We start from the raw sequence: 57,671 nt of genomic DNA, 5'->3' as shown, positions 1-57,671 counted from the left end.
GCCAGAGACAATGGGTGCCGGATTTAACTTAAAGCGCCACAATCTGATCACTTCCCTCAGGGAAGAGGAGGTGGAAGAAGCCAAAAGCCGGGCCACCGATGAAGACAAATCCAAATGGTTTCGCCCTAGTGATGTGGTGGTGGGAACGGATGGTGCCATATATGTTGCCGATTGGTACGACGGAATGGTCGGTGGACACCGTATGATTGATAGTACGGGTTATGGCCGGATTTATCGGATTACGCCGAAGGGTAAAAATTTACCAAAACCTGAAATAGACCTTAGCACCACTCAGGGACAGATACAAGCACTTTTAAATCCTGCCGTTAATGTGCGGAATGCAGGTTTTGCCTTATTGGCTGAAAAGGGAGAGGAGGCATTGGACGCCGTCAAGGAAATTTTGAAGGATGAAAATCCCTACCATAAGGCACGTGCCATCTGGCTGCTCGCTAATATGGGTTCGGAAGGAATGGCAGCCGTAGAAAGCCAATTGGACGCTGACAATCCAAATATTAGGCTAACTGCTTTCCGTGCTTTGAGGCAAACTGCATCCGATTTTTTACCTTATGCCCGTCAGTTGAGTACCGATTCCTCTCCGGCGGTTCGCCGGGAAGTAGCGGTGGCCCTTCGGGATATGCCACAAAATGACGTAGAAGAAATCCTGGTAGCATTGGCCTCCCAGCATGAAGGGGAAGACCGGTACTATGTAGAGGCTTTGGGCTTGGCTATGGATGGAAAAGAAGAAGCTATCTTCCCGGTATTGCAGCAAGAACTTGGAGCGGATCCCCTTACCTGGAAACCCGGATATGCAGACTTGGTATGGCGGCTGCATCCAAATCAGGCCATCGAAAGTTTGAAAGAGAGGGCCCTTTCTCCAGAATTGTCGGCTGCCGAGCGCCAACAAGCGATAGCCGCACTGGGATTTATCCATGATCAGGAGGCTGTCAATGCCATGCAGGAAATCGCCGCTTCTGAACTGATGGGGGCGAAAGACCGCGCTTTGTGGTGGTTGCGTTACCGAAGAAACAATGAATGGAATGCATTTGCCATGGAAATTCCCGAGCTGGAAGCCAACATCAGCCCCCAAATTCAGGAAGACATGCTAGAATTAAAATCTATCCTGGAAAATAACACTGTTCCAAAACAAGAAAAAATCAAAGCTGCGAAAACAATGGCAGCTGATCGAATTGGTGGTCAAATGCTGCTTGCGCTCGCGGAAAAGGAAGCCCTTTCGGAAGACTTAATGGCCGAGGTCAGTGGCGTAATTTTCCAAAACCCGGAACAAGCCACCCGCGTGTTGGCAGGAGACTATTTCACGCACCCTTCCAAACCTGCCCCACTTTCCGTGTCGGAAATTACAGCCCTTGAAGGCGACCCTGCCAAAGGAAAGCTGGTTTATCAAGGCAAATGCGCCACCTGCCACCGTATAGGTGATGAAGGCCGGAATATCGGCCCTGATCTCAGCATGATCGGAGCCAAACTGGATCAGGAAGGTTTGTTGGATGCGATCACCAATCCAAGTGCAGGGGTTGCTTTTGGCTATGAAATGTGGTTGATCACCCTAAAGGATGGAACAGTCGCTTCCGGTTTTCTTCAGGCTGATGGACCTATTGTCGTATTAGAAGGCATGCAAAACGAGGTTTACAACATCAAAGCAGAAGATATCGCTTCCCGGGAACGGTTTTCCCGCAGCATCATGCCGGAACCTGTTGAATTGGACATGAACGAAGCTGATGTGGCGCACCTTACGGCTTACTTGACGGAGCTGAATTCAGAATAGTGGCTAGATCCATTTCTTTTACTTCTTAAAGTAAAAAAGGCTAAAAATGCTTATGCCATAGCGTTTAAATTCTATTTATAAAGAATGGTGACCTTGTTTCGTCTTACCTTGGCAACTGGTCATTACAAATCGTTGCTACTTTTTGCTGCGGAGCATGTCCCGAGCACCGGATCAGAAGCAAAAAAGTAGCTAAAATCTGCAAGGCGATAGTATATAGGAAAAAATAAATTTAACCTTTTATTTCCGTTGATTGTGGTAAATTTTGGTTTTCTTAAACGAATTCTATGAGAATTGTACAATTCAAGCATACCGACAACTCCACTCAGGTAGGCATGGTGGAAGGGAACAAACTCCGGCTACTTAAGGAAGTAACCAACAGCTATGAGCTGGCTCAAAAGGTGTTCGAAACGGGAAAATTCCTTACCACACTGATTGAGGATCTTTTGAGTACGAAAACCGTGGCTTATGAGCCCCTCATCGCCTCTAACCAGATTTTACTGCCACTGACGCATCCCGACCCCTACCGATCCTGGATAACAGGAACCGGGCTTACCCATCTGGGATCAGCTGCCTCCCGGGACAAAATGCACCAGAAATTTGAAAACAGTGATCCCGATGAGCTAACGGATTCCATGAAGATGTTTCAGATGGGACTGGATGGGGGCAAAATGAACAATAACGAGCCTGGAGTACAGCCCGAGTGGTTTTACAAAGGAAATGGGCTTTGTGTAGTCCCATCTGGTCATCCCTTGGTATCCCCACCATTTGCACTGGATGCAGGAGAGGAACCCGAACTGGCTGGACTTTACGTCATCGATCCCGATGGGGATCCTTTTCGGGTAGGTTTTGCCATAGGAAATGAGTTTTCGGATCATAAGATGGAAAAAATAAATTATCTCTACCTGGCTCATTCCAAACTCCGGGCCAGTGCTTATGGTCCAGAACTGCTTATTAGCGAACTCCCGGATCACTTGCAGGGACACAGTTCTATAATAAGAAAAGGTAAAGTGGTTTGGCAAAAGGATTTTCTAACGGGAAATGCCAATATGAGTCATAATATTGCCAATCTGGAATACCACCATTTCAAATACGAGCTTTTCAGACAGCCAGGCGATGTGCATGTCCATTATTTTGGCACCGCCGTGGCCAGCTTTGCCGATGGCATAGAGGTGCAGGATGGGGACCGTTTTGAAATAGCCATTCCGGAATTTGGAAAGCCTTTGGTCAATCCGTTGAAGCAGTTGTAGGGGATTGAATTAGATTGAATGAGATTGGAGGAGATTGAGGGGAGATTGGCCTTCGATATGCTCATGCGCTACAGGTGCTGGGTTGAGAGGGATTGATGGGATTGGCCCTCGACAAGCTCTGGCATCGCAGGCGACAGGTTGAAAGGAAACTTGAAAGAGTTTATTTGTTAAGATACCTTCCTTACTTAAAACTAAATCAGTTTGAAACCTCATAACTTCCAAAAACCGATGGGTCGACTGGTTGAAAGAGCAATTGAGAAAAAAGGTAGAGCCCGCTTTTCCATACTTTAAAATCATGTCCACCCGGTTCGATATAATAAATATGGGGAACCCCATGCTGTTCGAGGTATTCATGGGTGCGTTCGCTGAAGCGGAGCAGCCGGTCTTCATCTCCGCAGGAAAGCCACAACACTTTTAATCGGTCCTTTACTGCCTCCGGGTCGGGAATCAACGCTTCCGGTGCCTTGGTATTGGGAGCAGAGGAAAAACCACCTACCCAGGCAAAAGTATCCAGATTACCAAGGCCAAAATTAAGAGATTGACCTCCTCCCATGGACAAACCGGCAATGGCCCTACTCTCCCGGTCTTTTTTAACCTGGTAATTTTCTTCTATATAAGGAATGAGATCATTCAACAGGTCTTTATCAAAAATGGCAAAGGCCTCTACTTTATCAGGGGCCATCACATTTCCTGCGGCACGATCATCCTTCATTGCCCGGCCGTTGGGCAATACTACAATCATAGGTTCTATTTTTCCATCGGCATAGAGGTTATCCAAAATAACATGAGTACTCCCTCCTCTTAGCCACTCTTCCTCATCTCCTCCAATGCCGTGCAATAGGTATAATACAGGGTATTCCTTTGTTTCGGAATAACCTGGGGGCAAATAGACGAAAGCCCTGCGGACGGTATCCACCGTTTTTGAGGCATAATGTATGGTATCTATTTTCCCCGTGGGAATTCCAGTTCTTGCCTGATCAAAGTTGGCTGTAGGCTGTATTTCAAAATCCTGCGCATATATGCCGTTACACAACAACAAACTGAATAAGGAAAATAAAAGATTCTTCATCAGGGATTAGTTGCCCATTTAGGTCTAACGAGATTTTGTTTTTCTTTGTAGGAAATCCTCCGCAGGTCTAAGGCTTGGAGTATTGGCTGTTGGGAAATCCGGAGGAATAGGAAAACTCACCTTGCCGGTTGCCAGCCATTCAGTCACCCGTACCACCGTGGTTTGATATCCTGCACAGCGGTAGGCCGGCGGATACGTTTCCCCCTCCCAAAGGTGACCCAAGCTGGAATTGTATACCTTGCCTTTTCCAAAGTCTACCACCCATTCTACGGGCCAATTTTTCTGGGTACTGGTGCTGTCATAAGCATAAGACAAAACCTCAAGGTTTTTTGCATCCCCGCGCGGAAAGTAATACACTTCGGTATTTACCGTCTGCCAGGCATCGGGAAAATCCCGATTGATTGGGTGTCTGTTTAAAAGTTGAATCACAGCGTTAAACCGGTCACCATGGCCGGTGCCTTGCCCTTCTCCCGGTGGGTAGTGGATAAGGTTTCCCTCTGGACCAATTTCCAGTGAACTGCCGGCAGATTTTGACCGCCATCCCAATCCTATCATTTCGTCGTAAGCCTCCCAATGAGAAAATGCATTGTTAGCGGAATGAAGGATATACAATCCGCCTCCATCACTCACATATTTTTCCAATGCTTTTTCTGCTTTTTGGGGCCACTTTATACTGGAATCATGGATGTTATTTGTGTTTTGTATGATCACGGCATATTGGTCAAATGCCGGTAGCCATGACTGCCTTGCTATACTGTCTTGCGGAACCGTACTGATATCGACTTTAAACCGTCCGCTTTCTTCCAAAATCCATTGGGTGACGGCTGAGGTCTGCTGCCAATCGTGGTTGCTAAATCCATCTACGATTAAAACCGATATGCTTTCGGCTTCCTGCGCTTGGGAAACGGGTTTGATTATTAAAAATACATTCAGAAAAAACAACAAGCGGTACCCATTATGCCAGATAGACCGTTTTGAGTAACTATTAATGAATGGGTTCATTTGGTTAATGGGTTAGCCTTTAAATAGTAATTTATTGATTTACAGAATCTTGGTAAAGAAAAAACTAATATCCAGGAGCTCCGCCTCGTAAAATAAATAATCTCTCTTGGAAACTTTTATGAATTTGGATAAAACCTGAGTCAGGTTGGATAGTGAATATACGATTTTTGATCGATTTTTTGGTTCTAAAGGTTTTACAAAATTAAGACTTCCCATCTCCTCCCCTTTAGAATACCAGCTTCTTGAGCGGGATCTTGGGAACCTTTACTCTGGTTTTGATCAATAAAATCCTTCATTCTTAAAGTAGAAAGCCTTAATCCGGCAAGGATGCCCATTCTGAAGGAACTGCATTGGGATGGCTGCAGTTGACATCAGTATTGAGTAGCTAATTGCAATAGGGCGTACATAAATTCAGGACCACCAGTTATGGCCTCATAATGATCATGTTGATTGGTCGCCATCGGTAATGGATTTCCATCAGTAAGAAATAAATCAATTCCTATCTGTGCAAAGTATTCCGCACGTCTAAGAAATTTCTCCTCTCCTGTCAATTCATAGGAGTTAATCATGTGTTTTACCACATTGGCAAAGGCATCAGGTTTTTGTAGTTGATCTTGCTCCGGGGATGCCAACAGATACTGCTCGGCAGACGAAATAATTAATTTTTTATACTGATCTGCCAGTTGCGGGTGGCTTTGTTTGAGTTGTTGATACCTGGCAAACAATAAATTGGCCAAATCCGAATGCGTGGAATAACCGTATCCAGTTGCCCAAACGGCAGTATACGGATTATTCATATCCCGTTGGCGAGGCTCTCCGGTTTTTGCGTCTAATGTTACTGTAAAGCCACCTCCTTCAATAATGGGATGCTTTGTCCGATGGAAATCCAAATCCTGTTTCATCGCCAAATTCTCCATTCTGCCAGCCAGTTGTTTATCAACCCCCGCGATCTGATCGGCCGCCTTCCAAAGACACCTTGCCATCTCAAGGTTGTTATTCAACCATACGACGTTAATATGATCACCTTGTTCTGCTCTTCCAGCTATCAGGTAACCCGATTCAGCTATTTTCATATTGGCTTCCATCCGACCCAGAACGGTAGAAATCGCCTTTGTCAAATCACTCCTTCTCTTTTTTTGCAGGTTATCCGTTCGAACATAAGCATCGGTCCATGTTAAGATCATTTGTCCGGCATATCGGGGAAATTCAAATCCCTGATACGTTTCACGGGTTGACCAACGGGCATGCCTGGAAAAATCACCTGTTTTTTTGCTGTCGATTTGATTATCCCATAAACCCAATGCAAAACGCCAACTAGCTTCAGGAGCCATTTCATAACATTGATCCCAGAATGGCCATTCTCCATTAATCTCATGAATGTCTATTCCCCCACATGATTCACTGCGAAAATCCCAGTACAGGTGCTCTCCCCAAGCCATCAATCCAGTTTCCGGACTTTGGCAATTAGTAAAGAAGTATTTCAATGCCTGGTCTGCTTCTTCGGCATATTTCTCTTCACCCGTCAAGCTGGTCAATTGATACAGAATAGCATAAAGAGACCGATGCTCTTGTGGGTTTGCCCCTCCCAATGACCTGTCACTATCCCGTACTCCTGAAATTTTGCCGAAACTTTCTGCTGAACCTAAATTCATCCCAGACCTGTCAAGTGCAGCCGCAAATAGGGGCGAATGCGCATCGCCGTAGCTGTCTCGGCCCTTTTCTATCATCGCATCGGCATAAGCCTTCACTATTTCCAATAGTCGATCTTTTTCCCTTTCAAAACCTGAAGCTGAGGCATAAAAACTCACGGTTAACATCCCCATAAGTAAAATGTAAACTCGCTTTAAATCAATTGTTCTTTTAATCATATTCATGTAAACACGTTATTGTTTGGGAATCGCGTTGGTTCTTTTTGCCCACTGCTGCCATAAATCAGAAAGTTCCCTTACCCTATCCGGATGTTTTTGGGCTAAATCCATCGTTTCGGTTCTGTCTTTTTCCATATCATAAAGCTCCCATTGATCCGAAGCCAGCGTATTCACTTTCCTAAAATGCCCTGAATTGTCATATGCTTTTGAAACTAGCTTCCATTTTCCTTTTCTTAGCCCGCGATTGCCCTCATGCTCAAAATAAATAGCTTCCCTTTCAATGGCCTCATTATTCGCAAACACGCCTTTAAGACTCTTGCCCTCCATAGGAACTATAGCATTTCCCTTGAATTCCGAGGGGTAGGTAGCTCCAGTTATATCCACTACGGTAGCCATTATATCAATTAAATGACCGGGCTGATGCCGAATCTGACCCCTGTCTCTTATTACAGCAGGCCAATGGGCAATTAATGGAGTTGCGACGCCGCCTTCATTCACCCAATGCTTGAATTCCCGAAAGGGGGTGTTGGATACATTGGCCCAGACAGGCCCGTATGCATGGTACGTCTGATCGCTGCCGGCCATCACGTTTTTGCCCATGACGACCACCGGAAAACCTTCCCTGTTTTGTTTAGGAAACATCTGCGTCTGCAATTCATCGGAGCCCATCGGAGGATAAGCTCGCAAATCAGAAAGTTCATTATTTTCATTAGTAGCCTGTACCCAATTCAACGTTTCAGCACAGCCACCATTGTCCTGCAAAAAAAGAATCAGTGTATTATCCAACATCCCTTTTTCCTTTAATTTATCCACAATTTTACCTATACCCTTATCCATTCTGGTAATCATGGCTGCATAAACTTCCATATTGCGGGCGTGCCAATCCTGGTTTTGTAGGGTATCCCAGGCTGCTACCGGCTCTGAGAGTGGCCAGTTTTCATCAATCATTCCCATTGATTTCAAACGCTCATACCTTTTCTCTCTAATTGTTGCCATTCCCTGATCATAATTTCCTTTTTGCAACGCAATTTCATCCTCTGGGGCGTGTAGTGGCCAGTGTGGAGAGGTGTAGGCAACATACATAAAAAACGGATCTTCCTCCGATTCCCAGGTATGTTCTTCTATGTATTTCGTGGCATTGTCACTAATGGCATCTGTATAATACCACTTTTGTTCCGGGGAATACTCTGGATCATTAAATGGTGTAATAAACGTATTGTTCCGAGTTAATGTCCAGGGATCCCATAAACTTCCTGCTCCGATGATGGTACCGTAAAACTTATCAAATCCCCTTTGCAAGGGCCAATTATACTTAAGCGAATCAATATCCTTCAGGTTTCGGGCCACGTGCCATTTACCCGACATGTAGGTCCGGTAGCCTGCCGGTTGAAGCATTTCAGCCATGGTTACACACTGACTACCAATCTCACCTCTGTAACCAGGCAAATTTTCGTCTTCAGTCATAAACCCCATGCCTGTTTGGGATGGATATAAACCGGTAAGCAACGAAGCCCGGGTAGGACAGCAACGGGCAGTATTGTAGAACTGAGAAAAACGAAGCCCGTTATTAGCCAATGAGTCCAATTCCGGTGTAGCTATTTCACCTCCGTATGAACCCAGATCTGAAAAACCCATATCATCCGCCAAAATGACGATGATATTAGGCCTAGCACTTTGAAGATTACTTGTGCCCCTCTCAGATTGACCATTAGTAGAATACTCTGATGCCGGAGAATGACAACGGATAACTAATCCAATGAAAAGAAACGCTATAATTATTTTTTTTCCCGGCATGTTAATTCTTTTAATTTATTAATGGTTGATAAATACCTTACCCAATACTAATGGCATAGATTAGAACAAGGTTGCAATTTAATAGCATATCTATCAACCGACATAAACCAAAAATAGGGAGAATAATTTAATCCACTAGTGATTGTTCCAATATCAGGCCTTTAGGTGCTCTTTCATTATGTCAAATATATGATTTGCTTAGCTTTCTATGGGTGCGATTTGATAGGGGCCTATTTTTCTGTCCCAGCCATGTTGTACTATTTGATGGTTTCCTTGATTTGGTTGTTCTGAATAAAGCTTCAAATTCCCGTATAAGAAGGCATTAGACCAGTCACTATGGCCATTCAGGAGATTGGCGGACCAGCAAACGAGCCTTTAAGAAAAGTAGGCAATAAAGAAAGCCGCTCAAAAAAAGCTAGCCATTTTTCATGGAATACGTCTGATTAAAGCAGATCAGTTTAGTCAAGTACAAAGAGCAAAAGAAGCAAGTGTACTACTGCCCTTAAACTTATAAAAACCCAATTGCAACCAATCCATTTCGATCCTAATCGTAATATAGTTTTAGGTATAAAACAAAAAATCATACCCCAGAATGCTCTTCAATTTTTTGTCTATAGTCCAAAGTTGGAGCTCATTTTTTTTTACTGCGTTAACAATTACCGCATCAATAATTCCCACTCCATGGTGAACAAAATCGGAGTTGTATGAAAGTAAACCTGATGCTAAAATCAAATACAGTTCATCCAGAGCGGGAACCAAAGAGACATATTCCAGGATGACATTTACTTCTCTTTTCCCTTAAGCACCCTGCAATAGTTCGGCAAAAATCAGCTCAAGACTGAAAACCCTGCCATTCTCAAGAAGTTCCTGACAGGTATTGAAAAAATTGGGATTCCCTCTCAGGTATTCAATCCAGGTGGAAGTATCGAACACCACCCCTTTCATTCTCGGTTCAGGTCTCGCATTTCCTGTGCGGAATATTTAAACGCCAAAGGTTCATTTAATACAGCAACTCCAAGTTGCTTGATTTTCTGGGACCTATTGTAAGAAATTAAAGCGATTTTAAGGGTTTCTGTAATCGTTTTTGACTTGGACAAATCCATCGCCTCGGCGATCAACTCGTCTGGAATAATGGCGGTAACTTTCATAAAAAAAACTTTTTACGTATATACGATAAAGTATCGTATTATTACCTATTGTTAAAAGCCAAATTCTAAACAAACTGGACCCACAGGATTTTACTTGAATTGGTGGAGCTGTACGCGATTTAACTCCAACAATAGAAAAAGCCAACGGTCTCCCCTATACAACAGGGATCCCTTTATTGATCAGGACTGCTGTCATCTTTCTCCAGAAACTGTAATACCTGACGCTCCACAAAACTGTTTTCATGGGGTATCATTCCACCCAGTGCTTCATTTAGTTTGGCTGAATTAATCCCATGATCTGAATATAACTTCAGTAAATTTACCAGCTGTGGACCATTCATCTGGCCAAGATTCGCTATTGAATGATCCACCACTTCCGGATTTAAATGGGCTGCTTCTTCCAATTGATCAATAATCAGGTTTTCTATGCCATGGTCTACCTTACCGATAAGTTTGAAAAGCTGAAGTTGGAAATCATCCGATTCCAGCTGTTCAATAGTAAGTGATTTCAATAACAGGTAGGACTGGAAATATTCATCTTCAAGTAAGATTTTAATTAATTCATCTATCAGCAAATCATTTAATTCCGGCAGTAAGTCAAGCCGTTCCAATGCCCAGGTTCTGTCACTTTGATCTGGACTTTTTAGGATTTCGGTAAACAAATTCGGATCAAGTTGCTTTTCTGTCAGCTCCATGACCTGCTGCTGTACAGGACCATGGACCACATGCCATAATTTATGGGTAGTATAGGCAGCTCCGGGTACCACATATTCCAGCACATCCTTAGCCGTAGCACCTGATACCCCATCTACTGAATTATTGGCCTGATCAGGATTTTTTACTAAATCTTCAAAAGCATAGTTTCCCAACGGAAGGAATGGATCAGCCAGCAGGTCATGCAATTGCTCGTACTCTTTTTGAGTAAACGGTTCGTGGTCATATTTACTAAGGAACTCTCCATCAAGCAGCTCAAAACCCAGGTACCTTCCTGTTATGTTCCAGTATACGACAATTTTCAGGGGCCTGCACTTGTTATCAAAGCAAACTCCTGTATGAAGTTCCATGAAATAATGCAGTGGCGTACCACTAGATGTCTTTGCCTGAAAAATCTCCTCCCCTTCTGGTGAATCTTTAATGGATACGGTGATAACCTCCGTGGAATCGGCGACAGGTATGGTGGAAGGTTGAAAATATCGGATACCCTCTCCATATTCTAAAGAAAAAAGGATTATTGAAATCCCAACCAAAACGCTCTTGATCCAATTGATCATTTATCTATTATTTGAATAACCTACCTAAGCTTCCGGTACGATCCCTCCATGTTCTTTTAGCATATTTTTCAACTCACCGAGAGGAACTTCAGCCGGAGTAACCTGGTGTTTAATGGCCAAAACGGCTGCTGCGGCCGCTGCCTGTCCCATTCCCATGCAGGATGCCTGTACCCTTAGCGCGGAATTAGCCAGTCGATCACTACTCAGGCAACGCCCAGCCACCAGGAAATTCTGACTATTCTTAGGTATTAAAGCTCTAAGTGGTATTGTGGCAACAATGTCCTCTTTTAAAAATTCCTGGTAGATGGATTCTCCATTTCTATGCAAATCAATCGGATAAAAAGAATAAGACAAGGAGTCGGAAAATACCTTCCCTGAAACGTAATCTTCATGAGTGACTTTATAAAGTCCGTCAATACGGTAGGTTTCCCGAACGGCTGTTTCTGTCTGCGCATCCATTAATTTTAATTTTTCGCATCCCGGAAAAGTTCGCAATTTCCTGATCAGGTTCAATAGGGAGGCTCTGCCCTCCATGTTGGCTTTTGTATGAAGGGTTGCAGTCGAAGAATCAGCACCATGGACATATACATAATTATAGGGTACAGTAGGAGGAAAATTATTCACCGAAGACTCCACCTTCACTTCATCGTTGATGAGCATATTCTGCCGAAGTCGGCCATGGTATTCCTGTGGAATTTTAGAAAGGTCCAGTGATTCAAAATCATAGCCTCCAATCCGAAAGATAAACGACCCTGGTTGCGTATCCTTCTCTCTCAACAAGTCAAATCCAGCTATCGAAGCAGCAGCAGCATTACCGGAACAATCGATGATCTGATCACAGATTATTTCATGGGCTACTCCCTTACCTACCGTTTTAACTGTCCATTTTCCGCTATTAAAGGTGATTTCCGTTGGAGTCTCATAGTAATGAATCGCAACACCTGCCTCCCTGCACTTTTCCTCCGCCAGCAAGGCATAAAGTGCTTTATTGACCGTTACCTGGTGCCTCCAATGACGAATGGTATCATTATTGGGAATGATGGAGAAATTGGGGAGAATATCATCGTTAAGTTTTACCGCTTCCATCACAAGCTCCCATCCTATTCCTCCGATAATCTGCTTTCCCCAGGCATGGAATATCCCGGGAAAGGATACCCCTCCGGTGGTAGTTGTCCCTCCCAATTGGCTGCCACTTTCAATCAGGGTGGTTTTGGCCCCTGCCCTACCCGCCTGAATGGCGGCAATTACGCCAGCGGTACCCCCTCCGACAATTAAAATATCTGTTTCAATTTTTTGCTTTTTGATGGTATAGGGTGCTGCCAGAACATCCCCTTTTGTAAGCTGCGGGGCGGTCAGTCCTACGGATATCGCACCCATCCTGGCAATCATTTCTCTTCTTTTCATCTTCTATTGATTTGCATAGCTTGAAAGCCCTGCCAGGTTTTGAAAACCTGGCAGGGCTGAAAATTAATAGGGATTAATCTGTGAATATAAAAAGAATTAGCTGCTTTTTGGACAAAAGCTTTTGACTACCAGAAGGTTTTCCCCTTCTTAAAAATAAAGCCTGTTTTTATCCATCTCCATAATCATCTTGTCCAATAGCCACTCAAATGAGACGATTACCTAACAGGAAGCAACGTGAATTAGCGGGCAATTGAATGGATTAAGTTGCCTTTCGAGCAAAAATCTGGTAATTTTAAGCTGATAATTACAATAAAATGTAGTCGGATTTCTGTAAAAACTGAAATAAATAGATCCAATCTACCGGTATTGGGTTCAAATAGGATCCACTGATTAAAAATTCCGGTGGATTGCCGAATTTTATACCATCCCTTATGAACAGTAGAAGAAATTTTATCCATAAATCCCTGCAATTGGGAGCTTTCACGGGTATAGCTTCCATTTTACCCGGATATCATTTTAACACGACAGCAGCTATGAATTCAAAAACAAAATTTGACAAAGTCACCCTTCCGGCCAACTTTGGCCTTGGAGGAGTAGCCATAGGCAATGGTTTCAGACCTACCACCGATGAACAGGCCCAGCTGGCACTGGAAGGTGCCTGGGAAGCCGGAGTACGGTTTTTTGATACCTCCCCCTGGTATGGACTGGGACTAAGCGAAAGGCGGTTTGGACGTTTCCTTCACAACCAAAACCGGGAAGATTATACACTGGCCACTAAAGTAGGCAGGCTATTAAAAGCCGCAAGGAAGGCACCCGGAAACAATTCCTGGAAAGATGCCTCGCCCTTTGACTACGAATACGACTACAGTGCTTCCGGTGTGCGCAGGTCCGTAGAAGACAGCCTGCAGCGGCTGGGCATTAACAGCATTGACATCGTCTTTATCCATGACCTCTCCCCTGAAAATGGAGACATCGATTGGAAAGAGCACTTCAAAGTAGCCGCCGCAGGGGCCATGCCCGAGCTGACGAAAATGCGGGAAGAAGGTTTGATCAAAGGCTGGGGCCTGGGAGTCAATCGCATAGAACCCATACTGGAAACCCTCAAAGTGGCCGATCCGGATGTTTGCCTTTCTGCGACCCAATACTCGCTCATGTATCATGAAGATGCCCTGGAGCGTTTGTTTCCGGCATGTTCGGAGAATGGAGTGGACATCGTGGTAGGTGCTCCTTTGAATGCCGGCTTCCTGGCTGGCATAGATCGGTACAATTACTGGGGAGAGATGCCGGAAGGATTTAAGGAGAAAAGGCGTCACATGACCGAAATTGCCAAACGGCATGGGATAGACCTGATCTCTGCCGCCTTGCAGTTCTCTGCCGCCCCTGATGTAGTATCGGCAGTCATTCCCGGGACACGGTATCCCGATCAGGCCAAGGCGAATGTGGAAGCCATGAAAGTTAAAATTCCACAGGCATTTTGGGAGGAGCTGGTGGAGATGAATTTGATTTCGGAAAAAGCGCCCTGGCCGCAGTGATTCCGATATTTTTTATTTAGGGTTGGGAAATTTTAATACTGATGGTATAATTGCAAAAGGGCATGCATAAAATCAGGGCCTCCTGTGATGGCTTCATAATGACCGTGTTGATTGGTGGCCATTGGCAAGGGATTTCCATCAGAAAAAAATAAATCGAAGCCAATAAAACAGGATATAATCTCCAATAAGGAAAATACAGCTTGCCTGCTTTACCTGCTTCCCCTCTTTAGAACAGATTTCATACAATTCCTGGACGGGTGATGGTCCCTCCGATTGGGGAAATTAAAAATACATATAATTATTTAAAACATTTAGACCAGCAACTGTAAGCTGGATTTTTTTGATCCATGGAAAAAATTGCTTCCAATTTGCTATATTCAGCTATGGAAAAAGAAAAAGCCAAACCTTATGTAAAACAACCGGATTTAAGTTATGGGCGGTATACCTATGCAGATTACCTGTCCTGGGATATAGAAGAAATGGTCGAACTGATCAAGGGCAAAGTTTTCAAAAAAGCTGCCGCAGCTCCAAACAGGATTCATCAACGACTGACTGGAGACCTCTATACAGAATTAAACCTGTTTTTGAAGGGCAAAAAGTGCCAGGCCTATATTGCCCCTTTTGATGTCCGCCTTCCAGTCAAATCCAAAAAAGACGATAAAATACATACCGTCGTACAACCAGATATTTGCGTGATATGCGATATTGAAAAGCTGGATGATAGAGGCTGCATCGGTGCGCCAGACCTGGTGGTGGAAGTACTCTCCCCGGGCAACAAGCAACTTGAACTCCAACATAAATACGAGGTTTACGAAGAATCCGGGGTAAAGGAATATTGGCTGATGGATGCAGCCGGACAGACACTATTAATTTACACCCTGATCCAAGGCAAGTACCACAGTTCCCGCCTGATGACTTCCGGGGATAGGGCAAGGTCTTCTGCCGTAACGGGATTTGAACTGGACCTGGAAGCATTTTTTGCTGAGATCAAATAAGTTAATTTACCAGTTTTTTCATCCACGTGAGAATATGTAACCACTTCCACGGGACCCACTCGTTGGTCTTTTGCCCTTGAACGAATAGCCTTGATTTTGAAAGCTATTCAATTTCTCCAAAAATCTCCTCCAAATCCAATGCAAACCCTTTGATCAATTCCACCACTTCCTCCATCTGCCACGTCAGGTAATCGGCATAGGAATAGTAGCCATATTCCAAATTCGGTTCATTGAGCGTATTCCGGTTTTTGGCAATCATGGAATGAATATGGGGATAATAGTAGAAAATATTTAAAAAATACTTGGAATCCAAGCTACCAATTTATCCCAACCGGTAATGGCAGATACCATGAAAGGAAAAAACGCCTCAAGCTATATTAGCTACTATAATTGTTTTGATAAAATTATAAACCCCTATAAATCAGTCCGATCCGCTTGGTTTTTAACCCATAGTTGGATACCATTTGCGGCAGTCACCAGGTCAAATTGCCCGAAGCTACCGAACACTTCTGCCTTTCCTGAAAATGAGGGATGTTGAAATTCTGAGGACCACCAATTTACTTTTAACCAATCCGAATCTTGAAGTGTCCGCTTATCCAGGGGGCTTTCTATATCCTCTGCCAGATTTGATGCCAAAAAGCCCTTTCGGTGGTCAGGTAACCGGATTCTTAACCAACCTGCGGTTTTTCCCTCTATTCTAAATACCTCCTGCCTTCCCAACTTGTCCAAAACCAAACTGCGGGTGCTGGGGCCCTGTCGTAGATTGACCAACTCACCCTTAACCCTTCCCCAATTGTTTAAAAATACCGAATCAGCCATTGGCAGGTCAGCCAATTCTGGTGCATCCTGAAAAAAATGAAGTGGATCCAGGCTTTTCCAACCCGGAGCATAAATTCCAAAATGCAAGTGAGGTGCCGTAGTACGGGCGTTGCCGGTATTGCCCACCGTGCCCAGGGTATCACCAGGTTTTACCTTACTGCCTGCAGAGACGACCTGGCTATCGAGATGAGCGTAATAATACGAATACCGTCCTGAAGAAACTCTTACGGTTTTTCCTCCCAAACGATTATTGCCTACCCGAGAGACCCTTCCCTCGCTGACCGCCAGTACCGGCGTTCCTCTGGCAGCGAATATATCTACCCCTTCATGTTTTCTTCTTCCACCTTCTCTTGAGTCTCCGAAAAAACTGGCAATATTTAAATAGCTCTTTTCCAAAAGGGGAAAACTCAGGGTAGAAGCATAGCTAATAGACAGTTCTACCAAACCTCCTTTGAGCAGCTCGGGCTGTAGTCGAAGCAGGAATTTCCCTTCCGATCCCACTGGGTACCTGCTGGCATTTTCATTCCGTTCAGGTTTCAATTGCTCCAGGTCACCACTTCCATTCACCTTAAATAAATCTATAAACCAGATAGCACTGGTATCCGAAAGAAGCTTTAAATTAATGGTGATTTCCTGCCCTTCCCTAGCCGAAAACAAGAAGGAGGCCGCCTCTGGCGCAGCTGGATCAAACTGCGTCAACTCTTTATAGGGAAGTTCCACACTATTGGAATCAGCCAGTGCTTGCTCCCCTGCCGCTTCCCAATCCTTAACCAAGGAATTGTTTTTTAGAGTCGAAGACTTAAGGTCATGCAGGTATTTGTCATAGGGACTGGCAGAACTAAAAAGTTGCTCTATTTTTGTCCCCTGGCACGAGAGAGACAAAAACACCAATGCATATAGGGATAAGTTTTTCATGGTGACCTTAGAAAAAGCAAAGAGCCTACCGATTAAAAACAGACTCTCTTAAAATTTTCGCTTCTCAAAGAATCATACGGTCTTTTGCTCCTCGTGAACACCTTCCCGAATTTCTTCAATCAATTTTTTATTGAAAGCAGGTAGGTCATCCGGTTTACGGGCCGTTACCAACGCAGAGTCACATACACATTCGCTATCTGTCCAATTTACTCCGGCATTGGTCAAGTCTGTCTTGATGGATGGCCAGGAAGTCATTTCCCTACCCTGTAAGGCACCTGTCTCGATCAATACTTGTGGACCGTGACAAATAGCTCCTACCGGTTTACCCGCTTCAAAAAAGGTTTTGATAAAGGCAATGGCATCTTTATTGGTTCGTAGTTTATCGGGATTAATTACTCCTCCAGGAATCATCAATGCATGGTAATCAGATGGATTGGCATCACTCAGGCTTTTGTCTATGTGCACCTCCTCTGACCAGTTTCCATCTTTCCAGCCCTTGATGGACGTGGCAGGAGAAATCACATGAACGGTAGCTCCGGCTTCCTCCAATGCCTGCTTAGGGCTTTTCAGTTCACTTTCCTCAAATCCAGTTTCGGTTAAAATAGCTACGGTTTTATCGTTTAAATTAGGCATGATACAAAATAGTTTGGTTTAACAATCATTTTAATCCCCTGCCTGGTGGAAAAACCAAAACAGGCGGGATTAAAATCGAATCAACTTCCATGCCATTAAAGTATTTTTTAATTGAACATAATAAAAATGGAATAATTATTTAGATAAAATAATTATTCCATTACCCATTTTACTTTAAACCAGATTTACCGGATAGCAAGTAACCAAAATGGGAAAATAATCACTCAACCGGATCTGAGAATTGAAGTCCAATCAATTCTTATTTGCAGCTTTCTTTTCCTCTTTTTCCAGCCTTTTGAAATATTTCCTGAATAAAAAATTCGATCGCATTGCTTCCATATTGGTATTGAACCGCTCGGTACTGGACTCCAGGTTGATCAGGGTCTGCATCAGGGTAGCCCGGAAAAGCGAGTCTTCCAAAACCAATCCAGCAGTTCCTTCGCCAGCTTTCACTCCCTCGATCAGCTGATTAAGTTGCTGAAGGACCACCTGTGTCTCAGCCGTAGTCGATTCGATCTGCTCCAGGCTTCGCTCCACTCTTGTCGTCAGCACCGTGTCCGAAATCAAGGTACCTGCCAATCCATCCCCCTTTTCGATGTTTTCCAGCAATTCCTTCCCAGCCATGGCCATTTGAGTAGCTTGATCCCCCGCTCGGTGGAACGAGCGAATCGCTTCTTTCATCTCCACCAGTAAAAGTGTATCCGAAAGCGTATTCCAAAGATCCTGGTTTTGATTGATCTTTTCTGTGATTTCAGATAGGTTCATCAGCGTGTTTTGCAGGTAATCGCCCGAACTGTTGAGCTGCCGAAGCATGTCCTCGGTTCCGATTTGCTCCAGGGGAATCAAGACATCTCCCTCTTCAATCGGTAAAGCACCTCCCTCCTGTGGGTGGATTTGCAGAATTTTGTTTCCGATCAGGCCATCGGTATTGATGGTGGTTCGGGCATTTTTGAGAATGAAGGGGGTCATTTTGTTTCGAATCAATAGATCCACCTGAATCGTATTTTCATCCAACACATTGATGTCACTTACCGTGCCTACATTCATCCCCTTATAAAGGACATTGTTCCCGGGAAGTAAGCCATTCACGTCTTCCATTTGTACAAAAACGTGCATGGATGTTCCCAGGATATTCTGATTCCTCCCGATCATATAGAGCGAAAAGACGAGAAACAGTAAACCTGCGATCACGAGCGCGCCAAGCTTCGCATTGGAAAATTTTCTATCTGTACTCATAGTCCTTCGAAGAATTCCCTCACTTTGGGATCTCGGTTTTTAATTAAGTTTTCAAATGTGCCTTCCACATAATTTTTCCCTTCGATCAGCATGATGATTCGATTAGCTGTCATTCGGATACAGTTCATATCGTGCGAAATAATGATAGATGCTGTATTGTATTTTTCTTGAATCTGGTTCATCAGTTCACTGATTTCTCTGCCGGTAATCGGGTCCAAACCTGTTGTCGGTTCATCATATAGGATAACCTTTGGCTTGAGAATGATAGTCCGGGCCAAAGCAATCCGCTTCCGCATCCCTCCAGAGAGTTCGGCCGGCATCATATTGATCGTATGAAGTAAGCCCACGTCCTCCAAAGCTTCCTTCACAGCCGATCCGGCGTTTTTGGCACGCTCCTCCTTCGTCCAATGCCGACGAAGAGGAAATTCGAGATTTTTTCGAACCGTCATGGAGTCGTAGAGTGCATTGCTTTGGAATAAAAAGCCCACATCAGCACGAAGCAAGTCCATTTCGTCCTGATCCAGCAGACTAATATCCTGATCTAGAATAGTAATTCTACCGCTGTCCGGTTCGATCAATCGGATAATGCATTTGATCAAAACGGATTTCCCGGAACCCGACTTTCCGAGGATAACCAGATTCTCTCCCTCAGAAAGAGTAAGCGAAAAATCCCGAAGGACGTGATTCTTCCCAAAGGATTTGTTCAAATTATTTACCTCGATGATGGAGTCGCCCTTTGCCATAAAATCAGGTAAGTCCCAGGACATCGGCAACTTGCACCGCTATCAAATCCAAAATAAACACCAAAAGCGAAGCAACAATCACTGCCGTGGTGGCAGATCTTCCTACTCCTTCGGTTCCCTTTTGGGAATTATAGCCTTTGTAGCAGCCGACGATACCAATGGCAAAACCAAAGAATATCGTCTTGACCATAGCCGGTACAAAATCCCCAAAAACCAATACTTTGTAGGCCTGATACCAATACAAAGACCAGCTTACATCCCCTTTCAGGTTCGCTCCCAAATAACCTCCGTACAATGAAATCGCAATTGCCAAACTTGAAAGAATGGGTACCATGACCGTAGAGGCCAAAACGCGGGTAACGACCAGGTATTTGAAGGGATTGGTTCCCGAGACCTCCATCGCATCGATCTGCTCAGTTACACGCATCGATCCCAATTCTGCCCCAATTCCAGAGCCTATCTTACCAGCACAAATCAAAGCTGTGATCACGGGAGCGATCTCCCGGACCAGCGAAACAGACACCATGGATGGAAGCAACGATGCCGCCCCAAACTCCACCAAGGTAGGACGTGACTGAATTGTCAAGACAAGACCCATGATAAAAGCGGTGATACCCACGAGAGTAAAGGTCTTGTAGCCGATGAAATAGCTTTGATTTACAAACTCCTCCCACTCATGCCTGGGCTTGCTGATTTCCCGGAAAAAACGGCCCGTAAATCGGGCTATTTCTCCTACCTCCTGAAAGAAAGGAGTGTTCAGTTTATTCAGTAGTGCCATACATTTCTTTCATCTCCTAAATTCATCAACTTTCGTGAGAAAAGCCGTTGCAAAGATCAAGTCAATTTATGATAAAAATCAGGTAAAAAATCCAAAAAGAAAAATTGAAAAGGCCTTACCGCTAAAACAATTAAAATGAAGGGGTTTGTTTCCTGTAAGGGCAAAAAATAAATGTATTATTTAACAAAAATTGTCACTAAATTTAATGCAGACCAATTGATTTATAGTCAGTTGTCGTCTGGCAGTGGATGATCGGGGCGCCAAAGATGTATGACCAAATTCCTTGGCAGTTAATACAATAAAGCATTCTATTTCTTTACGTATAACGTGATTTGCCATGAACAAAAGAGCTAAAGTCCCCGGTATGCTATCAATTGGATTAAGTTTGATCCTATTGACAAATAGTTGTTACTATTATAAACCGGTTACCCAGCCAGTATCCTCCTATTCCTTTGATAGTAGTGAGAAAGGAGCGAAGTTAGAATACAGAGCTTTGATCTTACGAAGTCCACAGAAGGTTTATCTATTGACCAACTTCAGTTTTGACCTGAATGAAGAAAAGTTGCGTGGGACTCTTGCCGAAGTTCCAAGGGAACATTTTACCTACCTTACCAATCAAGGTCAAAGTGACAGGTATAAAATAGCCAATGATGCGGTGTTACAAGAAGTTCATCTTTATACCGATCTTGCTGATTTGGGCAGTATTGGTGACCGGGTGGAAATCTCCATAAGCGACATCAATAAACTGGAAGTAATCGAAAAGAATAAAGGAAAAAGCGCCGCGGTAACTATCTTGGCAGCTGCAGGTGTTACCGTTGGAATACTCGCTGTCATTATGGTAATTCTTATACTTACGAAGAGCTCCTGTCCGTTTATCAGTGTGTATGACGGTGAAAAATACGTTTTACAAGGGGAGACTTTTGGTGGCGCGATTATTCCTGCACTCGCTCGCGAGGATTTTTTGCCACTCCCAGACCTTTCTATGGGTAAGGATTTAAAACTAATGATTAGCAACGAACTAAAAGAACGACAATATACCGACATGGCAGACCTTATGGTGGTTGCCCACAATCCGGATGAAAGGGTGTTTAGTGATCCATTCGGAAACCTGTTTAAATCAAACACTTTTTATAAACCTACACATGCTAGTATAAACCAAGAAGTGGATATGCTTTTCCCGCTCTCTGAAGTGGATAATATTGCCTGTACATTCAATGATGATCAAAACGATTCCGTAAATGAACTCTATGTCCATTTTGACCATCCCGATACAAAAAAACAGCATGGCTTGCTTCTTTCGGTTAAAAACAACTATTGGTTGGAATACATGATTGCTGAATTTTATCGGGCTTTCGGGAAAAAGTATTCCAAATTCGTTGCTAAACAACAGAAAAAATCGGGTGATGAAATCCTCGAATGGATGGATCAGCAGGAAATGATGCTTACCGTGGAGGCAAAGACAGAAAGGGGATGGAAGGAAGTACAAAAAATAAAAACCATTGGACCTTTGATGAACAGGGAGGTTCTCCTTCCATTGGAGGATATTGCTTTCTTGGATGAAGGGTTGGAAGTAAGGTTGAGGACAGGATTTATGTTTTGGGAATTGGACAAAATTACGCTGACAGAATTGGCTCCAATAGCTACCGAAAAGATAGAAATGATCAAACCAACCAGCGCCATCGATGAAAAGGACCAGGATGTGTTGTCACCCCTCTTGGAAAATGACGGAATTTTTATGGAACAACCTGAAGTAGGAAACCGGGCCTATTTGACGTATCGATTTGAGAATTATAACCCCAACCAAACCTATTCTGCTTTTTTGCACAGTAGGGGATTTTATGAACCTATTCGCGAATTTAAAGGCAAGGCAGACCGGAAGTTCCTGACTCAATTCAGAAAGGATGGAATGCTGCCTGCCTTCAGTTTGCAACGTTATTTGGAAATAAGCCAAAGTCAGTACCTAACCGATCAATCGCCAAAGGGAAAGCCATTGAGATTATTGAAAAAACGAAATTAAATCTAACGCTTTTCAAAAATGGCTAATACTATAAGCAGTTCAAGACCTTCCTATTTAGTTCAAATCGCTTTAAGGATATGGGTAAAGATTCATATTGCATTCTTGGCCTTTAAGGTATATCGATCTATAAAAAAGGTAAAGTTGGTTTTTTCTGAGATACTGAAAATTAATCGTAAAGTCTCAGGAGGCAAGCGAAAATACGCGGTGAAAAATGGAAAATACTGGGTCGGGCTTTATCTGCCTCCCTTCCCGTCCAAAAATTTTGACCGGTATATCCTTACAGAAATGAATAAGTTCGTGCCCCATACTTTTGCCATAAACAGTTATCAGCAAGTAAATTTTGCGATAACCACCAAGTGCCCCATGCGCTGTGAACACTGTTTTGAATGGGACAACTTGAACCTTCATGAAACATTCACTAAAGATGAACTAAAACTGATTATTTCTAAGCTGCAAGCAAAAGGATTGGCTCATCTTTCATTAAGCGGAGGTGAGCCTATGGTCCGGTTCAATGAAATGCTTGAATTGATACGCGATGCGGATAGAAGTACTGAATTTTGGGTCCTCACCTCAGGATTTAACCTCGATTTATCACGTGCACAAAAACTGAAACAGGCTGGCGCTACAGGCGTAATTGTAAGTCTGGATGACATCAATGCCGAAAAACACAATATCTTTAGGGGACACAATCAAGCCTATCAGTTTGCTGCCCTGGCTGCAAACGCCACCAATCAGGCTGGATTGTTGCTGGCTATATCCGTTTGTGTACTACGGGAAAATGCAAATGCCGATTTTTTGACAGCACATGCCGAAGCATCCACGGCTATGGGAGCAGATTTTATTCAATGGTTGGAACCCAAAGCAGAAGGAAATTATAGGGGAAAAGATGTCATCTTAACCATGGAACAAATCAGCGAAATGGAAAAAGCCTTTGTAAGCCTGAACCATGATGCTCGGTACCGTCATATTGCACCAATATTGTACCACGGTTATTATCAAAGAAGGCTGGGCTGTCTTTCTGCGGGCAAGTCCAGTTTTTATGTAGATAGCAGGGGCATGGTTCATTCTTGCCCATTTTGCCATTCAGCCGATTTCCAAATTATGGACTGGCTGAATAATGCAGATAAGAAAGGGAAGAAAATTTCAGCCTGCCCCTCCTACTAAATTTAAGAATAAAATAAAAAACGCTCCTTCACCTATCATAAGCAATCTTTTGATTTTATCCAGGCATCAGGACTGGCTGGTGGGAGTAAGGAACTAATTCAACTTCCTCATTTAAAATCCCTGGAGGGAAAAAGTAATCCTTGTTCTCCTTTTCTGAGTGATGGTGACCGAGGAATTTCCACTACATTTTTTCCTGCTTCCGCGGACTTTTCTGGGATACGCTTCCCTGGTTCGTGAGTTCTCACTCTCAGCAAACTGTTTAAATTGTGGCAAGAGCGTACCACCACGTGGATTACCTCCCCTTCTATTTGCAGTTTCCCGGAAACCATTAGCAGCTTGGATTGCAGGATGACCGAGCGGTATTTCTCAAAGGTCTTGGCCCATACCACCAGATTGGCAAAACCGGTCTCGTCTTCAATCGTTATGAAAAGGACGCCTTTTGCCGTGCCCGGGCGCTGCCTAACCGTGATCAGGCCGCACACTTTTACAAAAGCCCCGTCTTTCATTTTCCCCAAAAGGGCCGTGGGACTCACCCTTAACTGGTCAAGTTGGTCGCGCACATGGCTAAGCGGATGGGATTTCAAAGAAAGCGTGGTGGCTGCATAATCCCGTAGGACCTGCTCCATTGGGGGCATCTTAGGCAGGGGTACCTCTTTTTCCTTAGAGGTTTCCTGAACCTGTCCTTTAAATACACCGATGGGTCTGCCCTGCAAGGCAAGCACCTCCCAAAGTGCCTGCCTGCGGTCAAGGCCCATAGACCGAAACGCATCCGCATCGGCCAGACGTTCCAGTGCTGACTTGGGAACCTCGGCATTGATCAGGTCGGTGATATGGACATAGGGTTTTTTCCGCTGCTCCACCAGAAGCTGCATGTCCGATTGATTCAATCCCTTTACCTGTCGAAACCCCAACCGAATAGCCAGGTGATTGCCGGATTTTTCTTCAAATACATTGTCACAAAAGGACCGATTCACATCCACGGGCCTTATCTCCACCCCGTGTTTGCGTGCATCCGCCACGATCTGGGCTGGCCTGTAAAAACCCATGGGCTGGCTGTTCAGCAGGGCTGCAGCAAAGACATCCGGATAGTGAAACTTCAACCAGCAGGAAACATAAACCAGCAAGGCAAAGCTGGCAGCATGGCTTTCAGGAAAACCATAGCTGCCAAATCCCTCCAGTTGCCGGAACACCCGCTTCGCAAAGTCCTCCTTGTAACCCCTTGCCACCATGCCGCCCACCAGCTTCTTCTCGTATTGACTTACCAGGCCATGCGCCTTGAAGGTGGCCATGCTTCGTCGAAGTCCGTCCGCCTCTGCGGGAGTAAAACCCGCTGCGACGATGGCAATTTCCATGGCCTGTTCCTGAAACAAGGGCACCCCAAGCGTCCGGCCCAAAATTTCCTCCAATTCCCGGGAAGGGAATTCCACCGGCTCTTCCCCCCGTCTTCGTTTGAGGTAAGGATGTACCATGTCTCCCTGAATTGGTCCTGGCCGTACAATCGCCACTTCGATTACTAAATCGTAAAAGGTCTTGGGCCTCAAACGGGGCAGCATGGACATTTGCGCGCGACTCTCAATCTGGAAAACCCCCAGGGTATCCGCATGACTGATCATCTCATAGACCTTGGGATCGTCCTGAGGAATGTTGGCCAGGGTTAGCTGAACATCATAATGGGACCGGACCAGGTCAAAAGCCTTGCGTATGCAGGTCAACATGCCCAATGCCAGCACGTCCACCTTCAAAAACCCCAATGCGTCGATATCGTCTTTGTCCCATTCGATGCAGGTGCGGTTTTCCATCCGCGCATGCAAGACCGGGCAAAGATTGGAAAGCTTGTCCCGTGTGATTACAAAGCCTCCTGTGTGTTGCCCCAGCTGCCTGGGAAAGCCTATATACTGCCAGGTAAGCAGTAGCGTTTTTCTCAAATGCGGATCCCTGGGATCAAAACCCTGGGAGGACACCTTTTGCCCCTGCAACCATTCCTTTGTCAACTCATGGCCTGACTTGGCAAGCCGATCCACTGCATCCAGCGATAAGCCCATGGCTTTGCCCACATCCCGTACCGCTCCCTTCCAATGTAGCCGGGTGACGGTGGCCACAATCCCGGCCCGATCCCGGCCGTACTTTTCGTAAATATACTGCATGACCTCCTCCCGGCGCTCGTGCTCAAAATCCACGTCTATATCAGGTGGCTCGTTGCGGGCATCGGACATAAAGCGGGCAAATAGTAGCTTGAACTTGGATGGGTCTACCGAAGTAATCCCCAGGCAATAACAAACCACCGAATTGGCAGCCGATCCCCGCCCCTGACAGAGGATGCCCCGCTTCCTGGCAAAGCGTACCAAATCGTAAACCGTCAAAAAATAGGATGCATATTCTTTTCGGGCAATGAATTCAAGCTCGTGCTGTATCGTATCCCGAATTCCTTGAGGAGGTTGCCCTCCAAAGTTTTCCCTGGCCCCTTCCCAGGTCAACAACTCCAGCTCCTCCTGCGGACTGTGCCCCTCGGTAGTGATTTCCTCCGGGTATTGATAGGTCAACTGGTCCAGGGAAAACCGACAGGATTCGGCTAGTTCCCTTGCACGGCCGAGGGCGTCCGGATAATCCCGAAAGAGGCGGTACATTTCTTCCCTGGATTTCAGGTAGCGTTCGGCGTTGGGATGCAAGCGGAACCCGGCATTTTGAATGGTACACTTTTCCCGGATACAGGTCAGCACGTCCTGAAGCGCTCTTCTACCCGGAGCATGATAATGAACGTCATTGACGGCCACCAGGGGAATTCCACTTTTTTCCTCCAACCGCGAAAGTCGAAACAGTCGCTTCTGATCACTGCCATTGTAGGTAAATGCCGCAGCCAGGAATAGGCTGTCACCCAGAGCTTCTTTGTATTCCCTAAGGGAAGAATAAAAAGCCGGTTCAAAATCCAGGCTGGCATTCAAACTGTTTGGAGGAATCGCAATAAAAAGACTTTCACGAGCATGGGTAAATACATCCTGCCTGTATAGGTGACAGGTACCTTTTTCGGCGCGGAGATTACCCAGGGTAAGCAGTGAGGAAATCCTTCCGTAGGCCTCCTGATTTTTGGGATAGGCCAATAGACTGGGGCCGTCTAATAGGTCAAGGCGGCAGGCAGGGATAAAACGAAGGCCGGATTCCCTGGCTGCCGCGTGCGCCCGAACAATTCCTGCCATGGTATTGCGGTCGGTAACAGCAATTGCTTCGTAACCCAACTGACTGGCTCTTTGCACCATCTCTTCCGGATGAGAGCCTCCCCGAAGAAAGGAAAAGTTGGTGGTTACCTGCAGTTCGCTATAGGCTGTTGGATGCATTTTTTGTTTGAATCTACTTTGGATAAAACGTGTCGGATTACGAAAAAAAGCCGTGCAAAAACCATTGGGGCTCCCCTTTTCCATAAAGTCCCAGCCGGAAAAGCCAGTACCTGGCCCCTTCCGCATCCTCTACGCAATAATAATCCCGGGGCGGCCCGGTCTGCAGCCACCATTCCTGCTCGATGCGCTCCGGTCCGTCGGCTCGGGCCACCCGAACCACCTTGCCCTGATACCTGAAATGCAGGGGAGGGTAATCGGGAAGGGGTACCATGACCGTTATGGGTTCCGGAACGGGCAACAGGTGTAGGGGACGAATCGTATCGGGCCAGGCCGTATCGGGCTCTTCATCAAAGGTCTGTGCAGGCCGTACCGAATGCTCCGGCCAATACCGATCCTGGGGCAGGTAACGATGTATGCGGCCCGAACCCAACTTAGCAGCTACCCTGTCCAACAGTTCTGCCACTGCTGCCGGGTCCCCCGAGCGATGCCAGAGCTGCTCCTGTGGAAGCCGAACCTTTTCTACCAGAAAGCCTTCCAGGGTAAACAACTCAATGCCCAAGGCTGGCTCCAGCAAGGGAATTTTCAGGGCAAAGAGACGGAAAAGGTGCAGCGGATTATGGGAGGCCCGGCTGGTACCGATGGTGATTTCCACTGTTATCCCATCTACCCGGAGGCCTTTGAAAACCGCCTTGCGCAGCCCCTTCCCTTCCCTGCCTAACCGCTGACACAGGCTATCCAGCAACTGCCGGAGTGCGATTTCAATTCCTTTTGCGGTACGAATGGGTTCCAGGCAGGGCAACTGCTCCTCGTAAGGAACTCTGGGCTGTATGGGTTGGAAAGTTTCCTCTTCACTTCCCAAGGCCTGGCCCAGCCGGAGCAACAAGCCTTCCCCAAATCGCCTGCGTAAAGTAGCCGCTGGCAGGTCGATAAACTGGCCGATCTCACGAAAGCCCAGTTTTTCCAAGCCCTCCAGTACCCTCGGTTCCAGGCGAAGAGAGGCGGGAGGCAAGGACAACAGGGCTTCCCGCTGCTTTCCCTCTCCGGCGATGCAGCCCTGCTCCCCGTACCGAGCCAGGGCCCAGGCCGCCCCAATGGTATCGGCGATGGCAGCCCGCACCTGATAGCCTTTGCCATTCAATACCGACAGCAAGTCTTCCAGATAAGCGGCCTCTCCACCCCAAAGATGGGGAACACCCGAAATGTCCAGAATCAACCCGGAAGGGGTATCGGGAGCGGCGAACGGGGTATACCTGAGGCACCATTCGGCCAAACGGTAAAGGAGCCGTTCTCCCCAGCCTGGTTTGTCGGCATAGACTTCCAACCCAGGGTGAAGGACCCGGGCATCGGCCAGGGAAGTACCAGGCCGGATACCCAGTGCAAGAGCCTGCCTACTGGAAGCTTGTACCATCCTCCTGCCCTGCTCAGAAGCCACCAAAACAAAGGGAGTTTCCCTGAGCTCAGGCTTCCGGATTGCCAACCGGTCGGTGGTCAGGTGACAAAACCATAGGGATAGGAAACGCTTAGGCATACCGTCTTTCCTTGGGTTTGTTTGGTACGTTTTCTTCATGGATAATGTGCTGAAAACCCTCCGCGCTCCACTCCATCTGCCAGTTTCCTGGCCTTCCGTTACGGACCTTGAGCAGTTCCACCTTCCAGGTGGGAAAACCCAGTCCTGGCATACCAGCTTCCGGACGGCTTGGGAGCGGCACCACTTTCCAGCGGGTAGCGCAGGCCAATGCATGCAAGCTTACGGGACGGTGCCGGTGCAATAAGCCCGTCACCCGGCTACGCTCCACTGCCAGCTGCAGACGCTGCGATTCGGAAAAACCCAGCTCCCTGATTTCCCCAACAACCGCAACCAGGGCTTCGCAGCTGAGTGCTTGTTCCAGTGTCCACAACAGGTCTTTTTCCCTGGGCACGTTCACAAACACCAACCTATCCGGGGCTACACCAAATTGTTTTAGCGCCGGAGGAAAGACCTGGGGCCGGATGCCCAGCCAAAGGCAATACCCGCCCTTCTGCAAGAGCATGCCCAGAATGGCCGCTAAAAACCCCTGGGTAGATGCCGCTTCGGAAGCGGTGTTGCTGATAAATTCGTGATTTACACCCAGGGGAAACGCCTGCTCCGGGAAAGCCTCTTCCATGGGACCCAACTGTACCCTTCGATCGACCTCCTTCCCTTTAGAGGGGAGAAAGCCTTCAAGCGCCATGACTTCCCTTCTCAACTGGCGCATCCGTTCGATTTTATCACATTTTAGTTTCATATATCCGAAAGCGTCATTATATTTGACACGTATCGTATCAATCTATTGACTCTAATACTAACAAACTTCTATGAAAAAGTCAAAAAACTTTTTCCCGGGAAATCTGAAATTTCTCCGTGAGCGCAGAAGCCTGACGCAACAGGGGCTGGCTGAGGCATTGGGTCTGAGCCGCTCCAAGGTCAATGCCTTGGAATCCGGGCAGACCAAGGCACCTTCCCCCGAAGACTTTCTGGGCGTTTCCGGTTTTTTCGGCATCAGCATCGACAGTCTGATCCGGGTAGATCTTAGCAAACTGGGAGAGCTGAAACTTCGGGACCTGGAAGCGGGAAACGATGTATACATCCGGGGAGGCAATTTGCGGGTGCTGGCCATCAGTGTGGACAAGGGCAATAACGAAAATGTGGAATACGTACCTATCAAGGCAAAAGCAGGATATATGTCTGGGTACAATGATCCTGAGTTTATTGCATCCCTGCCAAAATTTTCCCTTCCAAATCTGCCAAAGCAGGGTACCTACCGCATTTTCCCGACCGTGGGTGATTCCATGCTGCCCATTCCGGATGGCAGTGATATCGTTACCCAATACGTAGAGGACTGGACGAGCTTGAAACCCAATACCCCCTGCATCGTGATCCTGAGCGGACAGCAGGATTTTGTTTTTAAGTTGGTGACGGTGCAGGCAGAGGGGCAGGTACTACTACGCTCCTTAAACCCGGTCTTTGAACCCTATAGGATAGCTGCAGGGGATGTGTTGGAGATATGGAAATTTCAGGCCTATACCAGCAAAGAAATCCCCGAACCCGAGACCGACCTGCAACAATTGGTAAGAGCTGTCCGGGAAATGCAGCAGGAGATCAAGGGGCGGAAAGTGTAGCTGTTGTAAGCTTTTGAACTGATATCACAAAGATCCGATAAGAAAAGCGGGTCAATTTTATATTGGGCCTCACTGAAAGCACTGCAGGTAACCGGTTCCTTACCTAACTGTGAAAGTACCCCTGAACTGTCAAATTCAACGGTTCCCTTGAACAGATGCAGCACTGAGAGGACAACAGTTTGAAAGTCGAGTGGGGAAGTTCTGGAAAAATGAGCAGGATCTGAATAGTAAAAACCCTGATTTTCAGAGGGAAGAGTAAATTTTACAAAATAATTTTTACTTCCTTCCAGCCCCAACAAATACAACAGAAGAAAACGAATCAAATGAATCTATCAATACTACTATTTAAAATCGTTCGTAGGATGACTCAAAAACCAGCTTAATCTGTATGAAAATATTCCCTTAATCCAAAATCTCCCTTTATTTTCAATCTATACTTTTTTATTTCGTTAGGGATTTCTGTCCAACCTGATTCAGGAACTCCCATTTCCAATGAATCGGGAACGGGATAATACAAAAGCATTGAAGAAACAGATTGATTATTCTTTCCAAATTCTACAATAAATCTATCACCCTTTTTTGCTGAATAATACCCCTTCCCAGTTAACCCTGAATATTTTCTTCCATTATAATTAAATTCATATACTACTGAGGTTCCCGATGATTTACCTATTTGGGTACCAGTAACAATTCCTATGGTATACATCTTATCAAAAGAATTATAATAGGTATTCCAAAGAATCACACACGTAAAACCCAATATAATAGACAATAAGATTTTCCTCCTATCACTCATTCCACACCCTCCTTAATTCCTGTAACCACTGTCAAGCGTAACGGATTGTTGACATAATTGAAAAAATTAACAACCTCCCTTTCTAAACCTGCAGACCCGATAGCATCTATATGCCATCTATTAAAGCCACCTATTGACAAATCAATAGCAAACTCACTTATTGTTTTATTTGTTCCACCAACATATTGAAATTCACCAGAAGAAGTATAGTCAAACATAGCCATTGCAACATATCCTGATTTCCCAAACAACCCCGCAAACCCAATATCGGCCAAATCCATTTGCGACATATTTCCATTAAATAGTAAACTGTTTCCTGCTTGCCATGTGGCCTCCATAGTCATATTAATTCCTGTCCGGCTCGCCAAAACTGGGCCAGTCTCTCGATCAACATCAGACCAGGTGCTACGGCCAGCATTCTTCCGTTGACATCATAAGGCACCATGGCGAGGATGCCGTCTTGGTATGTGAAATTATTAAGGCCATTGTCATGCGTAAGGTCCACTTAATTTACACAGAATAAAATTACTTTAGTTTTTGAACATGATATCATACAATCCAAATAGTTCCATCCTCTTCCTGCGATATCGTTTAAGTTCTGATGGAACTTCCTTCCACCCGTCCAAAGGGATTTCAACCCTAACAGAATCTGGTATGGGATAATAAAATAAAGCCTTTGACAAATCCACTTTATCTTTAGCAAATTCGACAATATACCTTTCACCTATTTTTATGTTATAATCACCTATTCCGGTTCCTCCTTCATACTTACGGCCATTATATGAATAGTTGAATTTAACCACCGTGCCTGATTTCAAACCGATTTGCTTTTTTTCTACTATACCTACCGTATACAACTTGTCATAAGAATCATAGTACAAGTTCCAAATTATAAAGGCCATTAATCCCAAGAAAAACACTAAAAAAAGTTCTTGTTTATCACTCATCTTTTACTCCCTCCTTTATGCCAGTACCTACTGTATTTCGTAGTGGACTATTAACATTATTGAAAAAATTAATAACACTTTCCCCTACATTTGCAGACCCCATTGCGTCTATATGCCATCTATTAAAGCCCCCAATCAACATGTCTGTTGCAAATTGGCTTTTATTCTTACCAAATCCAATCATCGAAAATTCACCTGATGAAGTGATGTCGAATGTTGCCATCAATACAAACCCATATTTTCCAAAACCCGCAAACCCAATATCCGCTAAATCCATCTGGGAAATATTCCTATTGAAAAGTAGGCTGTTTCCTGCCTGCCACGTGGCCTACCTTTTCATATTAACTCCCGTCCTACTTGCCAAAACGGGTACCAAAGTCTCTATCTACATTGGACTAGCTGCCGCGGCCACTAGGCTTCCCGTTACACCATCGGACACCATGGCGGGGATGCCGTCTTGGTAACTCGAGTTGGCGTATTTTATTACCTCCCCTCTCGGAGTAGTTTATGCCTTCGTAAGCTGAGTGTATTTTGCCATCCCTACAACCTGTCCCAAGACTAAAATAGTTTGGATCTTACGGGTCTTTTAATCCATTTGAGATCGGTTTTTACACCTCCATAGGGGCTGCAATAGCATGGTTCTATATAAGCTATTATGGCTTTAAATGGTTGCTGGGCAAGAATAAACCCTAAACAATTGGTTTATTTACATCCATCTAAAATATTTTCATTAATAGCAGGTCCAAAAAATTGGACCTGCTATTTTTTTTGGCTCTAAAACCACCAACCTGATGGTGTTTAACCAAAACTTTAGAATTTAATATTACCACAAAGTTAGTGCACAACCCTTATTTAACTTTGCTGCTTTTTCCTGTTTACCAAAATAAACCAATAAATCAAGGTACCTATAAAAACAAAGGCACTAAATAAAATTCCCCAGCCGTACAAATAGTGTTCAGAAAGGACTTTTAAAGAAGCAAAAACAATGACTCCTAGCGCAGATAATCCCAAAGTAACTAATAACCGTTTCATAATCTATTTTCTGATTTCTTTAATGGCACATCCTAATCCAGCTCCAACTACACAAAAGGGACTTAAAACCCAACACCCAAACGTTCCAACCGGGTCATTATCCCAATCATCAAAAAGCTTATCTATAGCGCTATCCATACAATTTCCCCATCCTTTCAAACTCGGACCGTCTGAATTTAATCCCAACTTTTCTGAATTATAGATAAACTGATTTCCGGTATTTAATGATCTGAATGAAATTGAAGGTCTACTTTTATCTTTAGCACTATATTCATTAAAATTAGCCAAAATAAAATCAGATTCTTTTCCGGAATCCAAGACTTGTACGAACACCTCTTCATTATCGTCTTTAAAGGTGAAAGAGACTGCTGACCTACCATTTTCATATTCAAACAATCCAACATCTCCTAAATTATTTGAAACTCTCAATGATATACTTGACGGATTCTTATCATTTGATTTTTGATTTAAAGAACTTAATGCACTAATAACTAAAGGATCTTCTGGAGAAAGATTTTTAAAATTCTTTACATGATTTTGAGAATCAATTGAATCTTGGAAATTAGAATTAATATCTTCTTCCATAAAATCACCACAAGACCAAAACACCATCATAGGCAAAACTAAGATTAGTTTAACAATAGTTTTCATGTTAGTAAGATTTAAATAAAAATAAGACCAATCAGGCATGTAAATTACCTGGCTACTCACTTGTTTTATGTCGTTTTTCACTTTCACATCGCCGACGTTGGGTGGCAAACCCTAAAAAACCCTTATAAATATAAAATGGTGAATTTGTTTATTATATTGACAAAATGATGGAAATAAAGTAGTAAAATAATAAATAATAGTCAAAATTTTACATAAAAAAATATTGAAATTTTCACTTCTCTTTAAACTATACTATAGCATTTTAAATACCTCCGAATACTGATCTTTATTATTCCCTTCCAAAAAAATCCTTCCAGACTTCCGTCAGCATCGCCTTATCTTCCGCTCCGGTATAGATTACTAAGCGGTAGCGGATGGTTTCCGATTCACCAGCGGCAAGGGCCCAGTCGCCCAGTATTTGTCGGGAAGGACCCAGGCCCATTTGGCTGTCTACCCGCCAGGGTGTGGGGAAGGCGGCGTTGTCCGGATGATCCAAAATGGCAATCCGGGCAAAATCCTCCCGACCGTCCAACTTAATCCCAATATCGCTCCAGATGGCCCGCTGCCCTTCCAATTCCATGCCCTCGTGTCCTGAGGCACTTACGATCTCTCCTACCGTTTCCGGTACCCAAGGCATACGGACAAAAAGCCCTCCTACATAAAATTTTCCCATCACCACATCCATTTTGGCCTCTCCCTGCCATTCCAGGTCCAGGACATACCGGTCAGCAAACGCCTGCAGCGACCAGGTTTGGGTTTCCACCATTAGCGTCTTGCCATTTTCGTCAAGCATCTCGTACACGGTCTGCCAGTTGACTTTCTCTCCGCTATCTTTCAGGACGCTTGCCGACACACGCCTCCAATAATCCCGGTCCCAGTTCATAAAATAATCGCGCTCATTTACCCGCTTTAGACCCCAGTAAATGCCCGTTTGGTGAGGATGGTGGGCCGGACGGTATTCGGTTAGCTCCCCGTTTCCATCTGGCGCCAGAATGGGATGGAGGTAGGGTCGTTCATCCGGTTTTGCACTTTGAGTAAGGATGGGATGGGATTTGTTTTCGCTGTAAACGGCAATGCTGCTTGCATCCAGATCCTGTTCGATGCGAAGGAAAGTGGGGTTGTCTGGTCTGGCAGACGTATTCGAGGAAGCAAGCAGGTTGACGACCGGCACCCGGTCTTCCAATGGGGTGAGATCCAGGCTTCCCTTTTGGATTCGGATATTGCGAAACCGTATGGAAAAACTACCCTGCGGATCGTTTTCGTTGTTGGCATGTAACTGCAAGCCGATAAAACCCTTGAGGAAGCGATCGTCTACCAGATGGGCAACAGGCACTCCATTCACCCAGGTTCGGATGATAGGGCCCACTGCTTCTATCCGGTAGTGGTTCCATTGGTACCCGTCTTTATCGTCTCGTTTAAAGGCAGTTTTCGCCGCCTCGTTCATTTTTTCCGGGGGATAAATCCAGCCCCGATCCGCTCCCTCCTCGTAAATGGCCCCACTCCACTGCTGGGGCTTGGGATCGACTTCCATCTGATAGCCATGAACCCGGCCGTTTCTGTATTCGGGATAACTCTGGGACCGAAATTGAATGCCCGAATTATTCATTAAGGTATCGACGGACACTTCCAATTCGAGCACAAAATCACCAAATTCCTGCTCCGTACACAGAAAGCCGTTTGGCTGACCGGGAACGGTACGGCCCACAATCATGCCGTCTTTTACTTCCCAGACATGTGCTCCATTGAGTTCTTTCCATCCACTAAGGTCCTTGCCGTTGAAAAGCGAATGCCAGGAATCCTCCTGGGCCCTGAGGGGCGATAAAGTTAGAAGGTGAACCAACACCAGAAGTAGTAAATGAGAAGGATGAATTTTCATTGTGATTTTTTTTGAGTTTGTATCAATGAATGCGGTTACCAGGAATTTCAATCTGGCAGTGCAAATGCGATAACCGAATCGCCGTGTGGGGTTCCATTTTTCCCACCCCCGCCAGCGGTAATGACCAAATACTGTTTTCCATCTACCTGGTAGACGCTGGGTGTGGCATAGCCTCCTGCCGGCAATTGGTACTCCCACAACACCTGTCCGGAAAAGGTATCAAATGCCCGGATTTTCTCATCCGGAGTTCCTGCAATAAATACCAGGTTTCCGGCGGTCACCACAGGGCCACCAAAGCTTTTAGCACCGGTGTTTCTAATGCCTTTGGCCACCAACTCGGGATATTCTCCCAGGGGGACTTTCCACAGAATCTCCCCTTTTTCCAGGTCCACCGCATTAAGGGTTCCCCAGGGAGGAGAAATGGCGGGATAACCATTCTGGTCCACAAAAAAAGGAGCTACGTTAGCGTATCGGGGTGCCTGGTTGGAACTGGAATCGGTGTTTCCGGCCGGGTCTTCCTCTGGAAAATCGGCTTTGCTTTCCAGATAGACCACCAAATCATCCAGTTGCCTGTCCGAAAACTGGCTAAAAGCTGGCATCATGCCGCGACCATAGGTCAGTACGGATTTGATGGAATCCGGGCTGAGCTCCAGGTTTTGAAGGGGCGGAAATAAGGGAGGATTGCCAACCTTGTTTAGCCCGTGGCAGGCGGTACAGGAAGTATTGTACAGTGCTTTTCCCCGTTGAAGCGGCGAGGCAGAAGCGGTATCCACATCCGCATCTATGGGGACCAGGCTGTGAATGGTAGGGGCCTCGTTGATATTGACGTATAAAACGTTGGTAGCCGGATCAAAAGCCGCACCACCCCATTCGGCACCGCCCTGATGACCGGGCATGGTGATAACCCCTGCCCGGGAGGCCGGGGTATACAATGGGCCGGTTTCATGCTGTCGAAAGATGTTGAGCACGTATTCCCGGGTTTCGGGAGTAATGTTACTCAGGTCCGCCTCCCGAAGGCTGGTTCGGTTGAGTGGCGGTGGTTTTAGCGGAAAGGGTTGGGTGGGCCAGGCTTCTTCCCCAGGTACCTTCGAGGGAGGCACGGGCAGCTCGACAACCGGAAAGACAGGTTTGCCTGTTTCCCGGTCCAAAACAAAGGTAAATCCCTGCTTGGTCAGTTGTACCACAATATCCCGGGCTTTTCCATCTGCAGTTACAGTGGCCAATATGGGAGCCGGAGGCAGGTCGTAGTCCCAGATATCATGGTGAAGGGTCTGGTAATGCCAGATACGCTTACCCGTAGTGGCATCGAGTGCGATCACGCAATTGGCAAAGAGGTTTTCACCTTTGCGCATACCTCCATAGATAAAATCCGGTGCAGGCGAGCCAGTGGCAAAGAAAACCCAGCCCCTTTCCTCATCTACAGTCAGGCCGCCCCAGGGATTGGTTCCCCCATAGCTTACTCCTTCTTCAAATTCCCAGGTATCGTACCCAAAATCACCCGGCTGGGGAATGGTATGAAATATCCATTTGAACTCCCCTGTAAGGGCATCGTATCCGCGAACATCGCCGGGGGTGGAAGGTGCGCCTTCAGGGGTCCTTCCCCCGATAATAAGGATATCCTTATAGACCATTCCCTGAGTAGTCGCTTCAAAATCAACCTGTTCCGGGTTCTGAGGTAAATTTTGGCGCAAATCAATCCAGCCGTTTTCACCAAAAGAAGTGATCAGGGTACCTTCAAGTGCATCAATGGCATATACCCGGTCTTTTACGAAATTCAGGATGCGTTTATTTTCTCCATTGGCATCTTCCCAATAGGTTAGTCCGCGATTTCTACCCCGAAACGGTCGCTCGTCATTCCGGTACTGGTCCGGACGAAAAACCCAAACTTCTTCCCCGGTGGTGGCATCCAGTGCGACGGCATTTACTTCCGGCGTGGTGAAATACAGCAGACCATCGATGATAATTGGATTGGCGTACATGCCGGGTCCAACCGGATTACCATGGTGGTATTCCCAGGCTTTTTCCAGCGCCTGTACATTTCCGGTATGGATTTGGTCCAAGTCGGAGTATTGGATACCCGAGGAATGGCCCCTGTAAATGCCCCAATCCTGATGGTTGTTGAGCCGGTTAGCCTGTTGGGTATGGGTTGATTGTTCTGACTCCCGGGGGGTGCAGGCGAGTAAAAACAGATAGCAAAGAAGAAAAGGTAAGGTCAGGCTTTTTGGGTGGCGTTTTCTCATTCAGGTCTTTTTAACAACGAGTAGATAAGGGTTACTTTTCTTTCAGGGTACGGCAAAAATACCAAAAACCTTCTGAAAATAGGGAAGGCAGGCTTCACCGAGGTAATTTTACAGTTTATTGGGAAAACATTCTAGATTACGGTTACTATTGAAGGTACAAATTACGCAGAAAAAATCCCTACATGGAGGAATTAATTTTGTTTTCACCCGCTTGAAATTCGGCTGGCCCATCGGATAGGTAGCAGCGACTTCCCAGCTATTCTTTGAGCTAGTTCGGAGGCATTTTCATCGGTAAAACTTTTGGAAGTCCATTTCAAAATCCGTTAATTATAAATTCGTTCATTAAAACCTGTTTCCTTGTATTCACCAAAAAAACTATTTTTCCAAGACGACGGTGCGATTCCCAACAGCGCGCTACCGCTCTTACTCTACCGAAGTATTTTGGAAGAAAAAGGAGAGCAAGCGGCAAGATGGCTGGAAGAAAAATTTACTTCCAACAACTGGACGAACAGCTGGCGATGGGGTGTTTATGATTTTCACCATTACCATAGCAATACCCACGAAGTACTTGGCGTATTTAATGGGGAGGCACTCATTTTATTGGGAGGGGAAAAAGGCGAAAAGGTAAAGGTCAAGCCTGGAGATGTTATCGTCATTCCGGCCGGTGTTGGCCATAAATGCCTGAATCATGATAAATCATTTGCGGTGGTTGGTGCCTATCCCAATGGAAGGAGTCCTGACCTGCTAAAAGGAGAAAAGGGAGAACGGCCAAAAGCAGATCAAAACATCGCGCAGGTTCCTATACCGGAAGCCGATCCCCTGCTGGGAAAAGACGACGGATTAATAAATATTTGGGGCAAGTAAGGCTGTATTCCACTTAGAAATCTATTAATTAGACTAACCCGGTCAAAAACCGGATATGTCCTACTTGAAGAAGCGACACCCAATTTCAACGACAGGAATAACCGGGAAATCAGCAAATTTACGAAAGGTATTTAAGTAGCTTAAAAGGCAGCTCTTAATTCCTGGGTTTAGATTGCTTTTTTTGCAAAACAACTTCCATCTTATACTTTGTTTTTTGAGGTAAATGTATAAAACCACTTTCTTGATCAATCTTCTTCCAGCCCCTCCTATCTATCCGTACTTTTTTTATATCATAATTAAAATCCTCCAATAACAAGGGAAACAGTTTTTCAGTAGCCGCCGAATTAATATTATAATACAGGCTAACAGGTTGCTCATTGATCCAATAATCCAGATAGAGCATGGTCAAGAAACCGTTCTCTACCGAATGGTAGGAGGTTTTTGTTACCACTGCTTTACTGCTGTTTATATAATTCCCGTGTTTATCCACACTCAAATAGGTCCCGCCTTTTTCCCTATCTATAAAGCTATTGTTCCAGAAAGTAGCTCCTTTTTTAAAATTACACAAGGATTTTCCCTCGTCAGAAAGAGCATAAAGGTAAAGTTGAAACATATTGCCATAAGCTTGCACCCACCAGGGGCTGTCCTCGCTATGCATTTTGGGATTGTCAATCCGGAGTTTATGGTACCAAATCCCGGTTTCGTTGTCAAAAGCGTATTTTAGAAGTTGCTCATTCAGTTTCATAGCTTCCTCCTTATAGTTTTCTTTACCGGTAATCGCGTAAAGCCGCATAAGCATCCAGGCCACTTCCACATTGTGGCCTGTATTCATCATTTCGTTCATTTGTTCCAGGGAATTCCAATTCCGGTCGAAGCCCTCCATAATCCAGCCGCTTTTCCTGTCTTTCATGCGGGCCAGGGTCATCTCCAGTAGTTGTTCACTTTTCTGTAGGTATTTTTCCTCCATTGTAGCGGCATATAAATAGAGTAAATAACCCGAAACAGGTGCCAATTGGGGAGAAAAAACCTTATCTGAGTTTATGATGCTAAAGTCTCGGTTTAACCTACGGAAATAACCTCCACCATTAATATCATCCCATGCGTGATTTTCCATAACATCAATACTCTTGTCCAGGTAATTTTTAACCTCCTTATCCCGGGTTACGATATAGTACATGGCAAGTCCAGTGATGGCATAGGCATGCATAAACATATCCTTGTCCAAGGAAACGGCATTTCCTGAGCGATCCAGTTCATAGAACCACCCACCGTATTGATGATCCCAGCCGTTTTCGATCAAATAGTCAAAGGTTTCGCTAGCTAGCTCAAGGTATTTTTCATCTCCCGTTAAATGATAACCCACCGAATAGGAAAAAAGATGCCGTGCTATCATTCCCGGATATTTCTCCTGCTTTTCCCCAACTTTCCAGTCTTTATCAAGAAGGGTATGGAATGATCCATATTCCTCATCGCGGGCAAATTTAGTCCAGGGTTCCAATACATCATGTATTACCTGTTTTTTCCAATAATCGCCACTCATCAGGTCCTGTGCAAAGGAAGAATGGTTGGAAAAGAAAAAAATGGAGATAAAAATAAATTTTAAATATCGGTTATAAATCAGTTCCACTATTTTTTTAAAATTATTGTAAATAAATATCATTTTATCCGGCTCAGTCAAATTCATCACTAATTCTTATTGCCTAAGAACCAATATAAGCTACTTTTATTAAAACTGTTTCTTTCAGTTTAGTAAGCAAACGGTTTGGATTTCAAGTTTGGTGTCTGCATATTCCAGGTAATATACCAGGTTGTTCTTCCATTTTCAACTGGTTAATACCATACCCAAGTCCATTGCTTGGTCTATAACCCGCAGTTGAATAAGCATTGGTTTTTCCACTATTCGATATCCCAAAAAAACTCCTCCAGGTCAAGTTTAAATCCTTCGATCACTTTTGACTCCACCACATCGCCGGAAGTAAACAAAAGCGAGGGAACGTATTTTTCATTGATTAGGCTATAAATGAGCAAATCCTGGGTTTCCGCATGGATGATCCAATATTCCCGGACTCCATTAGACTCATACAGCTCAAATTTATGCTTCAATTCGGTTTTACTATTGCCCGGAGATAATATTTCCACGATCAGGTCCGGCGCTCCAATGCAACCTCTTTCATCCAGTTTCTCCGGATCACAAATCACACAAATATCCGGCTGTACTACATCATGTATTTTCTTATCATCTTTGGATGACTTTGGAAAGCGCACGTCGAAGGGCGCATCGTAAACTTGACAGGGTTTTTTCTCCAAAAAGTAATCGAGTTTAGCAGCCAACTTTATTGAAATCCGCTGATGGATGCGTCTGGGTACAGCCGCAGCCTTCTTAAAAATCTTCCCTTTGATCAGCTCGACCACTTCCTCCATTTGCCAGGTCAGGTAGTCGGCGTAGGAGTGGTTGGTATATTCCAAATCAGGTTCGTTAGCGGTATCGTTTTTTTTGCCATCCATGCTTAAATATAACGATATAGGAGATTTAATTAAGATGAATTTACTTTTTATGATTGCCCCCTCTTCTATCTATACTCAAAAGACCGAATGGCTGGTTTTTGCAAAATTTTCTGGAATTGTACCAGCGTACATGAAAACCTTTCTATCCCTGATCTATAAAAGCATCTGGCAGGTATTATCCGACAGTTTTTGAACCCTGCAAAGGGCTGACAAGTAACAGCCACTCTTAGCCCAGGTGGCTTGTCAAAAACAGGTTAACCTGACGTGGCCCAATTTTCACACACCAAACCAGGTAATCTCTGAAATTCCCTGATATTGTTTGTAACAAGGGTAATCTTTCTGGATATTGCCTGTGCGGCAATCTGAAGATCATATGCACCGATGACTTGCCCTATTCTCTCCAGTTCCGCACGAATTTCTCCATACGCGATGGCATCAGCATCCGTAAATGAAACAAATTCAAATGGAGCAAGAAATTGAATCAAAGCATCCTCATTCGTTTTCTTCCGTTTACTTTTTGCCACACCGTAATACAGTTCGGTAATTGTGACCGCAGAAACCCTGAACATTGAAATGGGATAGGACCTGAACTTCTTCAGAACGATTTCAGGCCGATTCTTGATAAGGTATATACAAATATTCGTGTCCAATAAATACATCAAAGCGTTTCTCTTTGCTGGGGAAGAAGCTGATTTCGTCCTTCCTCGAAATAATCATCCGAAAATGCAGTAAGACTCTGCACTACCATCTCCCATGAACTGGCTTTAGGGCTGAGAAGTAGTGAAGCACCTATCCTACGGATATAGAATTGCTTTTCATCCGTATTGAATTCCTTTGGCAATCTGAGGGCCTGGCTATTTCCACTCTTAAATACTTTGGCTGTCTTCTCCATAATCGATTTTGAGGGTTTTGTATATACGTTTAAATATATACAAATATACGGAACAAAACAAAACAGGTTGTCTGTATATTAAGTAACTGTCGGCAAACGAATACTTTTCCCTAGTAGGATAAAGCAATTTTTACATCGCTACTCCATATCCCCAAAAAACTCCTCCAGGTCCAATGCAAAGCCCTTGAGGACCGTTGACTCCACCACATCTCCCGAAGTAAAAAGTCGCGAGGGAACGTATTTCCCGTCAACAAGGTTATAGATTAGCAAATCCTGTGTTTCGGGATGAATGATCCAATATTCCCGGACGCCGTTGGACTCGTATAGGTCAAATTTATGTTTCAATTCTACGGTGCTATTACCGGGAGACAGGATTTCCACGATCAGGTCAGGCGCGCCGATACAACCCCGCTCATCTAGTTTTTCCGTATCACAAACCACGCAGATGTCCGGCTGTACCACATCGTGGATTTTTTTATCTTCTGTGGATTTTTTCGAGAATCGAACATCGAAGGGTGCGGAATAAACCTGGCAGGTTCTGTGCTCTAAAAAAACATAAAGCCTGGTAAGAAGTTTGGCCGAAATACGTTGATGGAGACGTTTCGGTGCTGCGGCTGCTTTTTTAAAGATCGTCCCTTTGATCAGTTCAACCACTTCCTCCATCTCCCAGGTCAGGTAGTCGGCGTAGGAATAATTGCTGTATTCCAAATCCGGTTCATGGACTGTATGGGTCTTTTTGGATTCCATGGTATAAATATACTGATTTTAAGACTTATAAATTGAACTATGCTTTTGGGAATTCAATTATCGACAAATCCACAGAACGGATTCAATCACTTCTTTTTCCATTTCAGCCGTTATTAGTTGCTTTCAATCAACCTTTCTCCGGTCGGGAAATAGTGCCATTGCATCGTCAATTATACGATGAGGATAGCCCAAATCAGAAGCAGGGTCGCCTTTAGCAAATTCCTTATCCTTGAACCGTTGCCAATCGTCCAGGCGAAGGCGGCCGTCCGTATGGCTGTATTGAAAGGCGTTGAGGGCTTGAAGCAACACGTAGCCATTATCGGTAGCGTTGGCTTCCTTCATGATCGCTTCGAAAGCCGTATCCGGATCTCCTCTTACCCCAAGTGCCTGTGCAGCCATGATTCGGTTAGCCGCCAATTTGTCCTCGCGGATCATTTTTTTCAAGTGGTTTTGCAGGGAGCTCCCTTGCTCTTTTCTAAGAAAGATCCCGTAAGCCCCCCAAAACCGAATGATGGGGTTGGGGTCCTGCAGGTAGCCAATCAACTGGGGCAGGTTTTCGGGACTTGGGGTACTTGCCAATTTGGCTGCGTCCAAGATCTTCCGGATGGGGTACTCCTTGCTTTGGGCAAATTCGTAGAGGGTGGCGTAATCCCCGTTTTCCCCGGCAAACTCGTGAAACATGGGTTCCGGAATCAGGCCCAGGTCCCGTGTTTCCACCATCCAACGGTCCAATCTTCTGGACAGATTCGCTAACGTTTTTTGGTATGCTCGTTCCCGAACCAGATTGTCTACCTGCCAGGGGTCGGCATCCGTATCGAAGAATTGCTCCTCCGGTTTGGGTAGGTAAAATTGAGACTGAATGGCATCGGTTTTCCCTTCTTCGTATGCTGCTTCATAGGCACGCCAGTTGGCTTGTACCTGGTAACCGTACCTGGAATCCCTACCCCGGGGTCGGTGGGGCATAAAATTTCGGATGTAATAATACCGTCCGTCGGTAATGGCTCTGGAAAAATCATACCGCTCGCCCATCCGGTCTCGGATAAAGTGGACGTAATCGGGGGATTTTTCGGGTTTATCTCCCAAAAATGCCCTTCCCTGCATGCGATCAGGGATTTCACAACCGGTGATGGAAAGCAGGGTGGGCGCCAAATCTACAAAACTCACCAGGGATTCATCCACGGCTCCAGCGGGCACCAACGAGAGTTGTTTCCATTTATCGGGGAGGTGAACCAATAAGGGAACCTGGGTACCCACGTTGTAGATATAACGCTTGGAGCGGGACAATTGCCCGCCATGATCCGAATAGAAAAAAACGACAGTATTGTCTGCAAGACCTGCTTCCTCCAATTCATCCAACAAGTCCCCTACCTGCCTATCCATCAAGGTGATCAGGTCGTGAAAGCGTGCCCAATCTTCCCGGATCACCGGCAAGTCGGGATGATAGGGAGGTAATTCGATGTCCAGGGGATCAATGCGGGGTTTTTCGGGAATCAGGTTGTTTTCCACGTAATGGCGAATCCGGTTTTCGCTGAGTTGGCTTTCGTGGGTAACGGTAAGGTTGAAAACGGCAAAAAAGGGCTGATCGGCCATTTTGTTTCTGTAATGGGCCGTACTGCTGGATTCATCCCATAGTTCCGGGTCGTTGTTGTACGGGGAATTGTAATCCTTTTTGCTATTATTCGTGCAATAGTAGCCCGCATCCCGCAACAATTTGGGATAAACGGGAATTTCCTCCGGCAAGGGTACGTTCGAACGCATCTGATGGGTACCGATGGTAGAGGCATACATTCCGGAAAGGATCGTGGATCGCGCTACCGCACAAACGGGTGCATTGGCGTAGGCGTGCGTGTAGCGAATCGACCGTTTTGCCAGCCTATCCAGGTTAGGCGTATGGGCCTGTTCAAAGCCATAGCTCCCCAGGTAAGGACTGATGTCTTCGCAGGTGATCCATAGGACGTTTGGTCGGTCGGGAGGCATTTCTCTGGCCAATCCCTCCTCAGCTAGCAAAAGAAAAACCAGGACAGCGAATGCCTTTACTGGCAGGTGCAACGTACTCATTTCAATGTACTCCCTTCTATGGGTCTTGGAAATTCCCGCATGGGACTATAACGCAGGTAAGAATCGAATACTTCGGGGTCAGGACCTACTACCCGGGGATCTTCCGTTTCTGTCAATTCTTTGATCAGCGCCTGCTGCATATCTTCTTTGATTTCGGCATAATCAGGATCATCTGCCAGGTTATTCATGCATGCTGGGTCCGATTGGATATTATACAGAAGTACCTCTGGATTTTTTTCGAAGGCAGCCTCAAAATAGGGTCTTACGTCTTCATCTTTCCGATTTTCTACCAAAAAAGACTTCGTAGGCGCTGCATCCACATCCGTAAAGGCCCAATCGGAATGGTGCTTGCCCTCTTCATCAATTCCGTAAAGGGGCAGCAACTCGTTCTCATTTTCCGGATCGATTCGCTGGGGAGCCCCTGCCGGCCAGCGATCGGGTTTTATGTTCCAAATCAGTAAATGTTCCTGGTTCCTTATCATCCGCTGTGGATATCCCCAATTTTGATAACGGGAGGCAGAGTGTCTTTCGCGGCCGGAAAATACAAACTTCCTTGAGGGGTCCACCGTACCTTCTCTGGGAGATTCCAAAATATTCCGGATACTTTCTCCAGTAATCGGTAACATTCCTTCCGCACTGGTTTGGGTCATATCAAGAATGGTGGGTGCCAAATCAATGAAATTAATGGGGTCGTCCAAGATGCGGCCGGGGGGAAAAGCCTTGGGATAGCGAATTGCCAGGGGAACATGAATGCCATAATCGTAGCCATTGGCCTTTGCTCTGGGGAAAGCCATGCCGTTATCTGAGGTTACGATGATGATGGTGTTGTCCAGTTCGCCCTTCTCTTCCAGGTAATTCAACATATCCTGCAGGTGCTGGTCAAACCATTCGATTTCGACGGCATAATCGAGGAGATCACCCCGGACAATGGGGTGGTCGGGCAAAAAGCCGGGAACTTCCGCATCGGAAAGTTTTTTATCAGTGCGTTTCCAGGAATCCTGCTCAAAGGGCCGATGGGGCTCTGTGGAACCATACCAGAAAAAGAAAGGATCATCACCATCCCCCCGAACATTTTCCATGAAATACTTAAAATTCTCAAAGTAATTAACCGTACTGATACCGGAGGCTGGTCTTTCATCTCCCTCGGTCCCTGGTTCATAGCGAATATTGCTATGCTCTATCCCGGCGGCATCGGTTTCCCTCCAAAGGGAATCATTTTCATCACGGGCATAGCGGAAAGGGGACACTCCCTTTCCGGTACGGCCGGTGATATAGCCATTCTTATCCAGCATGTCCACAAAGGGCACATGCTTCTTCAGCCAGGGAGCAGCATGCTGCCCGGATTGCTCGTTTTGCCAATGGTGCCGACCGGTAATAATGCTGCTCCGGGAAGGGGCACAACCGGGTGAACCGGCGATGCAATTGGTAAAATAAACCCCTTCCCTTGCTACCCGGTCAAATGCAGGTGTATTGACAAATTTACTTCCCGCGAAGCTGGTGTGGTAAAACGACTGATCGTCACTGATCACAAATAGAACGTTGGGAGAGCGTTTCTCCGTTTCTTCCTCCGTGGACGAACAGCCAAAAATCAAAGGAACAGCAAATACGAGAATTATTTTGAGCACATTTTTCATTGAATAGATGCTTGGTTTCGAATTTGGAATTTGTTAATCGAGTTTAATATAATCAAACATTTTGTTATTTCCTGTACCTGTTAAAAAAGGAGCATGCCTTCCATTATTCGGCTGCATAGCCTGGATTTTGAGCCAGTTGGGCACCCGTATTTCTTTCAATCTCGGAAAATGGAATAGGGAACAAGTTATGGTAAGGCTGTACATCCACGCCGAAATTGGTTACATCGGGTCTGCCTTCACAGTACCTGTTCGTTCGATCATAGAGTAGGCCCAGGCGGTTTAGGGTAAGACGCCTTTTTTCTTCTACTCCGAGTTCCCGCATTCGTTCATCCAGTATAAAATCGATGTCCACCTCTCCCGGAGTAACCAGTTTAGCATTGGCCCTGTCCCTAACCACATTTATATCGCTTGCAGCTTCTGCCGGTTGATTGTTACCAAGATAGGCTTCGGCACGCAGCAAATAGGTCTCTGCTAAGCGGATGTGGTATTGGTCGCTATACGTAGTTCCGGCTGTAGAAGAGTTCAGCAACTTTAATTCTGGATCTACGTAAAGTTCGGGCGGATGCTGGCCTGGGGTGGTGACTTTGGATTGATACGGATAGAAATACCGTATGGTATCGTCCAAAGACTGCCTGAACAAAGACATGTGATCGGATATTTTTTGTCCATACCATTCCGATTCAGGGTTGTTAAAGGCCACATCCCGTATAAAATTATGCTCCGAATTTCTCATGTCGTCCCAGTCGTAATGCCAGATTCCATAGTTAAAGTGGTTCGTTCCCCTAAACCTGCCAATTCCGCGACCTCCGGTGTAATCCGATACGCCTTGTGATAGGAAGGGAGCCACTCCCGAGGGATCCCGAACAATAAAACTCCAGGGCCTGGGAGCGTGATCTCGTTCCAGTTGCGGTCCTTCTTTACTAGTGGAGGAAATTACACCACCTTGAACATCCACTTCATATTGCCAAACCCAGATTCCTTCAGTATTACCCACTCCCCTGTTTTGGTTGTATCTCCGGAACAAATCCCAGTACACATCACCCGGCTCACCGGCAAGTGATCCAAAACGCTCGGTCATCAATTTGGTGTTGGGATCATTGATCACTACACTGGCTGCTTCAATCGCATCCGTCCACCTTTCCAATGAAACATATACCTCTGCCAAGATATGATTGGCTGCCAGGTTATTGATCTCTCCATCCCGCACCTCGGTGATACCCGGGAGGTTGGCAGCAGCAAATTCCAAATCTTCAGCGGCCTGTAGGTAAACTTCCTCTCTGCTTGATCTGACATAATCTGTTTTTGGAGAACTTACTTCTTCCAATACCAGGGGAACGCCACCATAAAGGTGGGCTAGGTTCCGGTAAGCAAATCCCCGGAATAATTTAGCCTGAGCTTCAATCAAGGTCATTTCCTGCTCGTTCATCATGGAACTTTCCATTCGGCTAATGATAGTATTGGCACCAGAAATTACCCGATAGTACTGTCTCCAATGGAATTCCACCATTCCGCTGGTAGGTAATAAGGTGGCTAAATAAGAGCCAAAACGCACATGAAGCTGGTTGGCACCATTGTAGCCCAAATCAGTTCCGTAAATATAGTCCAACGGCCGGTGCTCACCATCGGATAAAATCACTCTGGATTGGTCATAAAGAGAGTAAACGGCAGCATTGAAATCCGAGAACGTAATGTAGGAATTTTCCGGACTGGCAAAATCCAGTGGGACTTCTTCTAAAATGGCTGATTCATCACAACCTGAAATCCCAATGACTAAAATCCCTACGCAAAGTATGATATAGTTTAATATTTTCATGATTCTTTAATTTTAATGATTAAAAACTGACATCCAAACCTGCTGAAAAACCTTTCATCACAGGCAAGCCAGAGGGATCCAAACCACTTCCTGTTTCAGGATCCCAGCCTACCCAATTGGTCCAGGTGGCCAGGTTTTTACCACTGATAAATAGCTTCAAACCTTGAATCCCGAACTGCTGAATGAGGTTTTGATTAAACCGGTAGGCTAGCGATACATCCTGTAGTCTCACAAAACTACGATTGTCGTAATATTGGTAATCAATACCTGCCACCTGGTCCTGCCCTCTGTATTTTGCATCGGGATTAGATGGTGTCCAGTAATCAGCTTCCACAAACAAGTTGGATCTCCGGGCATTGTCAGATTGTCCCAAATTGGGATTATTAAAGCCTAAATAACCGTCTTTTCCTCCTTGAATGGAATTAATAAAAAACCTGAACGTAAAATTGTTATAGTTGAATTCATTCATCACACCGAACCTAAAGGCCGGTTCGTTTCTACCTATTATAACCCGGTCATTAGCATCCACTACCCCATCGTTATTTTGATCAATTATCTCATGGGTTCCCACAAAAAAACCGGGAGGGGCTTCCTCACCCAATTGAATGATCCCGGCTGATTCATAATCATAAATGGAATTGATGGATTCTCCTATAAATAAACCGCTTCCAATCAAATCATCTTCTACACCATCTCCGTCAGCATCCAATCCCAATAAAGAGACAATTCTGTTTCTATTGGAGGAAATGTTAAAATTGGCATTCCAGTTAAGCCCACCACGGTTTAATATATCTCCTTTTAAGACAAATTCGATCCCTCTATTGGCAATTTCCCCAACATTGGTGGAAATGCTGTTGAAGCCCGTTATTTCAGGTATATTGATACTGTAAAGGAGGTCATTCGTGGTATTTTGATAATAATCCAACGTACCGGTCAATTGGCTATCGAATAAAGAAAAGTCAAAGCCGAAATTATACCCTGTGGTGGTTTCCCAGGACAAATCGGCGTTGGAAAGCGTGGTCACACGTTGACCAAAAATGGTAGATCCTCCTTCACCAAAAACATAAGCCGGATAAAGGGAGACTCTTGCCAGGGAAGAATACCTGCTTGTCAGGTTTCCATTCGTTCCATAGGAGCCCCTGAATTTAAGGTAGCTGAATGCAGATTGGTCCATAAAGCCTTCTTCACTAAGCACCCAGCCTATTCCAACAGAAGGAAAAATTCCAAATTTATTGTTTTCTGCAAACCCGGAAAAACCATCCCTACGCACTGTGGCGGTAACCAGGTATTTTCCACTGAAATCATAATTGGCACGTGCGGTTTGATAGACGTAGCTTTCGTCCCAGGCGCTGGATTGGATAAGCTGTAACTGCGCAAGGCTAAGGTCATTGTAGCCAAGGCCCAAATTAGCGTAATTGGTGCCATTTGCCTGGGTACTTTCATTTTTCAATTCCCTTCTCCCTGCCACCATGGTCAGGTTTATGGTATGGTCATTGTTAAAGGTTTTTCTATAGCTCAAAATATTATCCAAGGTCCAATCATAGGCATGGTAATTTCGCTTAAAGGCTAAACCGGCTGCTCCGGCACCATATTCATTACTTCTATAATGCCTCCTCCAGGTATAATTGTTTCCAAAGTTTATTCGGAAGTTCAATCCTTCGATATACGGAACTTCAAGGTCCATATATACATTGGCGAATAAGTTATTCCTTTTATCAAAGTCATTGGACAGGGGACTCAGGAAAGGGTTGGCCCGAATGGCACCGTCCGGGTTGAGGATCACATTACCCTCTTCATCAAAGGGGACAACCAGGGGAGGAAAAGAAGTGATATTTCCCATTGCCGGAATTTCACCGGAATTGTCTGCAAAGGAACCAAAGGTCTGTACCCCAAAACGAAAACCCTCTAAAATCTGATGATCCAGGTTAATTCTAGCGGTAATCCGTTCGAACTGATCGTTCATGATAAAGCCTTCCTGTTTGGTATAGCCACCGGAAAGAAAATAAGAAGTAGCTTCTGTGGCTCCCCTAACACTTAAATTATGATTATTTATAAAGCCTCTTTGGGTCGCGGCATCCCACCAGTCAAAATCCGTCCCATTTTGAAACCCTTCAAAAACGACAGGCTCAAATAATGCTGCCACGTTATAATCTGGATTGGGTTGCGTATAATCAGGAGGAAGGTAGGATTGTTGCCAGTCCTGATCTCTGACTTTCTGAAGAAAACCCTCCCTGTCCATTAATTCCGGCCTATTGGTGGGGGTTTGGGTGGTGTAGGTCCCCGTATAATTGAAAATGGGCTTTTGCTCCGCCTTACCACTTTTGGTAGTAATCATAATCACCCCGTTGGCAGCTTGTGCTCCAAATATGGCCATACTGCTGGCATCCTTCAACACATCGATCGACTCAATGTCATTCGGATTCAGGTCGCTAAGGCTTCCGGTAAAAATAATACCGTCCACTACGATCAGCACATTCTGGTTACCACTTAGGGTAGTTCTTCCCCTGACGGAAATAGATGGATTCTGACCGGCCCTGTTGACCTGCCCGACATTTAATCCGGGTACCGAACCTTGTAATGATTGAGCGATGTTTACGTTAGGAGATTCCCGGAAAGCTTCTATATCGGCTCTCACAACCGACCCCGTAACATCTCTTTTCTTTTGGGTACCGTATCCGATCACCACCACTTCCTCTAATGAGGCCGCATCCTGTGACAGGCTGATGTTAAGGGTAGTTTGCGTTCCTACCTCGACGGTTTTTGCCTCGTAGCCAATGTATGAAAAAACCAATGTGGCGCCGTCCGGGACGGAAATCGTATAGTTGCCGTCAATATCGGTTACGGTCCCCGTGGTGGTGCCAAGCACGGTGATCGAAGCCCCAGGCAGCGGCTCACCGTTTTCGTCGGTTACGATTCCGGATACGGTTACATCCAACACCTCTTCGGCGATGGAAACGGGCTCCACCTGCAGTGTAGCCCTCCGAACATGGATATTCTGATTGACCTGTTTGAAATACAAGCCCGCCTGCTGGCCGATGACCGATAACAACGCATACAGACTTTGCGTCCCCTCACCGGTGGTGACCCTTGGGATATTTTTCAATTCTTTATCGGTAAACACGAAACTAAATTCCGTGGTCTTTTCGATAAGGGAAAACGCCTTTTCGATTTTTGCATTGTCAAGGGAAATGGACACCATTACTTCTTCAATATCCTTCACCTGAGCAATGCCATCCGAGGCAAACAGAAAATTCATCGAAAGAAACTGAATCAGAAATGCGTACGTAAATAGTTTGGTCATGCGTATAACATGGGATAGTACAAGATTTTTCATACCTTTACGCGGTTTATTTTAAAACTTTAGTGAACGGTTTTGGATGAACGAAAGCTGGAAATTCCCTGACAGGACCTTCCAGATAATGAATGGCTGGGGATGTTGGCGCATTCCCAGCTTTTTTTATACAATGGTTTTTTTTCATAGGCTATTTGGTCTTATTCCATAAATTGGATGGTTACGTTTTCTTTTTCGATGTCAAAATCAAACCTGGCGGAAAATTTCAATCCCTCCAATACATTTTCCAGGGTCTCGTCCTGAAATTTTCCGGAAAGTAATACCCGGTTACCGGGTCGGTTTACGATACGAATTTGGACGCCGTACCAGTTTTCGAGTACCCGTATGGCCTCTAAAAGGGGCGTCTCCTTAAAAACAATGCGTTTTTTGGTCCAACCGATTACCCGATCCGGATTAAATGCGCTCTTTACCAACCGATTTTTTTCCGTGTCAATTTTCAGGGCTTCTCCGGGCACCAAAAGGACCGGCTCTTCCAGATTCCCCTCTGAGTTTACGGCCACTTTTCCGGTCAGCAGGGAGACGCCTAGTGTTTCGCCTTCATAGGCCTTTACGTTAAAACTGGTACCCAGTGCGGTGGTAGTAGTTTTTCGGGAATGGACCCGAAAGGGTCGCTGCAAATCCTTCGCTACATCAAAAAATGCCTCTCCTTTCAAAAAAACCTCCCGACCACCTTTTTCGAAATTTTTCAGGTAGCGTAATTCACTTCCGGAATTGAGAATTACTCGTGATCCATCACTGAGCGTAAGGTGGGATTTCACACCCGGAACGGTGGTATGCGTCAGGTAGTGGACCGTAGGAGGCGCGCTGGATTGCGGCAGAGGGGGTTCCAAAAGTAGCCAGCCGGAAAAGTACCCCAAGCCCAGGGAAAGAAGCAGCACACAAGCTACCCGGAAACCGAAATGGTGGTGAATTTTAGAGCGGGAAACGCTGTTGGGCCTATTCCGTTCAAAGGTACTTAAGGAATTCAATGGAATCACTTTTTCTTGCCGGATCGCTGCTTGCCCGGATGCTTTCTTTTCAATGTCCTTCCACAAACTCAAAATTTCCGTTTCAGAAAGTTGGGCTTGATTCCTTTTATTCATCTGCAGGATGATCAACCGCGCTTGTTTTGCTGCCTTGTACCGGGAAGGGTGTTTGGTCAACAAGTCCTCCCAGAAAAGATTGGATTCGGCACTGGGCTGCAGTACCCATTTTCTAAAAGCCGGATCCAATACAAAATCTTCTTTGGTATAGGTAGAAATATCCATAACAATACAAATTCACCCACATAAGTCCCGGGGACAAAAAATCTATCCTATTTCAGCATAAAATGGTTGATATTTACATAAACTTTAAAAAATACATTATCCGAATAAAAACACCGTAAAATAAAATGGATTCTGGTAGAAAAATGATAAGCATCAGGCCAAAAATGCCGTAAGGAGAAGGCCTATCAGCAGCAGTCGTTTCTTTAAATTCGCAATGGCCTTCCAGGCGAGGGTATAGACCGATTGCACGTTGATTCCCATGATGGTGGAGACGTCTTCATAGCAATGGTTTTCGTAATACAACAAGTGAATCACTTCTTGTTGGCGGGAAGGAAGCGATTCCAACGCTTCCGATAGTTTTTTTCTACGACGAAAATACAAGACAGCGCTCGCTCCCGCTTCTTCCGGTTCCGTTCGTAATTCATCTTCCAGATTCTGGTTGAGGTATCCATAACGCTTTTTGTCCTTTCCTATGTCTTTGTGGATACGGTTACTCAGGCATTTGAAAAGATAAAGCTTTGCATTATCGGTAGCTTTTACCGAATCCCGGTACTGCCAAATCTTCAAAAAAACCTCCTGTATACAATCCTTCACCAGGCTTCGGTCTCCCTTTATGGACATGCCCAACCGAAAAAGTTCCCGAACATATTTCGTATACATTTCTTCCAATCCGGCCATTTCTCCCGCTTTGATTTGGTTCCAAAGCACATCATCGTCGGAATCCGAACCAACTCCATCAATCGAAGCTTCTTTGTACATAGCGGGTAAATTGGGTTTAGATCGATTTAAAATAACGAAAATTCGACGAGTTTAAAAAGAATGTGGACCATTTTCCTCGTTTTTTCAAAACAACACATCGCGCAGTTAGTTGGCAAACCGACTTCCTTTTAGTCTGCAATAGGGTCCTGCAGTCAAAATTGCTCAAGGCTCCATTTGCGCATCCGTGTCTGCAAAAAATCAACCGATAGCCTATCCGGAATTGCCCAGTAGCCCCCAGCGGTATACCATTGGTTCTTCTTATCAATGGACGGTTACCCAAATAGGCTTCGGTACAAAGCAGACCGATTGATCCGAATAGAGTGAACGCTGCTATTCGATGCCCCAAAAAACTCCTCCAAATCCAGTTTAAACCCGTTGATGACTTTTGACTCCACCACATCACCGGAGGTAAACAGGCGTGAAGGAACCTATTTTCCCTTCGTAAGGCTATAGATCAGCAAATCCTGGGTTTCCGCATGTTTTAGGGTTAATTTGATTAAAAAAATACTTACAATGTTTGCCTATGTCCTAATGACAGACAGTAGAAAACTCCATGTTTCATCAGTAATTTGAGTTGCTGGAACCCAGCTCAGAATTTGCATTAATTCTAGCTTTTTCAAACTGATTCCTTATTTCTATTAATACATCATTATTTAAGGGGTTTCCCACTAAATTAAAATGTTCTTCCGGATCATTGTGGTGATCATAAAGCTCTTCATTATTTTTTGATGCATCCTCTCCCCATCTGGTGTACCTCCATTGGTTTGTCCTGATGGAAGCAGCAGTCCCACCTTGGGTTATGGTATAGGCGTAATCCTTGCTTTTCTCATATTCACCTTCCTTTAAAAACCCGGCCAAACTCTCTCCCTGAAGGATGGATGGCTTTTCGTTGGCAAACCCAGCCAAATCTGCCAAGGTTGGATAAAGGTCTATCAGTTCGGTAATGGAATAGCTGGTGGTTCCGTATTTTCCTTCATAGGCACTTCCCGGTACTGAAATGATCAAAGGTGCCGCCACACTTCCTTCCCAAAGGCTGGATTTTGACCAACAATCATGCTCTCCCAAATTATAACCATGGTCCGACATGAAAATGACAATGGTTTCCTTTCTCAAGTCCATCCGGTCAAGGGCATCCAGTAACCTTCCTACCTGTTGATCCATAAAACGGACACTGGCCATATAAGCGCTTATGGTCTTTCTTTGCTGTAGCTCGTCCATTCCCCAGATTTTATCATTTTGTCTTCTCAACGCTGGCTCAGGAACATTTTCACCAATAGTAAATGAGGGCAAAACGGTCTCTTTGACCGGATAGGGAGAAAAACTACTTTCAGGGGCAATCAGAGGCACATGAGGTCTGACAAATCCAACCGCCAGAAAAAATGGGGCCTCCTTTTTGATCTTTTGTTTATTGGTAGCCTTCTCCGGTATCTTTCCAGCTCGGTTTTCTAAAATAGCAATAGCCTGACTGGCAGCAAGGTAATCCGTCTGGGTACGCTCCAGACTATCGGCAATAACCATTTGGGCAAAATTTGATCCATAATGATGGTTCTTAGGTGAAAGCAGCTCCAAATTGCCCTGGCTCAAGGTTTCCGGACCAAGCACATTGTAAGCATAATCCCAGGAATCAGGCTCATCCCCTCCCGGTTCACCCCTTTCTATCCCACCTGGAACACCCATATGGAAAATTTTGGAAACCCTGGCTGTATAATAACCCCGCTCTCTAAAAAATCCTGCTATAGAAGGATGATTGGCCAAGGCAGGAGTTTCCTTTTTATAGCTTCCCGGTTGATCATTGTTGCCCAATACCCCATTGGTCTGGGGATACAAACCGCTCATAAAGGAGGCCCTGGAAGGGCCACACAGTGGGAATTGGCTATATGCCCGGGAAAACCTTACCCCTTCATTGGCAAGCCTATCAAGGTGCGGGGTATGGTTATCGATATCCATATAGGGTCCAATCCGGGTATTGAGATCATCTGAGACAATCATCAGGATATTGGGTGTTTGTGCCTGTAGGTTTAAGCCCATAAGACACATACAGACCGTCAAAAAAAATGTATGATAACTTCTATTAAAATATTTTCTCTCCAAACAGCTATATCTTAAAAACTGAATTTTCATTTTCTTTTAATTAGCTTATTGCTGGTTGTTTCTATACTCCAAATAAGCCTTCAGGTATTTTTGATTCATTTCATCAGAATCCCCATACTCCTTCCGAAGATCCTCCAATTTTTGGTGCAATTCTTCCCTCACTTCCCCATATGATGGATCATTATAGACATTGTTCATTTCATTGGGATCTTTTTGTAGATCATACATTTCCCATTCATCAATGTCATAATAAAAATGCATGAGTTTATATCTTTCGGTGGCCACCCCATAGTGCCTCTTGACCATGTGCACGGATGGGTATTCATAATAAGTATAGTAAACAGCATCTCTCCATTCATCGGATTGGCCGCTTACCAGGCTTCTGAAAGACTTACCCTGCATTTCCGGGGCAACCTCAACCCCGGCATAGTCCAGCAAGGTAGGCGCAAAATCCAGGTTTTGGACCAGTTTATCGATCTCCGTCCCAGGCTTAATTTCTTTGGGATATCGGACCAATAAGGGGGTTCGGAAAGATTGCTCATACATAAACCTTTTGTCAAACCAGCCATGTTCTCCCAGGTAAAACCCCTGGTCGGAGGTGTAGACCACAATGGTATTTTCTGCCAGCCCATTTTCTTCCAGGTAGTCCAATACCTCTCCTACTCCGTCATCCACGGACTTAATGGTTCTCAGGTAGTCCTTGATATACCTGTTGAATTTCCAGATACTTATTTCCCTTTCTTTTTCTTTATCCTCAAAGGCAATCCCTTCCGCCTGGGGATAAGCTTCCAAAAAAGCCTGGTTTTTTGGGTTGTAAGCTTCCCTCCAATGGGCCCTTTGCTCTACTGTTAACCGTTCCAATTCCCTGGTAAATCCGGTGCTGTCTCCTTTAGGGTCCACCTCAAATTTAAAGTCATGACCCCACCTGGCATGTCCATCGATTTCCATTTCCTGTTCTTTGGCAGCCGTGCCCCTGCCTTCATAATTAGTAAGGTCATCAAAATAATTGGAAGGCGGATCAAAATTCTTATCGTCGTAAAGTGTTAGGTATTTTGGTGCAGGTTTCCAATTTCGATGGGGGGCCTTTTGGTTGTAAATCAAAAGAAAGGGCTTTTCCTTATCCCGTCCTTCTTTGAGCCAATCCAAGGCAAATTGGGTAGTGAGTTCGGTAACATACCCTTCAAACTGTTTCCGTTCTCCATTAACCAGAAAATCGGGGTTGTAATAATGACCCTGCCCAGGCAATACCATGGAATGGTCAAATCCCTGAGGAAGGCCATCCAAATGAATCTTTCCTATCATGGCCGTATTGTAACCCGCTTTTTGAAGCATCTTGGCAAAATTATTCTGGTCCCAGTCGAAGGGTTGCACATTGTCTACTTTCCCATTGAGAAAGCTGTGTTTCCCGGTCAAAACTACCGCACGACTGGGGGCACAAATGGAATTGGTAACCGTGGCCCGTGTAAAAATCGCACCTTCTTTAGCCAACCGATCAATTTGGGGCGTTTCATTCAATCCATGACCATAGGCGCTGATGGCCTGATAGGCATGGTCATCGCTCATGATAAAAACGATATTGGGCGGAGATGTTTTATTCTTCTCTTCTGTGTTGCAGGCCGTCGCCAGTACGGTGCCTAAAAGAACTCCAAAAATTATGCTATTTCTTTTCATTAACTTTATATTAGATTTATTTTATGTAAGAAAAAAGTTTCGGAATTTTTACCCCTATATTCAAGGGCTTTACAATTTTCAAATGACCATTTACCCGGATAAATTTCCAAAAAACAGAAAGTGAAAACGTAAGGTAACCTAAACCAAGATGATCTAATATCCTTCATTTTGAGTTAAATTCGGATTTCGTTCAATTTCAGTTTGTGGAATGGGGTACCTTACCTGATGGTCCATAGCAGGTTTACCACGGTCTTTTGCCATTTCTATAAATTTACCGTGACGGATCAGATCTTGCCTTCTTAATGCCTCGGTATGGAATTCCCTGCCTCTTTCGTCTAAAATAAAATTCCTTAAATCTTCCTTGCTTGCAAATTCGTTAACGGTGAAAGTGGAAACTCCGGCGGCTTCCCTTACCATGTTCAACAAATCTATGGATTCTTGATTGGGGCCATTGATTTCGTTCAAAGCTTCCGATCTCGAAAGAAGGATATCTGCGTACCTTATAAAAGGAAAATCATCAGATGAACGGCTTATCCCCTGACTTGGATATTCAGGAAATTTCATACTTCGTGCATTATCTTTGCCTAAAACAATTGTCTCACCTTCTCCATTGA

General features: G+C 45.1%; 47 protein-coding genes and 1 pseudogene (2 of these 48 cut by a window edge). 8 read left to right on the top strand and 40 right to left on the bottom strand.

What is annotated here, in order from left to right; translation table 11 throughout:
- A protein-coding gene (locus GKS34_RS01550; RefSeq protein ID WP_163383053.1) for a PVC-type heme-binding CxxCH protein crosses the window boundary here: on the top strand, positions 1-1,780 show its 3' portion. It extends 1,154 nt beyond the left edge of the window; the window shows 1,780 of its 2,934 coding nt (coding positions 1,155-2,934); its start codon lies beyond the left edge, outside the window; its stop codon occupies positions 1,778-1,780.
- Between the two features lie 284 nt (positions 1,781-2,064).
- Positions 2,065-3,027 (top strand): AraD1 family protein, encoded by a 963-nt coding sequence (gene araD1 / locus GKS34_RS01545; RefSeq protein WP_163383052.1) that lies wholly within the window; start codon positions 2,065-2,067, stop codon positions 3,025-3,027.
- A gap of 196 nt (positions 3,028-3,223) precedes the next feature.
- On the opposite strand, the gene GKS34_RS01540 is transcribed toward araD1, so the two are convergent.
- The 8 genes from GKS34_RS01540 to GKS34_RS01505 form a co-directional block, all read right to left on the bottom strand.
- Entirely contained in the window at positions 3,224-4,096 is an 873-nt protein-coding gene (locus GKS34_RS01540; protein WP_163383051.1) for an alpha/beta hydrolase, read from the bottom strand.
- A 24-nt stretch (positions 4,097-4,120) separates the two neighbouring features.
- Positions 4,121-5,098 carry a ThuA domain-containing protein gene (locus GKS34_RS01535; RefSeq protein WP_163383050.1) on the bottom strand — a complete coding sequence of 326 codons (978 nt, stop codon included), beginning with the start codon at positions 5,096-5,098 and terminating at the stop codon, positions 4,121-4,123.
- A 371-nt stretch (positions 5,099-5,469) separates the two neighbouring features.
- Entirely contained in the window at positions 5,470-6,972 is a 1,503-nt protein-coding gene (locus GKS34_RS01530) for a hypothetical protein (RefSeq protein WP_163383049.1), read from the bottom strand.
- A gap of 9 nt (positions 6,973-6,981) precedes the next feature.
- Positions 6,982-8,760: an arylsulfatase gene (locus GKS34_RS01525; protein WP_163383048.1), complete on the bottom strand. Its 1,779-nt coding sequence runs from the start codon at positions 8,758-8,760 to the stop codon at positions 6,982-6,984.
- A 798-nt stretch (positions 8,761-9,558) separates the two neighbouring features.
- Positions 9,559-9,705, bottom strand: coding sequence for a PIN domain-containing protein (locus GKS34_RS23365; protein WP_240459151.1), 147 nt, complete (start codon positions 9,703-9,705; stop codon positions 9,559-9,561).
- On the bottom strand, positions 9,702-9,908 hold the full coding sequence (locus GKS34_RS01515; protein WP_163383047.1) for a type II toxin-antitoxin system VapB family antitoxin: 207 nt from the start codon (positions 9,906-9,908) through the stop codon (positions 9,702-9,704). Before GKS34_RS01515 ends, GKS34_RS23365 begins: the two co-directional genes overlap by 4 nt.
- 173 nt (positions 9,909-10,081) lie before the next feature.
- On the bottom strand, positions 10,082-11,179 hold the full coding sequence (locus GKS34_RS01510; RefSeq protein ID WP_163383046.1) for a hypothetical protein: 1,098 nt from the start codon (positions 11,177-11,179) through the stop codon (positions 10,082-10,084).
- Positions 11,180-11,203: 24 nt separating this feature from the next.
- Complete coding sequence (locus GKS34_RS01505) at positions 11,204-12,583, bottom strand: FAD-dependent oxidoreductase (protein WP_163383045.1); 1,380 nt, start codon at positions 12,581-12,583, stop codon at positions 11,204-11,206.
- Between the two features lie 431 nt (positions 12,584-13,014).
- Between GKS34_RS01505 and GKS34_RS01500 the strand changes: the two genes are divergently transcribed.
- Positions 13,015-14,115 carry an aldo/keto reductase gene (locus GKS34_RS01500; RefSeq protein ID WP_163383044.1) on the top strand — a complete coding sequence of 367 codons (1,101 nt, stop codon included), beginning with the start codon at positions 13,015-13,017 and terminating at the stop codon, positions 14,113-14,115.
- A gap of 383 nt (positions 14,116-14,498) precedes the next feature.
- A complete protein-coding gene (locus tag GKS34_RS01495; protein ID WP_163383043.1) occupies positions 14,499-15,110 on the top strand; it encodes a Uma2 family endonuclease in 612 nt (203 codons plus the stop codon).
- A 145-nt stretch (positions 15,111-15,255) separates the two neighbouring features.
- Here the strand turns inward: GKS34_RS01495 and GKS34_RS01490 are convergent.
- The 6 genes and pseudogenes from GKS34_RS01490 to GKS34_RS01465 all read right to left on the bottom strand — a co-directional run.
- Positions 15,256-15,369: pseudogene (locus GKS34_RS01490) on the bottom strand (Uma2 family endonuclease); the annotation flags it as partial.
- Between the two features lie 155 nt (positions 15,370-15,524).
- Positions 15,525-16,844, bottom strand: coding sequence for a M23 family metallopeptidase (locus GKS34_RS01485; RefSeq protein WP_163383042.1), 1,320 nt, complete (start codon positions 16,842-16,844; stop codon positions 15,525-15,527).
- 72 nt (positions 16,845-16,916) lie between these two features.
- Complete coding sequence (locus GKS34_RS01480; protein ID WP_163383041.1) at positions 16,917-17,477, bottom strand: type 1 glutamine amidotransferase domain-containing protein; 561 nt, start codon at positions 17,475-17,477, stop codon at positions 16,917-16,919.
- A 252-nt stretch (positions 17,478-17,729) separates the two neighbouring features.
- Positions 17,730-18,713: an MlaD family protein gene (locus tag GKS34_RS01475; protein ID WP_163383040.1), complete on the bottom strand. Its 984-nt coding sequence runs from the start codon at positions 18,711-18,713 to the stop codon at positions 17,730-17,732.
- A complete protein-coding gene (locus tag GKS34_RS01470) occupies positions 18,710-19,456 on the bottom strand; it encodes an ABC transporter ATP-binding protein (protein ID WP_163383039.1) in 747 nt (248 codons plus the stop codon). Before GKS34_RS01470 ends, GKS34_RS01475 begins: the two co-directional genes overlap by 4 nt.
- Before the next feature lie 4 nt (positions 19,457-19,460).
- The gene (locus GKS34_RS01465) at positions 19,461-20,234 is read right to left on the bottom strand and encodes an MlaE family ABC transporter permease (RefSeq protein WP_163383038.1); all 774 of its coding nucleotides are present in this window, start codon (positions 20,232-20,234) and stop codon (positions 19,461-19,463) included.
- Between the two features lie 337 nt (positions 20,235-20,571).
- Here GKS34_RS01465 and GKS34_RS01460 point away from each other — a divergent pair, with 337 nt between their 5' ends.
- On the top strand, positions 20,572-22,251 hold the full coding sequence (locus GKS34_RS01460) for a hypothetical protein (protein WP_163383037.1): 1,680 nt from the start codon (positions 20,572-20,574) through the stop codon (positions 22,249-22,251).
- A 285-nt stretch (positions 22,252-22,536) separates the two neighbouring features.
- Positions 22,537-23,415: a radical SAM protein gene (locus GKS34_RS01455; protein WP_163383036.1), complete on the top strand. Its 879-nt coding sequence runs from the start codon at positions 22,537-22,539 to the stop codon at positions 23,413-23,415.
- A 107-nt stretch (positions 23,416-23,522) separates the two neighbouring features.
- On the opposite strand, the gene GKS34_RS01450 is transcribed toward GKS34_RS01455, so the two are convergent.
- The 3 genes from GKS34_RS01450 to GKS34_RS01440 are packed head-to-tail and all read right to left on the bottom strand — an operon-like array spanning position 23,523 to position 29,008.
- On the bottom strand, positions 23,523-26,744 hold the full coding sequence (locus GKS34_RS01450; protein WP_163383035.1) for an error-prone DNA polymerase: 3,222 nt from the start codon (positions 26,742-26,744) through the stop codon (positions 23,523-23,525).
- Positions 26,745-26,781: 37 nt separating this feature from the next.
- Positions 26,782-28,272 carry a Y-family DNA polymerase gene (locus GKS34_RS01445; protein ID WP_163383034.1) on the bottom strand — a complete coding sequence of 497 codons (1,491 nt, stop codon included), beginning with the start codon at positions 28,270-28,272 and terminating at the stop codon, positions 26,782-26,784.
- Positions 28,265-29,008, bottom strand: coding sequence for an ImuA family protein (locus GKS34_RS01440; protein ID WP_163383033.1), 744 nt, complete (start codon positions 29,006-29,008; stop codon positions 28,265-28,267). The genes GKS34_RS01445 and GKS34_RS01440 overlap by 8 nt, the downstream gene beginning before the upstream one ends.
- Positions 29,009-29,078: 70 nt before the next feature.
- Between GKS34_RS01440 and GKS34_RS01435 the strand changes: the two genes are divergently transcribed.
- Complete coding sequence (locus GKS34_RS01435; RefSeq protein ID WP_163383032.1) at positions 29,079-29,882, top strand: XRE family transcriptional regulator; 804 nt, start codon at positions 29,079-29,081, stop codon at positions 29,880-29,882.
- A 379-nt stretch (positions 29,883-30,261) separates the two neighbouring features.
- Here the strand turns inward: GKS34_RS01435 and GKS34_RS01430 are convergent, their stop codons facing one another.
- From GKS34_RS01430 to GKS34_RS01395, 9 genes are all read right to left on the bottom strand, one after another.
- A complete protein-coding gene (locus GKS34_RS01430) occupies positions 30,262-30,588 on the bottom strand; it encodes a hypothetical protein (RefSeq protein ID WP_240459150.1) in 327 nt (108 codons plus the stop codon).
- Positions 30,589-30,674: 86 nt separating this feature from the next.
- Positions 30,675-31,016 carry a hypothetical protein gene (locus tag GKS34_RS01425; protein WP_240459149.1) on the bottom strand — a complete coding sequence of 114 codons (342 nt, stop codon included), beginning with the start codon at positions 31,014-31,016 and terminating at the stop codon, positions 30,675-30,677.
- A gap of 2 nt (positions 31,017-31,018) precedes the next feature.
- Positions 31,019-31,183, bottom strand: a complete 165-nt coding sequence (locus GKS34_RS23235; RefSeq protein ID WP_205601999.1) for a hypothetical protein — start codon at positions 31,181-31,183, stop codon at positions 31,019-31,021.
- Positions 31,184-31,208: 25 nt separating this feature from the next.
- Positions 31,209-31,625, bottom strand: coding sequence for a hypothetical protein (locus GKS34_RS01420; RefSeq protein WP_163383030.1), 417 nt, complete (start codon positions 31,623-31,625; stop codon positions 31,209-31,211).
- Positions 31,618-31,902, bottom strand: a complete 285-nt coding sequence (locus GKS34_RS01415) for a hypothetical protein (RefSeq protein ID WP_205601998.1) — start codon at positions 31,900-31,902, stop codon at positions 31,618-31,620. Before GKS34_RS01415 ends, GKS34_RS01420 begins: the two co-directional genes overlap by 8 nt.
- Positions 31,903-32,477: 575 nt before the next feature.
- Complete coding sequence (locus tag GKS34_RS01410; protein ID WP_163383029.1) at positions 32,478-32,657, bottom strand: hypothetical protein; 180 nt, start codon at positions 32,655-32,657, stop codon at positions 32,478-32,480.
- 3 nt (positions 32,658-32,660) lie between these two features.
- Positions 32,661-33,308, bottom strand: a complete 648-nt coding sequence (locus GKS34_RS01405; protein WP_163383028.1) for a hypothetical protein — start codon at positions 33,306-33,308, stop codon at positions 32,661-32,663.
- Between the two features lie 289 nt (positions 33,309-33,597).
- Complete coding sequence (locus GKS34_RS01400; RefSeq protein WP_163383027.1) at positions 33,598-35,184, bottom strand: DUF6807 family protein; 1,587 nt, start codon at positions 35,182-35,184, stop codon at positions 33,598-33,600.
- Positions 35,185-35,231: 47 nt separating this feature from the next.
- Complete coding sequence (locus tag GKS34_RS01395) at positions 35,232-37,424, bottom strand: outer membrane protein assembly factor BamB family protein (RefSeq protein WP_163383026.1); 2,193 nt, start codon at positions 37,422-37,424, stop codon at positions 35,232-35,234.
- Positions 37,425-37,781: 357 nt separating this feature from the next.
- Between GKS34_RS01395 and GKS34_RS01390 the strand changes: the two genes are divergently transcribed.
- Positions 37,782-38,288: a cupin domain-containing protein gene (locus GKS34_RS01390; RefSeq protein WP_163383025.1), complete on the top strand. Its 507-nt coding sequence runs from the start codon at positions 37,782-37,784 to the stop codon at positions 38,286-38,288.
- 154 nt (positions 38,289-38,442) lie between these two features.
- On the opposite strand, the gene GKS34_RS01385 is transcribed toward GKS34_RS01390, so the two are convergent.
- From GKS34_RS01385 to GKS34_RS01320, 14 genes are all read right to left on the bottom strand, one after another.
- Positions 38,443-39,972, bottom strand: a complete 1,530-nt coding sequence (locus GKS34_RS01385) for an AGE family epimerase/isomerase (RefSeq protein WP_163383024.1) — start codon at positions 39,970-39,972, stop codon at positions 38,443-38,445.
- A 212-nt stretch (positions 39,973-40,184) separates the two neighbouring features.
- The gene (locus GKS34_RS01380) at positions 40,185-40,793 is read right to left on the bottom strand and encodes a Uma2 family endonuclease (RefSeq protein WP_163383023.1); all 609 of its coding nucleotides are present in this window, start codon (positions 40,791-40,793) and stop codon (positions 40,185-40,187) included.
- A gap of 254 nt (positions 40,794-41,047) precedes the next feature.
- Entirely contained in the window at positions 41,048-41,452 is a 405-nt protein-coding gene (gene vapC, locus GKS34_RS01375) for a type II toxin-antitoxin system tRNA(fMet)-specific endonuclease VapC (protein WP_205601997.1), read from the bottom strand.
- Complete coding sequence (locus tag GKS34_RS01370; RefSeq protein WP_163383021.1) at positions 41,452-41,685, bottom strand: antitoxin; 234 nt, start codon at positions 41,683-41,685, stop codon at positions 41,452-41,454. Before GKS34_RS01370 ends, vapC begins: the two co-directional genes overlap by 1 nt.
- Positions 41,686-41,823: 138 nt before the next feature.
- Positions 41,824-42,432 carry a Uma2 family endonuclease gene (locus GKS34_RS01365; protein ID WP_163383020.1) on the bottom strand — a complete coding sequence of 203 codons (609 nt, stop codon included), beginning with the start codon at positions 42,430-42,432 and terminating at the stop codon, positions 41,824-41,826.
- Positions 42,433-42,555: 123 nt separating this feature from the next.
- Positions 42,556-44,490, bottom strand: coding sequence for a sulfatase-like hydrolase/transferase (locus GKS34_RS01360; protein ID WP_163383019.1), 1,935 nt, complete (start codon positions 44,488-44,490; stop codon positions 42,556-42,558).
- The gene (locus GKS34_RS01355; RefSeq protein ID WP_163383018.1) at positions 44,487-46,124 is read right to left on the bottom strand and encodes a sulfatase family protein; all 1,638 of its coding nucleotides are present in this window, start codon (positions 46,122-46,124) and stop codon (positions 44,487-44,489) included. The genes GKS34_RS01360 and GKS34_RS01355 overlap by 4 nt, the downstream gene beginning before the upstream one ends.
- Positions 46,125-46,227: 103 nt before the next feature.
- A complete protein-coding gene (locus GKS34_RS01350) occupies positions 46,228-47,937 on the bottom strand; it encodes a RagB/SusD family nutrient uptake outer membrane protein (protein ID WP_163383017.1) in 1,710 nt (569 codons plus the stop codon).
- A gap of 19 nt (positions 47,938-47,956) precedes the next feature.
- Entirely contained in the window at positions 47,957-51,271 is a 3,315-nt protein-coding gene (locus tag GKS34_RS01345; protein WP_240459148.1) for a SusC/RagA family TonB-linked outer membrane protein, read from the bottom strand.
- 158 nt (positions 51,272-51,429) lie between these two features.
- A complete protein-coding gene (locus tag GKS34_RS01340; protein WP_163383016.1) occupies positions 51,430-52,536 on the bottom strand; it encodes a FecR family protein in 1,107 nt (368 codons plus the stop codon).
- A gap of 153 nt (positions 52,537-52,689) precedes the next feature.
- A complete protein-coding gene (locus tag GKS34_RS01335) occupies positions 52,690-53,295 on the bottom strand; it encodes an RNA polymerase sigma factor (RefSeq protein ID WP_163383015.1) in 606 nt (201 codons plus the stop codon).
- A 561-nt stretch (positions 53,296-53,856) separates the two neighbouring features.
- Complete coding sequence (locus tag GKS34_RS01330; protein WP_240459147.1) at positions 53,857-55,323, bottom strand: sulfatase; 1,467 nt, start codon at positions 55,321-55,323, stop codon at positions 53,857-53,859.
- Positions 55,324-55,431: 108 nt separating this feature from the next.
- Positions 55,432-57,057 carry a sulfatase family protein gene (locus GKS34_RS01325; RefSeq protein ID WP_163383014.1) on the bottom strand — a complete coding sequence of 542 codons (1,626 nt, stop codon included), beginning with the start codon at positions 57,055-57,057 and terminating at the stop codon, positions 55,432-55,434.
- Between the two features lie 153 nt (positions 57,058-57,210).
- Positions 57,211-57,671: the 3' portion of a RagB/SusD family nutrient uptake outer membrane protein gene (locus tag GKS34_RS01320; RefSeq protein ID WP_163383013.1), read on the bottom strand. Its footprint extends 994 nt past the window's final position; 461 of the gene's 1,455 nt are visible here — the last part of the coding sequence; its start codon lies off the right edge, out of view; the stop codon is at positions 57,211-57,213.

Source organism: Cyclobacterium jeungdonense, from assembly GCF_010994275.1.
In the GTDB taxonomy this organism is placed as follows: domain Bacteria; phylum Bacteroidota; class Bacteroidia; order Cytophagales; family Cyclobacteriaceae; genus Cyclobacterium; species Cyclobacterium jeungdonense.
The sequence above is the reverse complement of the archived record's forward strand: the minus strand, read 5'-3'. Positions and strand labels throughout refer to the sequence as shown.

Excerpts from the sequence above, each read along its gene's own strand:
- GKS34_RS01410 (WP_163383029.1), bottom strand. The coding sequence starts at position 32,657 with ATGAAACGGTTATTAGTTACTTTGGGATTATCTGCGCTAGGAGTCATT.
- GKS34_RS01430 (WP_240459150.1), bottom strand. The coding sequence starts at position 30,588 with ATGTATACCATAGGAATTGTTACTGGTACCCAAATAGGTAAATCATCG.
- GKS34_RS01530 (WP_163383049.1), bottom strand. The coding sequence starts at position 6,972 with ATGAATATGATTAAAAGAACAATTGATTTAAAGCGAGTTTACATTTTA.
- GKS34_RS01510 (WP_163383046.1), bottom strand. The coding sequence starts at position 11,179 with ATGATCAATTGGATCAAGAGCGTTTTGGTTGGGATTTCAATAATCCTT.
- GKS34_RS01425 (WP_240459149.1), bottom strand. The coding sequence starts at position 31,016 with ATGGAGGCCACATGGCAAGCAGGAAACAGTTTACTATTTAATGGAAAT.
- GKS34_RS01365 (WP_163383020.1), bottom strand. The coding sequence starts at position 42,432 with ATGGAATCCAAAAAGACCCATACAGTCCATGAACCGGATTTGGAATAC.
- GKS34_RS01505 (WP_163383045.1), bottom strand. The coding sequence starts at position 12,583 with ATGAAAAGAAGAGAAATGATTGCCAGGATGGGTGCGATATCCGTAGGA.
- GKS34_RS01415 (WP_205601998.1), bottom strand. The coding sequence starts at position 31,902 with ATGGATTTAGCGGATATTGGGTTTGCGGGTTTTGGAAAATATGGGTTT.
- GKS34_RS01380 (WP_163383023.1), bottom strand. The coding sequence starts at position 40,793 with ATGGATGGCAAAAAAAACGATACCGCTAACGAACCTGATTTGGAATAT.
- GKS34_RS01340 (WP_163383016.1), bottom strand. The coding sequence starts at position 52,536 with ATGGATATTTCTACCTATACCAAAGAAGATTTTGTATTGGATCCGGCT.
- GKS34_RS01540 (WP_163383051.1), bottom strand. The coding sequence starts at position 4,096 with ATGAAGAATCTTTTATTTTCCTTATTCAGTTTGTTGTTGTGTAACGGC.
- GKS34_RS01500 (WP_163383044.1), top strand. The coding sequence starts at position 13,015 with ATGAACAGTAGAAGAAATTTTATCCATAAATCCCTGCAATTGGGAGCT.
- GKS34_RS01455 (WP_163383036.1), top strand. The coding sequence starts at position 22,537 with ATGAATAAGTTCGTGCCCCATACTTTTGCCATAAACAGTTATCAGCAA.
- GKS34_RS01445 (WP_163383034.1), bottom strand. The coding sequence starts at position 28,272 with ATGCCTAAGCGTTTCCTATCCCTATGGTTTTGTCACCTGACCACCGAC.
- GKS34_RS01475 (WP_163383040.1), bottom strand. The coding sequence starts at position 18,713 with ATGAGTACAGATAGAAAATTTTCCAATGCGAAGCTTGGCGCGCTCGTG.
- GKS34_RS01440 (WP_163383033.1), bottom strand. The coding sequence starts at position 29,008 with ATGAAACTAAAATGTGATAAAATCGAACGGATGCGCCAGTTGAGAAGG.
- GKS34_RS01450 (WP_163383035.1), bottom strand. The coding sequence starts at position 26,744 with ATGCATCCAACAGCCTATAGCGAACTGCAGGTAACCACCAACTTTTCC.
- GKS34_RS01350 (WP_163383017.1), bottom strand. The coding sequence starts at position 47,937 with ATGAAAATATTAAACTATATCATACTTTGCGTAGGGATTTTAGTCATT.
- GKS34_RS23365 (WP_240459151.1), bottom strand. The coding sequence starts at position 9,705 with ATGAAAGGGGTGGTGTTCGATACTTCCACCTGGATTGAATACCTGAGA.
- GKS34_RS01535 (WP_163383050.1), bottom strand. The coding sequence starts at position 5,098 with ATGAACCCATTCATTAATAGTTACTCAAAACGGTCTATCTGGCATAAT.
- GKS34_RS01460 (WP_163383037.1), top strand. The coding sequence starts at position 20,572 with ATGAACAAAAGAGCTAAAGTCCCCGGTATGCTATCAATTGGATTAAGT.
- GKS34_RS01465 (WP_163383038.1), bottom strand. The coding sequence starts at position 20,234 with ATGGCACTACTGAATAAACTGAACACTCCTTTCTTTCAGGAGGTAGGA.
- GKS34_RS01400 (WP_163383027.1), bottom strand. The coding sequence starts at position 35,184 with ATGAAAATTCATCCTTCTCATTTACTACTTCTGGTGTTGGTTCACCTT.
- GKS34_RS01345 (WP_240459148.1), bottom strand. The coding sequence starts at position 51,271 with ATGAAAAATCTTGTACTATCCCATGTTATACGCATGACCAAACTATTT.
- GKS34_RS01435 (WP_163383032.1), top strand. The coding sequence starts at position 29,079 with ATGAAAAAGTCAAAAAACTTTTTCCCGGGAAATCTGAAATTTCTCCGT.
- GKS34_RS01525 (WP_163383048.1), bottom strand. The coding sequence starts at position 8,760 with ATGCCGGGAAAAAAAATAATTATAGCGTTTCTTTTCATTGGATTAGTT.
- araD1 (WP_163383052.1), top strand. The coding sequence starts at position 2,065 with ATGAGAATTGTACAATTCAAGCATACCGACAACTCCACTCAGGTAGGC.
- GKS34_RS01495 (WP_163383043.1), top strand. The coding sequence starts at position 14,499 with ATGGAAAAAGAAAAAGCCAAACCTTATGTAAAACAACCGGATTTAAGT.
- GKS34_RS01420 (WP_163383030.1), bottom strand. The coding sequence starts at position 31,625 with ATGAGTGATAAACAAGAACTTTTTTTAGTGTTTTTCTTGGGATTAATG.
- GKS34_RS01360 (WP_163383019.1), bottom strand. The coding sequence starts at position 44,490 with ATGAGTACGTTGCACCTGCCAGTAAAGGCATTCGCTGTCCTGGTTTTT.
- GKS34_RS01515 (WP_163383047.1), bottom strand. The coding sequence starts at position 9,908 with ATGAAAGTTACCGCCATTATTCCAGACGAGTTGATCGCCGAGGCGATG.
- GKS34_RS01395 (WP_163383026.1), bottom strand. The coding sequence starts at position 37,424 with ATGAGAAAACGCCACCCAAAAAGCCTGACCTTACCTTTTCTTCTTTGC.
- GKS34_RS01355 (WP_163383018.1), bottom strand. The coding sequence starts at position 46,124 with ATGAAAAATGTGCTCAAAATAATTCTCGTATTTGCTGTTCCTTTGATT.
- GKS34_RS01480 (WP_163383041.1), bottom strand. The coding sequence starts at position 17,477 with ATGCCTAATTTAAACGATAAAACCGTAGCTATTTTAACCGAAACTGGA.
- GKS34_RS01335 (WP_163383015.1), bottom strand. The coding sequence starts at position 53,295 with ATGTACAAAGAAGCTTCGATTGATGGAGTTGGTTCGGATTCCGACGAT.
- vapC (WP_205601997.1), bottom strand. The coding sequence starts at position 41,452 with ATGTATTTATTGGACACGAATATTTGTATATACCTTATCAAGAATCGG.
- GKS34_RS01370 (WP_163383021.1), bottom strand. The coding sequence starts at position 41,685 with ATGGAGAAGACAGCCAAAGTATTTAAGAGTGGAAATAGCCAGGCCCTC.
- GKS34_RS01470 (WP_163383039.1), bottom strand. The coding sequence starts at position 19,456 with ATGGCAAAGGGCGACTCCATCATCGAGGTAAATAATTTGAACAAATCC.
- GKS34_RS01385 (WP_163383024.1), bottom strand. The coding sequence starts at position 39,972 with ATGAATTTGACTGAGCCGGATAAAATGATATTTATTTACAATAATTTT.
- GKS34_RS01405 (WP_163383028.1), bottom strand. The coding sequence starts at position 33,308 with ATGAAAACTATTGTTAAACTAATCTTAGTTTTGCCTATGATGGTGTTT.
- GKS34_RS01330 (WP_240459147.1), bottom strand. The coding sequence starts at position 55,323 with ATGGGCTTAAACCTACAGGCACAAACACCCAATATCCTGATGATTGTC.
- GKS34_RS01325 (WP_163383014.1), bottom strand. The coding sequence starts at position 57,057 with ATGAAAAGAAATAGCATAATTTTTGGAGTTCTTTTAGGCACCGTACTG.
- GKS34_RS01485 (WP_163383042.1), bottom strand. The coding sequence starts at position 16,844 with ATGAAAAACTTATCCCTATATGCATTGGTGTTTTTGTCTCTCTCGTGC.